Below are 57671 nucleotides of genomic sequence, written 5' to 3'. Positions count from 1 at the left end.
CTCGGCTCTCCCTTTTCATCTGTAACAATCCGTCCATTCACAATATACTTTTGCAACGTTTCATGAAAAGTTTGAATAAAAAACACGGGTTCATTTTTTTCTAACACCATTCTAGTGATGGACGGCGAGAATAGTTTTTGCTTCTCTAAATCATATACACTTTTACCAATCAACTCTTCTCTCTTCCTCTGTAATCGTTTGCAACTAGCCTCATTCACCCATACAGTAATGCCTTTAATATCAGTAATATAAAATCCATCGTGCAAGCTATCTAAAATATTATAAAAATCTTGTGTATTCATTACGTCTCCCTTCTTTTTAACAGAATAGTTTGATTATTGATTCGTTATTAGATCATAATTTAAAAAAACCTTAAACACAAATGATTCATTTTTAATTTATCGATCCACTATTAGATCAAATGTGTTTTTTGTGTGACCAAATAGACAGAAAAATGAGCTTTTTTTCGCGGAATTTCAATAAAATTCTCTATATTTGATTGGCACGGTAATTGCAATAAAGAAAACAAAACAAAAAGGAGAGAATGACTATGTACGCAGACAAAATTCTTTACAATGCAAATATTCACACAATTGACGACCAATATCCTCTAGCTAATAAACTTGCCATAAAAAATGGCCGAATCATTGGTTTTGATGATGTAGCTGATCAGTTACGTGGCCCCCATACAAAACTTTTCGATATACAACACAAAACCGTATTGCCTGGACTGATTGAAAGTCACGCTCATCCGCTTCATTACGCCGCAGATTTACTTAAATTAGATCTTCGCTATGAACGAATTTCTAATATTCCAGCCTTATTGAATGCGGTCAGACAAAAAGCCAATGAACTTCCAGAAGGCGAATGGATCATTGGAATGGGATGGGATGACAGCAAATTAAAAGAAAAACGCTTCCCTACCATTGATGAATTGACTAAAGCCGCTCCTAATCATCCCGTTTTTCTCACACGAACATGCGTCCACAATGCGGTTGCTAATTGGAAAGCCTTTGAAGTAAGCGGACTAAGTTCTAACCCTCAAGATCCTGAAGGCGGACAATTTCACCGAGACGCTAAAACCGGGAAAATTAGCGGTCTAATTCAGGAAAATGCCATGATGCTTTTTAAAGTACCTTCTTTCAGTACAGAGCAGCTAAAGCAAGCCATGGAAAAAGCTCAGCAGCATTTCTTCGAATGGGGAGTAACTGCCGTTCATGATATGGCTGTTTCACAAAAAGAGATGGTAGTCTATCAACAACTGAAGAAAGAAGGAAGATTACAGCTGAAAACCCGCCTCTGGTTGTGGGCAATCAGTCAAATGGGATGGCCAGGAGGTGAAACAGAGTTACTTCACCTCGGTATTGAAAGCGGTTTCGGCAATGACCACTTAAATATTCAAGGGTTAAAGTACATGCTCGATGGTAGTGTAGGCGGAAGAACTGCAGCTGTGGAAGAGCCTTATGAACAGGAAAAGGAGAACTACGGGATTTTGCATATGAAGCAACAAACAATCAATGATCACATCTCTCGAGCGATTCAACATAATATGCGCGTCTCTATTCATGGAATCGGCGGGCGAGCGATTGAAATGGCCTTGCAAGCTATTGAACAAGCAGGTTCTTTAGAAGATAACAAACAAAAACGTCATCGAATCGAGCACTGTGCCTTACCAACCGATGATCACCTGAAAAGAATTGCTAAACAAAGAATAGTAGCTGCCTCTTCTATTGGATTTATTTATTCTATTGGAGATAGCTATCTCAATAATTTAGGTCCAAAGCGTGCAGCACATGTATTTCCCCATGTAAGCTTTAAAAAGCATGGCATTATTGCCCCTGGAAATTCAGACATGCCTGTTTGCCACGGAAATCCATTTTACGGTATATATGCGGCAGTCACTCGCAAAACAATTGGTGGTCAACAATTAGGGACAGAAGAAGCGATTTCTGTCAAAGAGGCTATTCAAGCTTATACAGTAGATGCTGCCTATAGTGGATTCGACGAAAAAATCATCGGTTCCCTATCCATCGGTAAATACGCTGACCTCATTGTCTTGGACAAAGACCCTTTTGAGATTAAGGAAGAAGATCTAAAAAACATTCAGGTGTTACTAACGATAGTGGATGGAGAACTAGTATTCCAGAAAGAGGAGAAGGAGGAGTTGACTCATGTTTGATCCTAATGTAAAAACAACCATTTTGATTGCGGTGTTTCTGTATTCTTTCGCCATTTTAGCTCATAGCTTTTATTTCTTTAAAAGCGTAAAGACTTCCGACGATTATAATGTAGCAGGCCGTTCAATCCCTACTTTCCCAATGATTCTATCTATCGTGGGAACTGCCACAGGTGGCGCAAGCTTATTAGGATTTATGGGGGACGCTTATACTAACGGGCTTGGAATGCTATGGATGATTTTCCCCGTCTACCTTGTTGGTGCCCTATGGATCTTATTCTTCTTGAAACCGATTCGTAACCTAGGAACAAAATATAGAATGGTGACACTTCCTGACTATGTTGCTCTTCGTTATGGAGAAAAATCTCGCCTCCCTGCCCTACTATGCATATTAGTGGCTTATGCATCCATTACAGGACTTCAATTTATTGCAATTGCCACGTTTTTAAATTTAATGTTTGGGTTAAATATGACAGCTGGGATTATTATTGGATGTGTATTCCTTACTTTAAAAACTTATATTGGTGGACTTAAAGCAGTAATTTGGGCCGATTCCATTCAAGGAACAATCCAAACATTAGGTATTATTATACTGTTTGTAACTGTTTTCCTATCTTCAGGTGGGTGGAGCACAGTGAAGGAAAATGCTCTTGCCATGAACCAACCACAACTTGTCGACATTTTCGGAATATCGACAGTGAGTGTATTCGTATTTATGTTTACCTTAGGTGCCTATCAATTTGTTCGCCAAGATAACTGGCAGCGTATTTGGGCCGCAAAGACGGATAAAGTAGCAACAAATAGTAATTGGCTGGCGTGGATCGTTGGGTTAACTACAAGCATACTAATTATTCTAACTGGTGTGTTTGCTTTATTAGGACTAAGTATAAAAACGGATCAACCATCACTGATCTTTTATCAAGTACTCAATGAAACGATGCCTTTACCAATGGTTGTCATCATGGTGATTGCTTTAGTTGCAACCATTGTATCTTGTGCTGACTCTTTTTTCATGGCGGGAGCTTCGAGCATTGCTAATGATATTATTAAACCGTACTTTAAGATTACTGATGATAGAAAAATGTTAGCTTATAGCCGATTATCCGTCATTATTTTATCGGTTATTGCGCTGGTGATGGCGTTGTCTATTCCCCAGCTCGTTCCGTTATGGGTAGCCGGAACAGCTATGTTAACATCTGGATTACTCGTCCCAGTAATTGCTGGAATGTTATTTAAACGGGTCAGTGAAACAGCCGGGACAGTATCTATATGGACAGGACTCTTAACAGCTGTTAGCTGGCAACTAGCCGGTCAACCCTTTGGCATCCATCAAGTCTTTCCAGGGCTGCTAATTTCCATTATATCTATTGTCATTGTCACTCTATTTACTAAACCGCAAAATATCGAGCGCATTGAAGACATGACATATAACAATAACCTTGGTTCGAGTGATGAACTATATGAGCAAACCATTTTAAAAGAAGAAACGATTCTTTAACAAAGACTAAGGCGAGACCGAGGGTGGTCTCGCCTTTAACTTTCTATTTGTTGTTTATAATTTTTTCGCTTTTTATATTTTTTATACAGTTCAAAAATAATTTCTTGATCAATAGGTAACTCGTTCTCATAAGCGTATTTGATCCCATACCCTAGTGCGAGGGTAAGAGATGAAGCAACTAGACCACCTGCGATTGACCCAGCTCCGGGGATGAATTTGACGATTTGTCTGTACGCTGTTTGTCCCGCTGTTTTGGTCGCTGTGACAATAATCAAATCTTTCGCTGCCTTTTTCGTCAACGGCTTGTCGTAAAGAGTCGCTAGCTTCAATGTAAGCCCCACTTGAAGAGCAGTTAAAGGAACGACATCCGACCCAGGTATCGGTGAGGCACCAATCAATCCTGCAGACACTCCTGCCGCATTAATCCAGCGTTTAGCAGCAGTAGATTTATCTTGTAAGCTTTTTGCGAATAGGATGTCCTTCCCCTTTTTTTCGAGTAACTCCAATATTCGGTCCTTTAATATATCAATGTTTTGCCCTGTTTTAGAAGAAATTGGCACCACGTCGTACTGGCTGCCTGCATGCTGCTTAATAAATGCAACTAAACTTTCTATATCCTCAGCGGCATCAATCTTATTTAGTACAATCAAGATATTTTCATTATGAGTCGCAATCTCTTGAAACTTCGCTTTTTCGCTATCGGAGAATACGGTCCCCGCTGCATTGGTGAAAAATAGAATGATGTCTGCTTCACTAATAAACGCTTCTGTTTTCTTTGGATTCTCATCATTTGGATCATTTAATCCCGGCGTATCCATTAATTTTATTTTTTCCAATCCAGCTAAATTGTAAGGGTCTATACTAACCGTCTCTCCTGGTTGGGGATTGGTTTTCGCGACATCCTTGCCGATGATTTTATTAATCGTTGATGACTTTCCCGCATTCACTTCTCCAACAAGAACGATCAATAAATCTTGATCCAACTGCTCATGAATCTTCTTTACTTCTTCATCAAATGCGGCATCTACACTTTGGTGGAACGCTTTCTCCTCGTTCATGTCACAACCTCCATTTGTCTTCTCTATCTATACGTTGCCCTATCCCCCCATCTTGTACTAATCACATATAAAAATCAAACGATTCAAAATTATATTTTTCCACTAATACCTACTTGAATTATCGGATTAAAAGGATTATACTACTTTTACAAAACATTTACGTAAGGAGTGTTCATATGCTTCAGCTCGTTTTAACAGGTTTATTATGCGGTGGTTTACTCGGATTTGTCATGCAGCGTGGCCGTTTCTGTGTTACCGGAGCATTTAGAGATATGTATGTAACGAAAGATAATCGGATGTTTGTCGCTTTTTTAGTGGCGATTTCGATTCAAAGTATCGGGGTCTATTTGCTCCATTCATTAGGGATCATTCAATTTGAATTAGGAAACTTCATGTGGTTCGCTACTATTTTCGGCGCATTCGTATTCGGAATTGGTATTATCTTCGCTGGCGGTTGTGCAACGGGTACATGGTATCGGGCTGGTGAAGGGTTGATTGGCAGTTGGATTGCTCTTGCTACTTATATGGTTTCAAGCGCGATGATGAAAAGCGGGCCTCTTAGCTCTTATTCCACTTCTATGCAATCTCATCAAGTAGAAGCACAAACGATTCACGGAACACTTGGCGTTTCTCCATGGGTATTAGTTGCTCTTCTTGTCGGTATTACAGGTTTGCTCGTGTGGAAGCAATTATCGAAACCGAGCGTGAAAATCCCAACAATGAAGCCTAAGAAAACGGGACTTTCCCACCTTTTATTCGAAAAACGTTGGAACCCTCTGTTCACTGCGACACTCGTTGGTTTGATTGCTATTGCCGCTTGGCCATTAAGTGAAGCAACTGGCAGAATGTTTGGACTTGGAATCACAATGCCAACAGCTAATATTTTGCAATATGCGGTTACAGGTGACAGCTCATTTTTAAACTGGGGTGTGTTTTTAGTTATCGGTATTCTCATCGGCTCCTATGTCGCAGCTAAAGGGAGCGGCGAATTCCGTTTTCGAGTGCCTGATGTGAATACTTGCCTTAAAAGCGCATTTGGCGGTATCTTGATGGGTGTTGGCGCGAGTCTTGCTGGCGGCTGCTCAATCGGAAACGGCTTAGTTGAAACGGCTCTATTCACATGGCAAGGCTGGATTTCCTTACCGTTCATGATCCTTGGCACTTGGACGGCCGCTTACTTCACTATCGTTAAACCGAGACAAAAAGCAATGAAAAAAGTGAAAATGAATACGCAAACGGCGTAATCATACACATAGGAGGAAAACATTATGCAAAAGAAATTAGAAGTACTAGGAATGGTTTGCCCCTTCCCATTAGTAGAAGCAAAAGAAGTAATGGCAGAGCTTGCTAGCGGTGACGAATTAACGATCGACTTTGACTGCACGCAAGCAACCGAAGCGATCCCACGTTGGGCAGCTGAAGAAGGACACGAAGTCACTAACTTCGAACAAAGCGGCGATGCTCAATGGACGATTACAGTGAAGAAAAAATAATATAGCAACCGCTGCTACTTTATAAAACGAGCTGTCCAGAAAGTCAGTTTTCACTGATTTTCTGGATTCCTATTTCACCTTACGAGCGGATTCTTCGGCTTTCTAGCCGTTTCTTTCACCTTACGAGCGATTTCTTCGGCTTTCTAGCCATTTCTTCGACCTTACAAGCGATTTCTTCGACTTTCTAGCCATTTCTTTCACCTTACAAGCGATTTCTTCGACTTTCTAGCCATTTCTTTCACCTTACAAGCGATTTCTTCGACTTTTTTGGACACCCCCCTTTTTTTACTTGAGATTATATTCAAAACAATCAATCTTCAACCTAATGGATTGGATATCAATTATGGTAAAATAAAAGACACACATTTCCAAAAGGAGTTGCTTCTACAGTGAAAAACGAATTACTGAAACGATTTACTTCTTATGTAAAAATTGATACGCAATCAGATGAAAATAGTCCAACGACTCCTTCCACTGAAAAACAGTGGACGTTGATTCACATGCTTGAAGAGGAACTAAAAGAAATCGGCATGGAAGAAGTGACAGTTGATGAATACGGGTATTTGATGGCAACACTACCTGCTAACACAGAAAAAGATGTCCCTGTCATTGGGTTTTTAGCCCATGTCGATACAACGCCTGATTTTACCGGTAAAAATGTTCAGCCTCAAGTCGTTGAAAATTACGATGGACAAGATATTGTCTTAAACGAAGAATTACAAATCATCTTGTCGCCAAAGGACTTCCCTGAATTACCACAATATAAAGGCCATACACTTGTAACAACAGACGGAACGACTTTACTCGGTGCCGACAATAAAGCAGGGGTAACCGAAATTATGACGGCGATGGCTTATTTAATTAACCATCCGGAAATTAAGCATGGGAAAATCCGCGTGGCGTTCACTCCAGATGAAGAAATCGGCAGAGGCCCACATAAATTCGATGTCGATGCATTCAATGCCGCATTTGCCTACACGATTGACGGCGGACCGCTCGGTGAACTAGAGTATGAAAGCTTTAATGCCGCTGGAGCGAAAATCATCATTAAAGGAAAAAATGTTCATCCAGGAACCGCAAAAGGAAAAATGATTCACTCCTCTAAAATCGCAATGGAGTTACATTCACAATTACCAGCAGAGGAAGCACCTGAATATACAGAAGGTTACGAAGGCTTCTATCACCTTCTTGCCATCAATGGTGAGGTAGAGCAAACGGAAATGGAATACATTATCCGCGACTTCGATAAAACCAATTTCCAAGCAAGAAAAGACGCGATGACTCATATCGTCAAAAACTTGCAAGAAACTTACGGCGAAGACCGCATCATTCTCGAAATGAACGACCAATATTACAATATGAGGGAAAAAATTGAACCAGTGAAGGAAATTGTCGACACGGCGTATGAAGCGATGAAAAACTTAGGCATCGAGCCAATCGTCAAACCAATCCGCGGCGGCACTGATGGCTCGCAGCTATCTTATATGGGACTGCCGACACCTAACATTTTCACTGGCGGCGAAAACTTCCACGGTCGATTTGAATATGCTTCCGTAAATAATATGGAAAAATCCGTACAAGTCATTGTCGAAATCGCCAAATTATTTGAAGAAAAAGCTTAACATTGCAACACCGATTTATCAGTACCCTAAGCCAACCTGTCCATATTAAGCAGGTTGGCTTTTATGCACGTTAACGCATGAAAGGCTTTAGCTGTTGATAAGCTGTACGTTCAGGCTCCCAATATAAAAGAGCGGCATGAAAATCATGTTTGTAACGATAGGTTCCATTTTGTTCTGTTATATATTTTTCCAGCACTTTTTCCACATGCCGATCATCTACATACTCGTTTAAAATCTTCGCTTTATTTTTCGTGATTAATTCTTCAAAGGAGCTAAATTGATAGGTTCTTTCAAGGAGAATGATTTTACAATTGGCGTAAATACCCATTTCATATAATATATTTTGTAAATGTATGTAATCTCTGCGCGGATATTTAATTTTATAGCCGTACTCTTTTTCTAAATCCAAGTAATGAGGCTGAATCGGTCCTGATGTCATGCCGATGATCGCCAAGCGCTTAGCTGATTCTTGAATATTTCTTAACGTTTTTTCGATCTGATACATGCGATAAAAACAATTCATCCCAAACACCACATCATATTTTTTGGAAACGGTATGCTCTTCCCATTTGTCTTCAATAAACTGCATACGGTGAAATTGCTTTTTTTCGCTAGCTCGCTTTAAAAACTCTAATACACTCGCCGAGCTATCTACACAAGTCACATTGTTGGCCTTTTCAGCTAAGAAAAACGTATAATTTCCCCACCCCGGACCAATTTCTAACACCTCATCTTCCGGCAAAATCAATGTATCCAAAAAGCCTTGAATCTTTTTCGCATAGGGATCTTCATTCGCCTCCACCGTTTTCTTGTCTATTAATTGCTGCCAAAAGGCTTCTTCCAGCTCATCGTTCACCATGCGCTCCGGAAGCACTCCATCCCAATTCCTCATTCCTTCTTTCCATAACTCGACAAAATCAATGTTGTCATTCACATCAATTTTCATGATTCCACCTCCAACTCATCCACTAATTTTTCTGCTACTTTTCTATATAAATTGCTCATATGAACAAGCGAAGCAATCATAAGAACTTGCTCAAGGTCTTGATCCACCTCTTCAATTTCTTGTTTAACTGCTTTCATCTGTGTTTGAATATCGTTCCTGAAATGCTCGACATTTTGATTCACCAGACGCAGATAGCTATTATAGAACGAATCTAAATCTAACTGTTCATTCTCAACTTTTTCATTGACCCCTTGAAGCGTCTGCTTAATATCATTAATCGATAACGCTCCTTTTAGCTGATAAATCAAGCTAATTAACAAAATATGCTCCTTGGAATATTTCTTTTGTTTAATTGGGAAAAACAGCTTTCCTTTCGCATAGTTGTTGATCATTGTTTTCGTCAACACTTTCTCTTCTTCACTTCGTTTTGAACTGCTGAATGTATTTTCAAAAAGTTGAATCACTTGATCCATATATAAGTCAATATTCGGTATATCCTCTAAAGTCACTTGATTGTCTAAACCTAGCTTCGTCATAATTTCATTGATTTTCTCCATCTAAAACCTCCACCTTTCCCAATTATTATACATAAATATAATTTACGGGTAAATGTTGACTACATAATGGAATTATAATATTATTTTATGTAGTATTAATAACTACATAATAACACTAGGAGGTATAAAATATGAATCTTTACATAAGAGAACCCATTAACGGTTTAACCCACTTAGCTGGAGCAATATTATCCTTTGTCGCCTTGCTAGCCATGGTCATTAAAGCCTCGATCACCACAGGTTCGGCGATCGCTATCGCAGCAGTCACCATTTTTGGCATTAGCATGATGTTACTTTACAGTGCATCCGCCACGTATCATATGGTTATTGCCAAAAATCATGTCATTGCGGCATTAAGACGGCTCGACCACTCGATGATCTTTGTATTAATTGCTGGTTCTTATGCTCCTTTTTGTCTAATTAGCCTGAACGGTGCTGGCGGTTGGATCTTATTTGGAATCATTGCCCTTACCGCTATATTTGGTGTCATATTTAAACTAGTTTGGTTTCAATGTCCGAGATGGCTTTCTACGATGCTATACATTGTGATGGGGTGGATGATTATATTTGCGATCTCGCCGCTATCAACTAATTTAAGCACTTCCGGTTTGCTTCTATTAGTCCTCGGAGGCATATTCTATACAATTGGCGGCATCATTTACGCCTTTAAACCGCAATGTCTGTCGTTTAAACATATGGGCTTTCATGAAATATTCCACATCTTCATTATGCTCGGCAGCACCGCTCACTTCCTAAGCGTTTTTCTCTACGTTTTGTAAAGTGAAACCTCAAAAAAAGGTCATACTTTCATCACTATAAAAGATGAAAGTATGACCGTCTTATACTTAAATATTATTGAAACAAGTTAATACTTGTAAGAATGATTGGTACAGCGAATACGTCGATAAGAAAAGCACCAACGATCGGTACGATTAAATAAGCCTTTTGCGAAGGACCGAATTTTTGCGTAATGGCTGACATGTTCGCCATTGCATTTGGTGTTGCACCTAATCCGTGCCCAGTAAATCCTCCGACCATGACAGCGGCATCATAGTCTTTACCTAGTAAACGGAATAATACAAATACGCCCATAATAACAACAAACACGACTTGAACTGCAACGATAATGAAAATTGGTAGAGCTAAGTCGGCCACTTCCCATAATTTAACGCTCATTAACGCCATTGATAAGAAAATACCGAGCGTGACGTCGCCAATCAAATTCACGCTTCTCATATCGATCACACGATCATTTACACGGTCTAATACATTTCTTACAATGACAGCCACAAACATCGCGCCTACATAACTCGGAAGAACTAATTTTGTTTTCTCAGAAAATAATTCTCCTAAATAAGTACCTAACGCCATACAAAACGTAATTAATAACACTTGCATAATAAACGTATCCGAATGAATGTCTGCTTTCGTTTTGTCTTCAGATGCAACAGCAGCTGCTACTTCCTGCTCAGCAGGTGTTAAATTGTATTTGGAAATTAAATATTTCACTGTCGGCCCACCGATTAGCCCTCCTGCTACTAAACCAAGCGTAGCCGCCGCCAAGCCAATCGTTAATGCTGAATCTACACCCATCTCTTCTAGTGTCGTTCCAAAAGCAGTAGCTGATCCGTGGCCACCTTCCATTGAGACCGCGCCAGACATAATCCCAAGTAACGGATCAATATTTAATAGAGAAGCGACTGAAATACCAATTACATTTTGCATAAGAGCTAAAAACCCACAAGCAAGCCAATAAATGACGAGCAGCTTCCCTCCTAATTTCACAAGCTGGAAGCTGGCACCTAAACCAACTGTCGTGAAGAAAGCTAGCATAAACAAGCTTTGTAAAGAAGTATCTAATGTGAGTTCAACAATACCAGTCGCTTTTAAAATCGTCGCAATCAGAGCAAAAAGCAAGCCGCCAACGACCGGTGCTGGTAAACAAAACCTTTGAAAGACGCCTACTTTTTTTACTAAAAAGGAACCGATAACGAGTAACGCAACTGCTAAAAATATAGTTGTGACTTGATCGAATTGAATGTTCATCCTGTTTCCCCCTTAAAAAAACTCATGATAGCTTCGTTAACTAATTGAGCGGCTAGATTGACTGTACGGCTGTTTTCATCTAATGAAGGATTCACTTCTGACACATCAAATGAAAGGGTTTTTTCCAGCTGTGTAATGTAGTTGATCAACGTACGAACAGCAAATGGATCTAATCCAAACGGCGAAGGAGCACTTACTCCCGGGGCATAAGCAGCATTGATGACGTCCGTACAAAGAGTAAGAATGACATAATCATATTGAGCCGCAAACCGATCGATCGCTGAGAAAATATGAGTAAAGTTCCCATTAGTCACTTCATCCTCTAAAATGTAACCGCATTCAAAATGGCGTGCAGTTTCAAATAACGCTTTCGTATTTCCGTATTTTTGAATGCCAATAGGTAAATATCCGCAATTCGAATCTTGATCTAAAATTTGTTTAAACATCGTGCCAGATGATGTTTGCTCATCATACGGTCTTAAATCAAAATGAGCATCGATATTAATAATTCCTAAAGAAGCATCCTTGCCGATAAATTCTCTTACTCCTAAATAATGTCCATATAATGTTTCATGCCCGCCACCTAAAATAATTGGTGTGGCTTTACTAAATAATAGTTTAGCGACATAATTCCCTAATTCTTGCTGGGCCTGTTCAAGCTGTCTGTTTTCGCAGGTCACATTTCCCGCATCAACAACCGAACTCTCCTCTAGGCCATGCCAAGGAAGCTTAGCTAATGAATTTCTAATCGCATTCGGTGCAGCGGCAGCTCCTATTCTTCCTTTATTTCTTCTTACTCCCTCCTCACATTCAAAGCCGATGATGGCACATTTATTGCTCTCATTCTGCGTAAGCTCTTCTGCTTTTAAATCACATAATTGAACTACTTGATGAAGTCGATAGCTTGTTTGATCTGCCACACTATCTACTCGACCTGTCCATACATCTTGTTTTGCAGCGTTATACATTTCTCTCTCCCTTTCAGAAATTTCTGATTAAGTATATTGTTAAAAAAATTATATAGTAATTTATTTATATTTTCTAATATAATTATTTTATAATTTTATAACTAAAAACTATAAATAGGAGGAAACACAATGGATTTAAGAAAAATGCGCTACTTCATTACCGTTGTCCAACAAAAAAACTTTTCAAAAGCCGCAGAAATTTTGCACGTCTCTCAACCTTCTTTAAGCAACGCCATTATGAAACTAGAGGATGAAGTCGGCTTCCCTTTATTAGAAAGAAACACAAGAAACGTTCGCCTCACACAATCGGGTGAAATGATGTATATGCGAGCACTTGAACTGATTAACGATTTGGATCATTTAAAACAAGAAATGAGAGAGGTGAAGGAAATAGGGAATGGACAACTGTCTCTAGGTTTGATCGAATCCGCTAACTATTGGTTACCTAAAGTGATTCATCGATTTAAAGCTGATTACCCTCAAGTTCAAATAAAGTTCAGCGAATTACTTGGTGTAGATCAAGTCCAGAAATCATTACTTAACTATGAAACACATGCGGTCATTACGAATCAATTAGTTTCTCATGACGATTTGTTAACACACCCTATTTATCATGAACGCCTCGTCCTACTCTTCCACCGAGATAGTCCATTAGCAACATTAGAACAAATTACGATGAAAGATTTAGAGAAAGAGCCTTTTATCATTAGTACAACGGGCTTTCAAACTCGTCAAGATATATTAAAAGCCTTTGAAAGCGAGCAAGCTACGCCCAAGATGATGTATGAAATCGAACGGTTTGAAACTGCCTGTAGCCTAGTGGAAGAAGGTCTAGGCATTACGATCATCCCAGAAAACTATATTAAAAACTCGACCTTCCCAGCGATTTGCATGCGTTATATTCATTCAGAGGCTCTAACAAGAACGGTGTATCTCGCCTATTCGAAAAAGCGATATCTCCCTCCATATATTCACAGCTTTCTCTCGCACACGAAAACGTTTTTTAGGGTATGACTCCTACCTAGCTTCATCAAAAATAGGAGGTTGAATGAAACATTTTTCTTACTTTTCTAGTAGACTAGAAGGTGAGGTGAAAGAATGAAACAAAAGTTAACAACTATACTTAGCTTGTCTTACTTTATTTTTATGTTTGGCTGCTTTTTATTTTTTTGGTTCGCAGAAGATGTGTATCGCTATCAAATTGGACTCGGTGGGATGATTGCCGGCTTAGTTCCAATAATGATCGAGCGCTTTACTCGTTCGTCCTTAAAAAAACCGTTAGTTATCTCTTATTTTATTTTTCTAATTGGCTCTCAAATATTAGGTTCGCTTATGCGCTTTTACAGCCTTGGCTGGTGGGATACATTTCTCCATTTTTTAAGCGGTGGACTTATTGCCTTTGCTGCTTTAGAACTGATGGATCGTTTAACAACTCCAGCATCTAGAGAAGGCATGTCTCGTTCCTTTGTTCTATTATTTCTATTTTCAGTGTCTGTACTAGGCGGTGTATTTTGGGAAATCTATGAGTTTTCCGCAGATCAACTATTAGGAACTACAACCCAAGGCGGCGGAAATGTCGACACAATGGGCGATTTAATAGCAGATAGCCTTGGAGGCTTACTCGTCGCCATTGTCATTGCCTTTAATAAACAGTGAAACCTAAACTCTTTATACAAACAAAAAAGGAGTCCCGTCCAGCGATAGACGGGCTCCTTTTTTATTTTTTCGACAAATTTCGGGGAGTGACAGGCACCTATTCTTCTTTCATCTTGTCTAACATCGTGATGGTGTCGACTAGGTGGTTGTTAAAGATTTGGCGCGCAACGGCGAGAAGTTCGATGATCATCGGGTCCCTTAAAGAATAGATGACTCGGTTTCCGTCTTTCGTTCCTGTGACAATGTTTTTGCCTCGCAGGACGGTGAGTTGTTGAGAGACGGCTGAGCCTTCACTTCCCGCTAAACTTTGAATTTCGTTGACACTTTTATCTCCCTCTGCTAGTATTTCTAAGATTTTGATTCTAAGTGGGTGAGCAAGAGCTTTAAAAAACTCAGCTTTAAACTGCTGCATTTCAAGAACCAATTTCTTTTCCTCTCTTTCTATCATGTGATAGACATTGCTCTTTTTTTCATCCTTTTTCTTCTTCAAGCCTGAAAGATTTTCACATTCTCTAAAAGCAAAATGCTTACAACCAAGGCATTGATCTTTTTTTAAGTGCTTGAGAGCATAATTGATCGCCTCTCCTGTATGGTCAAAAAAGTGATCTTCACCGATGAACTGATAGAGCCCGGTCTTCATTAGTACTTCTTTCGGTTGAGACTGAATCCCTGAAATAAGTACAACCCCATGCTTGGAGAAATTTTTAACAATACTTAAGAAGTAGGATTCCCCTGTTGTATCCATAAACGGGACTCTTCCCATTCGTAACAGCAATACTCTAGGCTTGTAATGAATCGTCTTCATAATCGTTTGCTCAAAAGACTGTGCCGCTCCAAAAAACAACGGTCCTTCCACATTGTAAATACTAATTTGAGGGCAATCATGAGTATCAGACACGACCTGACTCTCCACTTTTTCATGCTTATTATGAGGATTTGGCAACGCCTTTTCTGTCACCATTATATCACTCATACGCTTCGTAAAAAGAATCACCGCTAAAACAAGACCCACTTCCACTGCTACCGTCAAATTTACTAAGACGGTTAGTAAAAAAGTGATCAACAAAACGAATGAATCTTCCGTTTTCGTCTTCAGCACATGATAAAATACACGTCGCTCACTCATATTCCAGGCCACCACCATCAAAATCGGCGCCATACTAGCCAATGGAATTTCCGATGTATAAGGAGCAAATAGCAACAAGACGAAAAGAACGACAACTCCGTGAATCACACCAGAAAGTGGAGAAGCTGCCCCATTTTTAATATTCGTCGCTGTCCGAGCAATCGCACCAGTAGCCGGAATCCCTCCAAACATCGGAGTTACCATATTGGCAATCCCTTGCCCCACCAATTCTCGATTACTATTATGCTTGCTGTTCGTCATTCCATCCGCTACCACTGCTGATAAAAGCGATTCGATTGCACCCAAAATCGCAATGACAAACGCTGGCTGAATTAAAAGTTGCACCCTCTCCCACGTTACATCTGGGAAAGCAAATTTCGGCAAAGTATTAGGAATCTCACCATATGTCGAACCAATCGTCGCCACTTGACCAGGATAAAAAACAGCGGCAACCACCGTTGAAAAAAGCAGTCCAATCAACGGTCCCGGAACCTTTGGGAATAGTTTAGGCGTATACAATACCGTCATGAAACAAATGACCGCCGTTAAAATACTATAAAAATTAAGACTATCAAAATGAATCACAATTTCATTTACATTTTTCACAAAAGATTCATGTTTTTCTATGTCTGTTAGTCCTAAGAAACTAGGAATCTGCCCAACAAAGATAATGACCGCAATTCCAGTCGTAAACCCAATCGTCACCGGCTTAGGAATAAATTTAATTAATGACCCTAGCTTGAAAATCCCCATCAATACTAAAAGAATTCCCGCCATAAACCCGGCAATTAATAAATTTTCATACCCGTACGTCATGACAATTCCAAGTAAAATCGGAATGAACGCACCCGTAGGTCCCCCAATTTGATACTTAGACCCACCAAACAATGAAATCAAGATCCCTGCAATAATCGTCGTATAAATTCCATACTCAGGCTTCACCCCGGAAGCAATGGCAAAGGCCATCCCCAACGGAATTGCAATGATACCTACGACAACACCAGACATGATATCTTTTTGAAACGACCCTAGAGAATAATTTTCATATCTCCCCGTCCAAAACTTGCGCTTTCTCATTTTATCCCTTCTTTTGTCAAATATATTTGTATATCTGATTATTTGAATATACTACAATACGAAAATACACCCCATTATGTGTAAAGTCAAAGGGAAATATAAAAAGACAGCAAAACGAGACACCTTCTTGTAAAACGTAAGTACGACCAAACATAAAGTGAAACTTCAATCAATGGGGTCTTCTTCATCCCCCACTGATTGTTAATCGAAACAAGAGAGTATATAGGTCTAGAGTCGATTGTATGAGTAATTAACCATAGAAAAACTGCACCCCAATTGTTAGACGCAATCTAACAATGGGGATGCAGTTCATTTTCACTTCTGTGTTTTTTATACATTTATTGAAAATTACTTTGCGCTTCACGGCACAGTTTCTATATAATAATTCCTTGGCTTTCAAAAAATTCTCTAGTGAAATTTGGGCTGGAATTTTCATGTCTATTATATATTGGCTCCCAAGGGCTCAATTTAGCAGTTACAACTTTATTTTTAACAAGCGGATCATTGTTTATTATATCATAGGCTTCCTCTTCATTAGCGACTTCAAGAAGAGAAGCTCCTCCCGTATGATCTTCAAATGGGCCTGGAAAGATAATTTTACCTTCGTTAAATCTGTTTTGAATATGCAGAGCATGTTGATTAATATATGGCTGCTCATTTGTTGTCTTTCCAGCGATCCAAGCCTCTCCATGTGTATAATATACTAAAAATCTCATAATAATTATCCTCCTCTAGTTTTTTTATTATTTGACCCGTCAATAATTGACCCATCAAATAATATAATATGAATTTAAGAAATATGCAATACCTAAGAACACACCACTTAAATTCACCAAAAATAAATCAACAATATAACATGTGTCTGACTATAACTAATGATTACGCATGTTACAGAATAAATCTTTTCGCTTCACAAGCCATCCTTTTTATTTTAAAAATTTCATGCGCATTTTTCATATATTATGCAACAATAATTCTGTTTTAATCGATTATTCGCTAAAAATACTAAAAATAAAGATTTTTTCAAACATTTTATTTGCTAATAATACTATTTCGGAATAGAATATCCATGTATATACAATCATTTCATAGCATGCTATCAAGCTTTAATTTCATCTATGTCTTTTATCATCAACAAAGATATTATTAGGAGGAATTATTCATGACAAACAAAGTAAGCGAATTTCATATGCCAGCAGTCAATCTATTAGGTAGAGGAGCTGTTAACGAAACGGGAGCTCGATTAGCAGGTCTTGGCGCTAAAAAAGCTTTATTAGTTACAGATGCTGGATTACACGGCTTAGGTATCTCTGAAAATATCGCAAAAATCATTCGTGAAGCGGGAGTAGAGGTAGCAATTTTCCCAAAAGCGGAGCCAAACCCAACAGATAAAAACGTGGCGGAAGGTCTAGAAGCTTATCATGCCGAAAATTGTGATAGCGTTGTCACTCTTGGTGGCGGAAGCTCTCACGATGCCGGAAAAGGAATTGCATTAGTCGCAGCAAACGGCGGCAAAATTCATGACTATGAAGGTGTAGACGTATCAGAAAAACCAATGGTACCACTAGTTGCTATCAACACAACAGCTGGTACAGGAAGTGAAGTCACAAAATTCACGATCATCACAGATTCTGAACGCAAAGTAAAAATGGCAATCGTTGATAAACACGTGACACCTACACTATCTATCAATGACCCTGAGCTTATGGTCGGAATGCCACCAGCTTTAACAGCGGCAACAGGATTAGACGCTTTAACTCATGCGATTGAAGCTTACGTTTCAACAGCAGCAACACCAATTACTGATGCATTAGCAATTCAAGCAATTAAGCTCGTTCCTAAATACTTACCACGTGCTGTTGCTAATGGAGCAGACATGGAAGCTCGTGAACAAATGGTATACGCTCAATCATTAGCAGGTATGGCATTCAATAACGCTTCTTTAGGTTATGTTCATGCGATCGCTCACCAATTTGGCGGATTCTATAACTTCCCTCATGGAGTTTGTAACGCCATCTTACTACCGCACGTATGCAAATTTAACTTAATTGCTAGAATGGATCGCTACGCAGAAATTGCTGCTTACCTTGGTGAAAATGTCGAAGGACTAAGCACACGTGAAGCAGCGAAAAAAGGAATTAAAGCAATCGAGCGTCTAGCTCGTGACCTAAACATTCCTAAAGGTTTTGAAGAATTGGGTGCAAAAGAAGAAGACATCCCAACATTAGCAGAAAATGCAATGAAAGATGCAACAGCACTAACAAACCCACGCAAACCAAAACTAGAAGAAGTCATCCAAATCATCAAAAATGCGATGTAATTAGAAATGCGGAGCCGACTGCCCTGGGGCGACAAGCGGATGACAGAATGACGAAACGGCGTTCTTCAGCCATGTAGTCAGGCTGACATCTGACTCGAGCCCCAAGGAGGCGAAGCTAGACAACGAAGAAAAGCGGAAAGCGCCGTTTAGCGACGTATGAACTGGAATATTCCGCACGAGATAAAGGAAACACGATGAACGTCAGTGAATCGATGTTGACTTATCGCAAGGAGGAATGTGGAAGTTCACTAGTCGCTGGCGCTTGGAGCTAGACAATAGAAAAGCGGAAAGCGCCGTTTAGCGACGTATGAACTGGAATATTCCGCACGAGATAAAGGAAACACGATGAACGTCAGTGAATCGATGTTGACTTATCGCAAGGAGGAGCGTGGAAGTCCATTAGTCGTTAGCGACTGGAGCTGGACAACGAAGAAAAGCAAAAGAGGCTGTTCCTACTCAATTCACTAGGAACAGCCTCTTTCTCATTAAATAAACAGTATAAAAACAAAAAAGTCCCCGAAAATAAATGGAGAAAACCATTTCATCCCCTTTTTTGTTCGCTTCATTCCCATTATAATTAAATTTCTCAATATAAATTTTTTTAAAATCTAAATAAAGGATGCGATTAACCTGCGACTGAATAAATACATTAGTGAATCTGGGAAAACATCTAGACGCGGAGCAGATAAATTAATTAGTGAAGGCAGAGTCACGATCAACGGGAAAGTGGCGAAAATAGGTAGCCAAGTCGAGCCTGGAGATGATGTTCGAGTGAGTGGAGAACAAATTCGACTAGCAAGAAACAACGTATATATCGCCTTAAATAAACCTGTAGGCATTACAAGTACAACTGAAAAAAAGGTCAAAGGAAACATTATCGATCTAGTCAATCACCCTTTACGGATTCATCATATTGGCCGACTCGATAAAGATTCTGAGGGCTTAATTCTACTTACCAATGATGGTGATATTGTTAACAAAATTCTGCGCGCTGAAAATAAACATGAAAAAGAATATATCGTTTCTGTAGACAAGCCGATCACCCCCGAATTCTTGAAGGAGATGACAGCAGGTGTCCGTATTTTAGATACGAAAACACTGCCTTGTAAGGTCGAGCAGCTATCAAAGTATGAATTTCAAATCACTTTAACTCAAGGCTTAAACCGACAAATTCGCCGTATGTGTGCCGCTTTAGGCTACGAAGTATATCGACTACAGCGAACACGCATCATGAATATCCACTTAAACAACTTACCAGTTGGGCAGTGGCGCGATTTAACGAAAAAAGAGAAAAAACAATTATTTTCTGATCTCAATTATGAGCCAAATGAATGGTAAAAAAATGCCCCGAAACCAATTGCTTCGGGGCATTTTCTCATTTCATCATCTGCTTCACTAATTCTCTATTTCGCTTTTTAAAAATTTCATTATGGGAAGAAACCATGCCTGACTTATTAGCCTCTGGCTCAATAAATTGCTTTGCTTGATTCACCGCATTCGCCGCATCTTGGAATGCTCCAGCAATTAAATGTAGCTTGCCCTCATGCTTCAAAATATCTCCTGCCGCATACAGCCCTTCAATCGACGATTCACTACTCGCAGTACCAGCGATAAAATAATTGTCGATTCTTTCAATATCGATTTCACTTTGGTCGAGCAAAGTCGTATCGCGTTCGTATCCATGATTGATAATTACTTCATCAACCGGTAGCAAGATCGTCTCTCCTGTTTGATGACTCGTCAATTCCACCTTTTCAATGACTTCGTGGTTTTCACTAGCGATCAGCTTTGTAATAGCTGTTTGGAAGAAACAAATAGCTGAGCTGTCCATCAGCTGTTTCACTTGTGCCTCATGGCCTGATAACGCTTCTTTTCGATAAGTGACATACACTTTTTTAGCAACAGGCTCTAACTCATTGGCCCAATCAATGGCCGAATTGCCTCCTCCAGAAATGATCACTGTTTTATCTTTAAAACGTTGTAATGATTTAACGGTATAATTTAAATTCGATACTTCAAACCGCTCCGCTCCTTCTATTTCTAACTTTTGCGGGTTTAATATCCCTCCGCCAACCGCAACAATCACTGTTTTTGAATAATGCTTCTGGCCTGAAGCTGCATGCAAGACAAAGATTCCATCACCATTCCTTGAGATTGATTCCACTTTTTCATTCAATACCACTTCAGGGTCAAAAGTTAACCCTTGCTGTACTAATTGCTCAATTAATTGAGCCCCTGGAATAGGCGTTACTCCTCCCACATCCCAAATCATCTTCTCGGGATACACATGCACCTTCCCTCCTAATTGAGGTTGATATTCTATCAGCTTCGTCTTCATTTCTCGAAGCCCGCTGTAAAATGCCGAATACAACCCAGCAGGTCCTCCGCCGATCACCGTTACGTCAAATAATTGTTGTTGATCCATCTATATCTACTCCTTTTCAAATGTAATTGATTATCATTATCAATAGATGATACACTTTTCCCTCCTTTTTTACAATGAAAATGACTAATATACATAAATTTTCTAAAAATGATGATTGACATTGGGAAATGAGCAAACTATAGTATTAAATAAAGTGATATTGAAAATCATTATCAAATAACTCGATAAATGGAGGTTATCCAATGGTTCGCCTATATACAACAGACTTAAACATCAGCTACGGTGAACGTCTCATTGTCAAAGATCTTAGCGTAGAAATTCCTGATAAAAAAATTACGACGATTATTGGTTCAAATGGCTGTGGGAAATCAACACTGTTAAAAGCGATCACTCGTATTATTTCCCATCAATCAGGAACTGTCATTTTAGATGGGGAAAATATAGCGAAGGAGAATACCAAAATTCTTGCCAAAAAAATGGCGATTCTTCCGCAAATGCAAGAAAGCGCTAGCGGATTAACAGTGGGTGAACTGATCTCTTACGGACGTTTCCCCTACCAAAAAGGCTTCGGGCGTCTAACGAAAAAAGATTATGAAGTCATTGATTGGGCACTGGAAGTAACGGGAACAACGGAGTTTAAATTTCGTCCCGTTGACGCTCTATCTGGAGGTCAACGTCAACGCGTTTGGATTGCCATGGCTCTTGCCCAAGAAACAGAAATCATTTTCCTTGATGAGCCCACCACCTATTTAGATATGGCCCATCAGCTAGAAGTATTAGAACTATTACAGAAACTAAACCTAGAGCAAGAGCGAACAATTATTATGGTGTTGCACGACTTAAATCAAGCGGCTCGATTCGCTGATTACATGATCGCTTTAAAAAACGGAGGAATCGTCAAAGCGGGAAGTTGTGAAGAAGTGATGAAACGAGACGTTCTTCAAAAAGTATTTAATATTGACGCAGAAATCGGACGCGACCCAAGAACAAATAAACCAATGTGCATCACATATAACTTAGTGAAGGAGAACGAACATGAAAAAGCTGCTGTTTCCAATCTTGCTGCTACTCGCCTTTACGGTTAGTGCTTGCAGTAGTCAATCAGAAGAAAAAACAAGCAAACCGGAGAAAAAAGAGCCGGAAACGATCACTTATGAGTCGGAAAACGGGCCAGTGGAAGTGCCATCAAACCCTGAACGCGTCGTCGTTCTGTCATCGTTTGCGGGTAACGTCATGGCTTTAGATGCCAATCTTGTTGGCGTTGATTCATGGTCAAAAATGAACCCGAAATTTGAAAGCAAATTAAAAGATGTTGAAGAAGTATCAGATGAAAACTTAGAAAAGATTATTGAACTAAATCCAGACTTAATTATCGGTTTATCATCCATTAAAAATGCGGAGAAATTAAAAGAAATTGCACCTACTGTCACTTACACATATGGAAAAGTAGATTATTTAACTCAGCATATCGAAATCGGAAAACTATTAAACAAAGAAAAACAAGCTCAAGCTTGGGTCGATGATTTCAAAGCTCGCGCACAAAAAGCAGGAGAAGAAATTAAAGCGAAAATCGGTGAAGACGCCACCGTTTCCGTCATTGAGAAGTTCGACAAACAAATTTACGTATTCGGCGACAACTGGGGCCGCGGAACAGAAATTCTTTACCAAGAAATGAAATTAAATATGCCTGATAAAGTAAAAGAAATGGCGTTAAAAGACGGCTACTATGCCTTATCTTTAGAAGTGCTTCCTGAGTTTGCTGGAGACTATGTTGTTTTGAGTAAAAACAGCGATGCAGATAATTCATTCCAAGAAACAGACACATACAAAAACATCCCTGCCGTGAAGAACAAGCAATTATTTGAAGTCAATGCCAAAGAATTCTACTTTAACGATCCACTAACTCTAGATTTGCAATTGGATTTCTTTAAGCAAAGCTTCCTTGGCAAGTAAATACATTCAAATGGCGTCTATAAGTCAATTGTTCAGCTTATAGACGCCATTTTTTCTATCATCAGTCGGGAAATTGCCCTTTTTAGTCGGTATTGTGAGAGAATCAGGCACAAATCATATCGAATCGGGCGAGAATTATGTCGAATTAGGCAACACCCTTCCTTTTATTTCACTAACAGAAAGAAGAGAGACAAACAATGAAAGCAGATTTTTTATATAAGCTGATCGCCGCGATCTTTTTATTTTTATGTATGTTTATCGTCGCTTGCGTATTTGGCGCAGCAGATACAACTGTCAAAGATGTCTGGCTCGCCCTTACTTCCGAAGTCAAAGGGGAAAAAATTTCTTTGATTCGCGAAATCCGTTTACCACGAGAAATTGGAGCGATACTAGTTGGCATATCTCTTGCCGTTTCTGGAGCGATTATGCAAGGGGTAACGCGAAACCCTTTAGCTGATCCAGGTTTACTTGGACTAACAGCCGGGGCCAATGCAGCACTCGCTTTAACGGTCGCACTCATGCCTACGGCTAATTATTACATAATTATGATAGCATGCTTTATCGGAGCGGCTGTTGGATCAATGATGGTATTCGGGATTGGAGCAATCAAAAAAGGCGGCTTCTCCCCACTACGTATCGTCTTAGCTGGAGCCGCCGTATCGGCCTTCCTCTACGCAATTGCAGAAGGCGTCGGCATCTATTTTAAAATTTCTAAAGATGTATCGATGTGGACAGCAGGAGGATTAATCGGCACTTCATGGAATCAACTTCAAATGATCGTTCCATTTATCAGCATCGGTTTACTGATTGCGCTCTTGCTCTCTAGACAGCTGACCATTCTCAGTTTAAATGAGGAAGTCGCCGTAGGATTAGGGCAAAAAACAACGCAAATCAAAATCATTTTATTTATCGTGATCATTCTGCTGACTGGAGCAGCTGTAGCTCTTGTTGGGAATATGGCCTTTATCGGCTTGATGATCCCGCACATTGTCCGGGCAATTGTTGGTACCGATTATCGTTTCATCATTCCAATGTCAGTCGTCATCGGTGCGACATTCATGCTATTAGCTGATACGTTAGGTCGCACGATCAACGCACCATATGAAACACCAGTAGCAGCCATTGTCGCGATGATGGGCTTACCTTTCTTCCTTTTCATTGTGCATAAAGGAGGGAAAACGTTCTCATGATTCATCCAACAATTATTAAAAAACAGCGGCTGCTATTAAGTTTGTTATTGCTATTTATCACCACCACCATTGTCATCAGCATGGGAATGGGCTATTCCTCTGTCTCTTTTGACAGACTGATTCCTACATTTCTCGGGCAAGGAACATTTAAAGAAGAATTTATTATTTTTTCCGTTCGATTGCCGCGTATCATCATTACTTTATTAGCAGGGATGGCCCTTGCGTTATCTGGGGCGATTTTACAAGGAATTACCCGAAATGATTTAGCTGATCCCGGCATTATCGGCATTAACTCTGGAGCAGGGGTTGCTATCGCTGTTTTCTTTTTGTTCTTCCCTATTGATGCCGGTTCATTTGTTTATTTATTGCCTGTCGTTGCTTTTGCTGGTGCAATACTGACTGCCTGTTTCATTTCATTGTTTTCTTACAGTAGAAATGACGGACTTCAACCCGTCAAGCTCGTACTAGTTGGGGTCGGATTTTCAATGGCGCTATCTGGAGCGATGATTGTCCTTATTTCATCTGCTGAGCGTACAAAAGTAGATTTTATCGCTAATTGGCTAGCCGGAAACATTTGGGGAACAGATTGGCCATTTATTTGGGCGATTGTTCCATGGCTTATCATTCTCATCCCGTTTGCGTTATACAAAGCCAACAGCTTAAATATTCTCGCCCTCAATGAACCTGTAGCTGTGGGCGTTGGTTTATCGATTAGAAAAGAGCGAGTCATCTTGCTTTTCACCGCAGTGGCTCTCGCTGCATCTGCCGTTTCAGTCACTGGAGGCATTGCTTTCATCGGGTTGATGGCTCCCCATATGGCAAAAGCTCTAGTAGGGCCTCGAAATCAATTATTCTTGCCAATAGCGATTCTCATCGGAGCATGGCTGCTATTATTAGCTGACACCATTGGACGCAATATAGTCGACCCTGATGGCCTACCAGCTGGAATCATCGTTGCCCTCATTGGCGCACCGTACTTCATGTATTTATTATTGAAAAAATAAAAACCGCTAAAAAAGGCATTTGAATCCCGGGCAAATAGCAGGATTCAAATGTCTTTTTGTTTTATTAGAAAAGATGATAGTTTTTTGAGAGTGATCTTTTATATGATGGTTATACGAGGTGATATGTAGATAATGAATATCACCATTTCATTAAAGGAGTAAACACATGTGGAAAATTATTATCGTTGAAGATGAACAGCCTATATTAGAATTAAACACTCGATTGTTAGAAAAATACGGTGCATTCCAAGTCATTGATTCTTTTCTATCACCACTTGAGGCATTAGAGAAGCTACCAAAATATGAAATAGATGCTATTTTATTAGACATTGAAATGCCAAGAATGAATGGGATTGAATTAGCTCGAAGGCTTGTAGATATAGGCATTGATGTACCTATTATTTTCTCAACAGCGTATCCTCAGTATGCTGTTGAAGCCTTTCGCGTTCAAGCCCTCGATTATATTTTAAAGCCGATTACACCTAATACGGTGAAAGAATTAGACGAGCGCCTTCAAAAATATTACGGCGTCATCCCCCCAAAAAAGACAGCCGATCACTTACTCGTTCAATTATATGGAAACCCATTTGTCAAAAAAGAAGGTCAAACTGTCAAATGGCGAACACGCGTCACCGAAGAATTGTTTTACTATTTCCTTCTTAACGAAGGGAAAGTGGTCTCGAAATGGCGCATCTTAGAAGACATTTGGCCAAACATAGCAGAAAAACGGGCATTAGCCAATTTATATAATACGATTTATCATATGCGTCAATTATTTGCCGAGCTTGATGTACCGATTGTATTAGAGCGAGTGAATAATGGCTATGAGATGAAACAAAATGAAGCAATTAAATTTTTACCAGCTCATAGTGAAGATGAATGCTTACTCGAATCAAAAGGTTATTTATGGGCTTATCAACTTCAGTAAAGCACGAATCCCCTTAAATAAAACTATCATTTCACCATCGGAAGTACCATCATCCCTATTAAAGTAAGCATCGGCATTAGCCGCTATCCCTTTGATGGTAGTAAAGTAGAAACGCTTATGAAGAAAGCTGATAAAGCAATGTATAGGATTAAACATAAAGGAAAAAACGGATACCAAATTTTTATGAACTAAAATAAATAATAAAAAGGCTGACTCTAAACTGCTTTTTAGAGTCAGCCTTTTTTACATTTAACACTGCTACTATGGTTGACAGAGACGTGGATTCCATCGAAAAGTCATTTCTTTGAAAGGACTAAGACACGCATACTTGATTTCGTCCAGCTTGTTTTGCCTCATACAAAGCCTCATCTGCTTGTTTAATGAGATAATCAATATCAGTAGTGGTTTCTGGGTAATTAGATAATCCGATAGAGATCGTAATAAAGATACTAGATTGGTCAGGTAAGATAAATAGAGCTCTTTCTACTGCTAAACGAATTTTTTCTGCAATTTCTTTTGCTTGAAATAGCGGACAGTCTAGAAGCAAGACCGAAAACTCTTCCCCACCATTGCGGTACACTTGATCAAATGACCGAGCATTTTCTTGTAAAATAATCGCTAATTGTTTAAGAACCTCATCTCCAGCCGCATGACCGTACGTATCGTTTACTTTTTTGAAGAAATCGATATCTATGAATAAAACGGATAATCGTTCACCCTTTGCTATACCTTCTGTCTTGAATTGATTCATAGCTAGATCAAATTGGCGCACGTTATTTAAGCCTGTCAAATAATCCATTTTATTTTCTTTCTTCATGTTTTGCACCATTTCATTATATCGATTTAAATACAGGCTAAGTGCAATAATTAATAAGCCGACAGGAATAGAAATACTAGAATGATAGGCCATAACCTTTAAAGCATAGGATAAGTCCGATAAACAATAAATAGTTAAGAAGATCATAAATAGAGCCATGACATTCATCATAAAGCCTTCCACATATATGTTCTTCCATCTCCATTTAGACATGAAGCCTAACACGATACCTACTAATAATATGTTGATTGAAGCTACAATGGCTGCCTCACTTACGCCAAACAAAAGCATACGTCCAATAGCGATCATCGTACCCGCCCAAATCGCTGAAATAGGGCCACCAAACAAAGCTGCAATGACAATGAATAGATGGCGCAAATCAATGATGATATCATTAGAAATATGAATAGAATAATACATAAGAACTATACCCATAAGCCCCGTTCCATTGCCTATAAATACTTGCTGCAACAACGGTGAATATTGTTTCTTATCTCTTCGTCCCACTAGAAATCCGACAATAAATAGATAGGATATGATAAGTGACGCATGAAAAACAAGATCTTTCATGACTGCACCCCCTGGCGCCTTTTTTATAAATATAAAAATACTATATATCCATTCTATAACAAATTACGTCTATTTTTCGACAGTATTCAACAAAAAAAGTGGATGACACCCATTATATTTCTTGGACTCATCCACTTTCTTTGTATCAACAATAATAATCATTTTTAATTAGTCTGTTGTATAATATATTTAGATAGACGAAATAATATATGCAGAACGTGAGGACATCACTATGTGGAAAAATAAAAACGTTTGGATTTTATTATGTGGTGAGTTTGTAGCAGGATTAGGCCTGTGGCTTGGTATTATCGGGAATCTTGAATTTATGCAAGAGAAAGTACCTTCTGATTTCTTAAAATCTATTATTTTAGCTGTTGGTCTCCTTGCTGGAATTGCCGTTGGACCGATGGCTGGCAAAGTCGCTGATCAAATTAGCAAAAAAACAGTGATGCTTATTTCTGGATTTGTTCGTACGATCAGCGTCGTTTTCATGTTAATTGCTATTGAAACCGGCTCGGTCTGGTGGATGATCACCTTTTTAATTTGCGCCCAAATTTCCGCCGCTTTCTTCTTCCCAGCACTACAGGCTGCTATTCCTTTAGTCGTAGAAGAAAAGGACTTGTTACGACTAAACGGGGTTTATATGAATGTATCTACCCTTTCGAGAATTATGGGGACAGCCGTAGCTGGAGTTTTATTAGCAATCATGTCGCTTTCAATGGTATATGTCACTTCACTCATTGCTTATTTATTATTATTTGCGTTAACTTTCCTTTTAACATTGGACGAATCGAAAACGGAACAAGTCAGTGTCAAAGAAGAAAATTCGACAGGGACAGGCTTTAAAGAAGTATTTCCCGTCATTAAAGGACTTCCACTTGTCTTTATGACTCTTATTTTAACGCTTGTTCCATTCTTGTTTATTGGTGGCTTTAATTTGATGGTGATTAATATTAGCGAGCTCCAAGATAGCTCTACGATTAAAAGCTGGATTTATACAGCTGAAGGCATTTCCTTTATGCTCGGAGCATTCTTCGTCAAACAAATTAGTCAGAAGCTGTCACCCTATATGATTCTATTCGTCTTTTCATTTATCATTGGGTTCTCGCAAATGTTACTGTACTTTGCCCATGTTCCCTTTCTATCCGTTTTGGCCTTTGTTCTATTTGGTTTTGCTGTTGGCTGCTTCTTCCCAACCTCTGCAACCATTTTCCAAACAAGGGTTCCAAAGGACTTCCATGGCAGGTTCTTTTCCTTCCGTGGCATGCTCGAACGGGTCATTTTTCAAGTCGTTTTATTAATCACAGGATTTCTATTGGATACAATCGGCCTTGAACATATGGTGGTCATCTTTGGTCTATTCTCATTTGCGATGACGGCATTCTTTTATATGAGATTTAAACAGTTGAAAATAGAATCACCAGCGGAAGATAACTAATACCCTAATACCCGAGCGGCTGATTTTCATGGATTGCTGCTTAATTATGGCTGTTGCCCAGCTAATTAGTTCTTCAGCGCGACTAATTCGACAGCTTTCACGCTTAATTCGCGTATTTAGCTGTCATATAAAAAGGCTGTCCCTTTATGAGACAGCCTTTTTATAGTCTATTGTCGTTCCTGCTCTTCACCGTTCAAAACAAGGTGGAAAGTAACATCTGCTTTTAAAGAATCGGAGACGGCGCAATATTTTTCTTTTCCAAGGTTAATCGCCCGCCAAATCTTTTTACTATCAATCGCCCCATCAATGATAAAAGTGACATCGATAGAGGTAAAACCTTTCGGAAGCTCCTCTTTTCTTGTCCCATCTGTTTCAATTTCAAGCTTTTCGATCAAGGATAGATGCGGCTTTAAAATCATCGTCACATCAATCCCAATACAGCCTGCCAATGCACTTAATAGCATTTCTGTCGGCGTGGCTCCTTTGCCCGCTCCACCGTAAGCTTCTGTCGCATCCATTTCTACAGGATATCCCGAATCACCGACTGAAGTGAAAGCCCGTTGTCCTTGCCACTTTGTATATACTTTCATTTCAAATCCCCCTCTTTTACACCATTTTCAAAAATTTCTTTGCCCGTTCTGTTTGCGGATTGGTAAAAAATTGTTCTGGTTCCCCTTCTTCGACAATGACACCATCCGCCATGAAAATGATTCGATCTGCCACTTCACGAGCAAATTGCATTTCGTGTGTCACAATCAACATCGTCATTCCATCTTGTGCAAGCTCTTTAATGACAGCTAGTACTTCACCCACAAGCTCCGGATCAAGTGCTGAAGTCGGTTCATCAAATAGCATCACCTGAGGCTCCATCGCTAGCGCTCGTGAAATCGCCACCCTTTGCTGCTGTCCACCTGATAGCCGGGAAGGATAGCTATCCTTTTTCTCTAATAGTCCCACCCGTGCTAATAGCTTTTCGCCCCTCTGAATGGCAGCTTGCTTCTCCATTTTCTTCACAGTCAGTAAGGCTTCAATGACATTGCCAAGAGCCGTCTTATGGGGGTACAAATTAAACTGCTGAAACACCATCCCTGTATTCATTCGTATATCACGAATCGCCTTTTTCTGCTCTTTCTTTGATTGTGTATCCGCCAGCAAAAGATCACTGATTTGTATTTGGCCGCTCGTCATCTCTTCTAATCCATTCATACAGCGAAGGAACGTGCTCTTTCCTGAACCGCTAGGGCCTAAAATAGCAATAACCTCTCCAGCATTTACCGACAAATCAATGTTCTTTAACACCTCTTGTCCATTAAAGCTTTTCGACAATCCTTCAATTTTAATCATACGATAACTCCCATTTATTCATAAATTGATAGACGTTTTTCCAATCTTTCTAGGAGAAAAGCAAAGCCTGTGCTCATGATCCAGTACATCACCGCAATCGCCAAATAAAAAGGCATATACACATAATATTGAGCAATCAATAGCTGGGCCGAACGCATGAGCTCCGTCATAGTAATGACCGACACAAGCGATGTTTCTTTTAACATTCCAATGAAGGTATTTCCAGCTGGGGGAATGGCGACTCGAATCGCTTGCGGTAAAATGATTCTTCTCATCGTCTGAAAAGGTGTCATTCCGGATGCATAAGCGGCTTCCATTTGCCCTTTAGGAATCGATTGAATAGCTCCGCGCAGCGTTTCCGATAAATAGGCACCGATACTAATGCTGAGTGCAATAAAAGCTGCTGGTAATGGCTCTAGTTTAATGCCATAATCCACCAACCCGTAGTAGATGATCACAACTTGCACAAGCGTTGGTGTTCCTCGAATAACCGACACGTATGCACGTGCAATCCAACGAATCAACCGATTTCCTTTAAGTCTAGCGATTGCCGTAATCACCGCAATCATCGAGCCAAAAAACATCGATACAATGGTGATAAGGAGCGTATAATACGCCCCTTGTAATAAAAATGGCAGATTCTCTAATACAAGCTCCATTGTTTATGATCCTTTCTTATTCTGTAGGCTCTTCGTCAAACCATTTGACATAAATCTCTTTATAAGTGCCGTCTGCTTTCATATCTGCCAAAATTTTATTTAATTCTGTCACGAGCTCTTCATTGCCTTTACGAACGGCAATACCCGCTTGATCAGATTTGATCGGCTCACCGACTGCTTTAATTTTAAATCCATTTTTCTCTACAACCGGTTTAATCGCATACATATTGTTAATCGTTGCATCAATGCGGCCAGCATCTAAATCTTTTAATGAAGTGATGACGTCATCATACGTTTTAATATTGAACTCGCCAACTTCTGGCATTAATGTTGTACGAAGATACGTTTCATCGTTTGTCCCTAAGCCTACTCCAATATCTTTCCCTTTAAAATCTTCTACTGTCTTAACGTCATTATTATTTTCGGCAACAATGACCTTCACATGATTCGTAATGTATGGATCAGAAAAACCCATTTGCTCTTTACGTTCATCCGTAATTGTCATTTGACTAATAACTGCATCAAATTTTTCCGTTTGTAAGCCCGCAATCATCCCAGAGAATTCCTGCGCTACAAATTCAACTTCTACCCCTAATCGCTTGGCTACTTCTTTCGCAATATCCGCATCAAAACCATCCATTTCTTTTTGATCATTTAAAAAGTTGTATGGAGGGTAAGTGCCCATTAAGCCAACTTGCAATTTGCCCTCTTCTTTAATTTGATTCAATAAACTTTCTTGGCCTTCTTCCTTCGATTCTTTCGGTTTGTCTGAGCTGCAAGCACTAAGCAATGCAGCGAAAGCTAATAATAAAATAACGGATAGAAACTTATTTCTCTTCATCATCATATTTTCTCCCTTTCTATATTCCTAATAGTCCAAAAAATTCAAACCGAACTACTTCCTTTGCTAACTCATTGGCCGTTTTTTGATGTAATTTTGAATGAGTCGTAATCGGGCCAAACAACCATTTTGATAAAATACCTTCTAGCAAACTGACTAATAACGCCGATTGGATGGAAGGATCATTATTCGGCAAAATCCCAAATTCAATGGCACGTTCAATGTTTTTCTTAAAAGCTTCTTCGATCTGGAGTCGCGTCTCCATAATGGCTTCATGAATAGAAGCCTCACTTTCCATCCCTCGTAGCAAAATCTCCATAAAAAATTTGTTGTCCTGTGAAAACAAGAATAAGTTTTCAAACAAACGCTCAGATGCTTTCACCGTATCTTGCACAGTGCCAGGAGATTGACGATACCCTTTTGATACCACTTCTAATAAGCTCTGCGTTCCTTTATGGATAATTTCTAAGGCAATGGCTTCTTTGCTTTTGAAGTACCAGTAGAAAGTCCCTTGAGCGACACCCACTCCACTGACAATATCGGAAATTTTTGTCTTATGATAACCTCGGCTAGCAAATAATTGCAACGAAATTTGCAAAATTTGCTCCCTTCGATCTACATTGTGACTTGCTTCGCTCATCCTTCCCCCCCTCTCGATTGATTAGTCAGTCAATTTAATTTATATCCTACAAAACAAATCGAATTAAGTCAATAAATACTATTAGTTTTATCGGAATTATTTTAGTATAAGGTTTTACAGTTGGTATCTTTTTTATACTAAGTATATTATTTAAACAAGGAGGGGTATTATGAAAAAAAGTAATATGATGTGTGATCTAGAAACAGGGGTTTGCGGAGAATCAACAGAGGACACAATGGACTTGATTGATTTCAATCCACCTCAAAAAAAGATCAATCTTTATTATGTCACTGATCCAATTTGCTCCCACTGTTGGGCTCTCGAACCTGCTTTACGCCGGTTTGAACAACAGTATGGACATTACTTTACGATGCACACAGTAATGGGTGGATTGTTAAAAAGCTGGGATGGATTTGCTGATGTGAAAAATGGGATTGGTCGTCCAGCTGATGTGGCTGATCATTGGAAAGAAGTGGGCGAGCATTCACGGATGCCAATTGATGGATCATTATGGCTAAATAATCCGATCCAATCTTCTTATCCAGCTGCTCGCGTGTTTAAAATCATTCAACAAAGTGACGAGCAACTCGCTAACGTTTATTTACGCCGAGCACGAGAAGCTGTATTTGCCTTTAATCAAAATATCGGGGAAAAAGAAATATTGATTGATATTGTCAATCAGATAGGACTTGATGGAGAAACCATTGTAAAAGAAGCAGAAACAACAACTGGACAACAATTGTTAGATCAAGACTTTGCACTTGCACGCTCTCTCGGTGTACGTGGGTTTCCAACTATCATTATCGTGAATGAAGAAAGCAAAGGCGTCAAAATCGTTGGGGCCCGGCCTGTGGATTATTACGTGAAAGGGTTAATGCAAGCACTAGCAACGGATCAATTGCAACCTGAGCCACTACCCGTCCTGTCTCGCCTTCTTGAAAAAGAAGCTCGGTTATTTTCAAAAGAACTAGAAATAATGTACGATTTAGAGCCAAGTGCCGTCCGATCATTTATCGAAAAAGAACTTTGTTCCGACGAATATCAACTGAAAGAAATACTTGGAGAAATATATGTAGAGAAATAATCAAGTAATGGGCACTTCTTTTGTAGCTCCTCCATATATTGTTGTTAACCTGAATGATGGAGGAGGTTTCTACTCGTGGCCCATTTATATTCAAAAGGCTGGTTCATCCAACAATTAAAACAAGCCAATATTACAAAACTAGAAGGCCGGAAGCTTGAACAGTATAAAACGCATGTAGTACGCAACCTATATCTTCAACTTATCGACCAAAAGGAAACCAAAACGAAATAAATCCCAGGCACCGTCTAGATTGAAGATGGTGCTTGGGGTTTGAGCTTTATGTAGACTTTCTTCGACCTTGTATAGCTTTTCTTTGGTTTTCTGGTAGCTTCTTTGACTGGATTACTACTTTCTTACACCTTAAACTTACTAACTAGTTGTTGTAGATCCTCTGCTCGACTAGACAACGCTTGAGAAGAGGCGGCTATTTCTTCTACTGAAGCTAATTGCTCTTCTGCCGCAGATGCTACCGTTTGTGAATGCATCGACGTCTCATTTGAAATTTCAGTCATGCCATGCACCGTTGCTGATACTTCTTCCGTACTTGCTGATACTTCTTGTGCTGTAGCAGCCATTTGTTCAATATGATCCGCTAACTCATCCATCAATTGCAAAATTTCTTGAAAGTTTACTTCTGTATGATGAACAATATTTAAACCATCTTTTACCTCTACTGTCACTTGTTCAATCGATTCGTGAGATTGAACCATATCTTTCTGAATATCCACAATTAAGCTAGAAATCTGTGCCGACGATTGTTGAGATTGCTCGGCTAGTTTACGCACCTCTTCCGCTACGATCGCGAAGCCTTTTCCATGTTCGCCAGCTCTTGCCGCTTCAATTGCTGCATTTAACGCTAGCAAATTGGTCTGTGCCGAAATGTCGTTAATCACTTTCGTAATCTCTCCAATTTGCTTCGAGCGCTCATCTAATGATCGAACAATGTCTCCACTTTCATGAACAGATCGATTAATCGCCTTCATCTGTTCAACGGTCTGACTGACAAACCCTCCTCCCTCTTTTGCTTTTTGAGCTGTTTGAACACTCACTTCTGAAATGAAAGTGGCATTCTCTGCAATCGATTGCACCCCTTTACTCACTTCTTCTAATGCAACAGAGCTTTCCTGGATACTATCCGTCGAATGTTCAGCTCCGCTGGCTACTTGTTGAATCGATTGCACAATACTCTCTGTCGCCTGACTCGTTTGCTCTGCACTGGCTGTTAACTGCTCCGATGAAGAAGCAAGATGCTCAGAAGTCACCATCACTTCATTCGTCATCTCTTTAAGATTGGCAACCATCTGATTAAAGCTAGTGGAAAGACTGCTTAATTCATCCCCGGCTGTATCATTGACTTTGGCCGTGAAATCTCCCTTTCCTGCTTGTTCAAGTGCCACAGTCAAATTGCTCAATCTTGTTTTTATTCTTTTCGTAAACCAATAGGCTACCCCACAGGAAAGCATAATCATAATGACTAAAATTATTAAAAATGCCACAAAAAATTGAGATAACACTTCATCAATAATTTGTTGTGAGGCCCCCATATATAAAATACCGACAACTTCATTATTTACATTCTTGAGAGGCATATAAGCCGTTTGATATGTATGTCCAGCTACTTCAGCTTCACCATAATACTCTTCCCCTTGTTTAAGAACCTTCTCAATGACTTCAGGAGCAGCTTTCGTTCCAATGGCACGATTTTCCCCATCCTTCACATTGGTCGATACACGTATATCCCCTTGAAAAATCGTGATGGTACCTCCCGTATCCTTGCCAATGTCATCAATGACTTCATAGTTCTCATTAATTAGCGTCGTCCCTTTATATAACTGATTATTCTTAATTTCCCATTCTCCGCTATATTTTTGATCAATATACCGATAAGTAAGACTTAAATCACTTTTTGCCTTTTCAACAGCAAATTCTTCAATTCCTTTAGTGATTTGTTGAGTGACGACGACGCCTACAACTGTGGACAAAACAAGAATAACACCAATCACCATTAAATTAATCTTGGTGCCAAGTTTCAACTGCATGCTACAAACCTCCTTAACTATATGCCTGCTAACCAAATGGATAATTACACGACTATTTTTTTACAAAATTTAGTAATAACCTCTAACTTGTCTTTATGTAATAAAAATAATGATAATTATTATTTAGATATAACTATACATGAATATATAGATATTTATACCTAGTCAAAAAGGAATTTTACAAAAATAAAACAATTGAATTCAACAACTATTTTTCAAATAAAAAAAACCATCAAAAAGGAATTTCTTCCTTCCTGATGGCTTCTTCGCTTTATGTTGTCCCTATTTTATTTGGTAACGTTTCATTCATACGCAAACTAGCATTGACTCCAGCGATGAAAGGGAGTAAAGCTACTAGTCCAATAGCCCAAGAAACGCCTATTATATCTGTAATCAGTCCAGCCATTAACGCCCCAAATGCATACCCACTGTCTCTCCAAAAACGATAAACTCCCATCGAGGACGCTCGCCAGTTCGATGCGGCCACATCACTAATGGCCGCTTGCAACGTGGGGTACACCATGGCAGTACCTAAACCTAACAGAATGGAGCCTACTATCCATAACGAAAAATGATTGACGAATAAGATGAGCCACAGAGCAAAGGCCTGTAACCACATTCCCGAAACAATCAATTTTTTCCGCCCGATTTTATCACTCCACATTCCTGTTACTAGCTGAAATATCCCCCATGATGCTGGGTACAAGGCAACAATTGTTCCGATTTGACTAACGTTTAAACCGACAGTTGTAAAATATATCGGAAAAAGCCCCCACGCCATTCCATCTTTTAAATTGGTTGTTAATCCAGCAAAACTAATACTCGAAAGATTTTTATTCTTCCAAGTTGTCAACTGAAATACTTCTTTAGAGGAATACTGATGAGTGGAATCATCTTGAACTTGAGCGTTTACATACTGTTTAGTATCCCTTGCAAAAAAAGATAAAACAAGCCCAACAACCACAATGACAATTCCTAAATAAAACGGCTCTGGCCGTAGCGAATAGGACGAAGCAATATAACCTGAAACAGCTGCCATGATCGCCACACCAGAATAACCCGCAAACTCATTCAATCCAGCCGCTGTTCCTCGTTGATTCGCTTTAGCTAGATCAATTTTCATATTCACAGTCATCGACCAAGTGAGTCCTTGATTGATTCCTAATAAGATATTTGCCAACACAATCACCCACCATGCATGGGCAAAAATAATCAATACCGGCACAAATAACCCTATCATCCATCCGATCAAAAGAACCCTTCTTCTACCGAATCGATCCGCAATTTGTCCAGCAAAATAATTGACCATAGCCTTTGAAAAACCAAAACTAATAATAAAGGAAAGAGCGGCACTGGTAGAAGCTAACCCAAACTGCTCTTCACCGACGATCGGTAAAACCGTTCGTTCGATCCCTACCATCGAACCAACAAATAGATTAATCACTACTAACAAAAAAAATTGAATAAGATTTTCTTTAATACCCTCTTTGGGCAAGTTCACCGTTTGCACCTCCCATCCATTCATTCCTCTCCGCTCTTAATATAATGATAAAGCTGATGTGGCACAGGTTGCTCCATCACTAAATTCATACAAACAACAGGAATCTCCTTGTCATGCTTGTCCTTCATCGTTGTCTGTTCAATGCTTGACGGCTCAGGAACTGCTTTTCCTAAATAATAAAAATCCCGACCTTCGTCATTATCCTTTTTTACAAATATATGAATATCGATGCCTCTTCTCTCTGCTTCTATAATCGTTTGCACTTCTTTTGACTGTAGCGTCCGGTTGCTTCTTGTATACCACTTGAACAGATTAGGGCTTAAAAACTCATCCCCATAATTGACACTTGCCTCAATCTCATCCTGCTTATGATACGTAACGAATATAATGCAAGACTGATACTTCGTTTTGTAGCCATACACCGTAGAGCTTTCATCGTTTTCCCAGCTTAATAACTTACAGGCATCTTTTCGGGAATATTTTTCATACAAAGTGAATACTTCCTCACTGCGATATTTTTCAGCATTTTCCAGACCACACTTAATGATATCTTTAACCATTTCCTCGAAAAATTTATTTTTATCTAAACTTGATTTTATATTTGAGTGAAAAAGATATTTTTGATCGGCCGTGAGTTCAACAATCGGTTGCTCGCCATATTTTTTCTGCTGGCTTTGTGTGAAGAAAGATAAATCAAATAAACGATGAACTGAACGAATCACTGCCTCGTCTGTTGAACATTGATATTGCTGCAAGCGGGAGAAATAGGTTTCAACCCTCACCTCTCTCTCATCCATTAGCATATCTAATAAAATCAGCTCATTTCTCCTCTTACCATCTAACACTTCCTGCGACAGCATCGTTAACACATTGTTTTCATCGACTGATATGACAGGAACATCCTCTTTTACTTTCGCTAAAAATTGATAATAATTGGCATGTTCATTAACGATCACTAACGGATCAATGGAATGATTGTTGATAAAATCATATAGTAAAGGCACTTTTCCTAATCGATTCTTCAACTCGACAAAGGCTTCCCTTAACATTGCTAATTTTGTTAGGCGGCTTTCACTAATCGATTGTAAAATTTGCTTTTTCGCGATTTCTTCAAAATGAATCGTCGAGACCCCTTTAATATAGCTCGTATCAATCGTTTTTCGACGAATATTATCTTTGTTTTGCGTACGATCGCCTGATAATGCGACCGGAATTAAGTAATTATTTTTATAATTTCCGATAAAATCAATAATCGTCACATAATGTTTCGATGCGTGTTTACGAAGACCCCGCCCAAGCTGCTGAATGAAGACAATACTCGATTGTGTTTGCCTTAACATCACGACTTGATTAATGCTAGGAATGTCGATCCCTTCATTAAAAATATCTACTGTTAAAATATAGTCAAGATTCCCATTTTCTAATTCAATTACTCGTTGTTCACGTTCTTCTTGAGAATGGTCACCTGTTAAAGCAACGGTCCGATAACCCAATTCATTCAATTTCGTGGAGAGCTGTTCAGCTTCTTGTTTTCTACTGCAAAAAATGAGCCCTTTCACAGTTTCTCCAGAAAATCCATAGTATTCGATCTTCTCGACTAGATGTTGTACTCTTTCTTCTGTCACAAGCCGTGATAAAATCGTCGCATCATCAATGAGCTCTCCATTAAATTGTAAGTCGGTAACACCAAAATAGTGAAACGGACAGAGCATATCTTCCTCTAACGCTTCCTGCAAACGAATTTCATAGGCAATATTATAGTCAAATAATGAATAAATATTAAAATCATCGGACCTTTCAGGAGTCGCTGTCATCCCCATCAAAAACTGCGGCTGAAAATAATCAATGACACGCTGATACGAACCGGCCCCGGCTTTATGTACTTCATCAATTAAAATATAATCAAATGCTTCACGATCAAATGAAGCTAAATAGTTTTCTTTAGCAATCGTCTGAATCGTCGCAAACAAATATTTAGCGTCCGTTTCTTTTTTCGTACCTGATAAAATACCAAACTCTTCGTCTACCCCACCTAACACTTTTTGAAAATCAGACTTTGCTTTATGTAAAATTTGTTCTCGGTGCACAATAAACAACATTCGCTTAGGGGCAAACCTTCTCACATCAAACGCCGAAAGATACGTTTTCCCAGTCCCTGTGGCAGAAATGACTAGGCCCTTTTTCTCCCCTGTTGCTCGCAATTGAACAATTTGCTCTAACGCCGCTCGTTGCATATTATTCGGTTGAATTTGGAGCGCCTCTTGGATCGCATTCGTTTGATAAGCAGTTGGCCCTTCAATTACTTGCTCGGCTAACCTTTTATCAGCCTGCTGCTGATAAATTTTTTCATACTCTTGAATCCATTGCTCGCTCAAAATGTCCGACTGCTGCCACACATCTTCAAATTGCTGCTTAAAATGATGAACAATTTCTCCATCCTCATGAGAAGTGAGCTTCACATTCCATTCGTAGTTCACCTTTAATGCCTGAGCTGTCAAGTTGGAACTGCCAACAATTAATGAATAATAATCCTCATGCGTAAAAATGTATCCTTTGGAATGAAACCCTTTTACATTCGTTAGCCGAACTTCTACATTGCTAATCTTCATCAGCTCCCGAAACACTTTCGGCTGATTAAATTGTAAAAAAGTCGATGTTAAAATACGTCCACTAACCCCTTTTCTCTTCAAATCGAGAAAATGAGACTTTAACGTTGCTAATCCGCTTTCCGTAATAAAAGCAACCGAAAACAAAAAGGACTGACAATGCTCTAACTCCTCCACTAAAGAAGTTAAAACATATTCATTTTTTTGCACATTATTGACTAATAACTTGGGACGATAGTTGCCAAAATGGTTCGATTGTTGATTAATAAATCCTGTATGCAATGATGCTTCTAAATTATGAATAAAATTACTCATTCCATCACCTGTACTTTACGTTTTTCATAGCAACGCCTTTTAATGCAACACAGATAGTTGACTCAACTTCTCAATCGCTGGAATATCTGCTGGTGCCCAATCTAACGAAGCTAACTCATGCGGTGCCAACCATTTCACAGCGACGTGTTCTGTTAACACAGGTTCCCCCTCCACAATTCGGCAGAAAAATGTCGTTAAATGAACAATACCAAAATCATATTCGTATACGGTATGTTCTACTTGTTCTCCAATCTCAATTTGGCAGCGCATCTCTTCTTCGATCTCACGACGCAATGCTTCCTCTGGGGATTCACCTTGCTCGATTTTCCCCCCTGGAAACTCCCATTTTAATGATAAAGTTTTTCCTTCTCCTCGTTGAGCGCATAAAATCTTCCCTTCCTCAACGATCACTGCTCCGACAACATATATGTTTTTTTTCATGATATTCCTCCTCGAAAATTCGTTTCACGTGAAACAATTTCATGTTTCCTGTCGAAAAATCAAAAATCGTCTGAAACTTCCTATCACACTGAATTATTATCTCATTTCTATTATACAACAACGCTCCCACTCTCAGACTGTCTAGTATATATTGTTTTTCTTCACTCTAAAATCAAAAAAGAGCCCCTCCGTAATCGAAGGGGCTTAACTGTTCGTACAGATGTATTAAATTTTTAGGGGGAAATTTAATTCATCAAATAAGTAACTACAAAATACTTAATCCATCGTATGCAACGGTTACGTTATAGTCACTAGCGTTAAATTCTTGCTGTAGTAATTCATTTACATCTAAATGATCGCTATGACTATGTGTAATTAGCAAATGTCGAACAGCATTCATGCTTAAGTTTTGATTCACCATTTGCATAAAAATATCAGGCGAGATATCGATTTGGACTCTGTCATTAATTCTAAACGAAGACCTTGTCCTAATATCTTTTCCTTTATGCTCTCTAGCATATTGACAGTAGTCGCACTCACAAAAGACAGCTGGAACCGCTTCTGCCGCACCTGTTCCTAAAAATTTCAAATTCATCCTTCCTTCCGTTGATGGAATTGGACAATTGCTAATGCTCCTGTGTTCATATCTCCACGAAGACGTTCATCCTCCATTACTTCAAATGTCATCTCGAACTGATCTTCTAGCGTATTTAATCCATTTAATAATGGGATTTTTTTGTTTTTAACTGTTCCATAAAGTGTTGCTTCCACGCCAAATGGGTCATGCAAATGCTCATTCTTCAGTTTAGAGGAACGGTTACGAAACTCTTCTTCAAATAAGTCTTCATACCCACCAGTGCAACCACAAATCGGACAATCATCTACATAAGGATGTAATTCACTTGGACGATCGACTTCAAAATGAACACTAATAGCAATCGGGAAAAACTCTCCTTGATCATTTTTCAGTGGTTGTTGTCCTTTTAAGAGCTGCGTATAAAAGCGATAATGTAGCGAGTGATCATGAGTGAACTCACCATTTTCCCCCATCTCAATATACTGTAGGCCTCTTCTTCTACCTACTGCATCGCATCCTTCAGCTGTATGAAAATAACCGTAATCATCATACATATCTACCGTTTCTTCTAAACGCTCAATGACAAATTTCAATGCTTGATTATAATTGGAAGCTAATTTCTTAGATACTAACATCCATAAATTTGGGTATCTTGGAGCAGAACTTGGAAATTGATCTTTCTGTGGAAACATATGAATCATGATGAACACCTCTTCTAATCATTTAGTTTGGAACCTTCACTGCTTGACGTTCTAGCCAATCTAAAATTTCTCCAATGGCATTTTCTTCATTTGTTTTTTTAGTTATATAGTTAGAAGCTTTTTTGACATAATTATTTGCGTTATTTACAGCCACTCCATATTCAGCTAAATCAATCATTTCTAAATCATTATTGTTATCTCCTATAGTCACAAGTTGACTGAACGGAATATTTAAATAGTCTAATAGAAATTTACAAGCTTCTCCTTTATTCACACCTGCAGGTAAAATTTCTAAAAGCTCCGGCTCAGAATTAACCGCATTAAAAGTTTGAAAATGAGGATGCAACTCTTGAATAACTTCTGGGCGACCTAAAAACATAAATTTAATGATCTCTTTTTCTAGTAATTCTTCTTCTGAAATAAGGATGGCCCGAATTCCATCTTTCTCTTCCTGTTCTTCAATCGATACATGACTATATAAGTAATACGCACCGTCATGATCGAAAGCTAGCATGCCCATGTCTATTTGAGCAACTAACCTTTTGTATTGCTCGATAATTTCCTGCTTCGTCACTTGAGCAAGAGATCTTTCATAAATAAATTGTTCAGTTACAGGATGATAAACTCTCGCTCCATTGTAAACAATGACAGGGATTTGAATGTTTAATTTCTTAATCATCGGTAAGGCGCTTTGCAAAGACCGTCCCGTTGCAAGAGTGAAAGTTCCACCCGCTTGAATAAATTTAGATATGCTCTCCATCGTTTCATCTAAGATGGATTGTTGATTACATAATAAAGTTCCATCTAAATCAGAAATTACACACCACATGCTGTTTTCATTTTCCTTTCAGAAGTTAAATAGATATTTCTTTGTTTCCCCTCGCTTTCAAAGAGAAACTGATAGGTTTGAATAGAAAGCCAAACCTCAGATTGTAAACGAACTTGTTGATGATCAGGGCATACCGCTTTTATTTTATAGCTTTCTATCCCATTCAATTGAATAGTAACCATTAGCTCTCGCCCTGTATGTTCTACATACGTCACTTTTCCTTTTAACTCGGTACCATTAGAAGGTTTTTCAAAGGAAAGCTCGACTTGATGAGGTCGAAATCCTAAGATCAATGGTTCATTATCTTGCAATGTGACTTGTTTTAGTTCTTGCTCTTGCAGCTTAATAGTTCCAATACCTGGAACGAGCAATGAATGGGAATGAGCTTGATACTGACAGTCTAGACGATTCATAAATGGCATCCCCATGAAGCTCGACACAAACCAATTAGCTGGTTCATTTAAAATAGCTGAAGTAGGTGAAAACTGCTGAAGCTCTCCATCTTTCATAACAGCAATGTAATCAGACATCGAGATGGCTTCTTCCTGATCATGCGTCACCATAATTGTGGTAATTCCAAGAGATTGTTGCAAATTGCGAATTTCCTCTCGTAATTTCATTCTTAAAGAGGCATCTAGAGCCGATAAAGGTTCATCAAGAATGAGTAAATCCGGCTCTTTCACTAATGCACGAGCTATGGCTACCCTTTGTCTTTGACCGCCAGACAATTGATGAGGCTTGCGATCCTCAAACCCTAGCATATTAACCATTTCGAGCACACGGTGCACTTTCGGTTCAATATCCTTCTTTAACACCTTTTGGTTCACTAACGGAAAGGAAATGTTCTCTTTCACCGTCATACTTGGATAGAGCGCAGAGCTTTGAAAGACCATTCCGATATTCCTGTATTTCGGCGACATATTCTTTACATTCTTTTCATCGAAAAATATATCTCCATTAGATGGTTTCTCTAAACCAGCAATCATAAGCATGGTCGTCGTTTTTCCGCATCCAGAAGGTCCTAATATCGTTGTAAGTTTACCGGATGGGATGTCTAAATCCAATTCCCTCACTGCCGGCTTGCTCGGATCATAATACTTATAAATTTCCTTTAAAGCGACTCTCACGCTGACGCCTCCTTACTAAATTTTCATCTTAGAGATATATTTTTGAGAAAATAAATATAATCCTATGGCCGGCAACATATAGAACGTAGCTAACGCCATGATCATGCCGTAATTAATAGTTGCTGTGGATTCCGTATCTATTAACGTGTTTAAAATAATCGGAAGCGTAATTTTTGCGTCATCATATGTGAAAACAGAGACAATGACGTACTCCCCCCAACCGTTCAAGAAAGCAAATAACGAGACAGCTGCGATCCCTGGCCAAACGATTGGCACATAAATCGAAAAGAATCTTTTAATCATCGAACTTCCATCAATTTCAGCAGCAAAATCGAGGTCTTTTGGAATTTCATCGAAAAAGCCTTTCATAATCCAAGTAGACATTCCAACTTCAGCAAAACCTTTGATTAATATAATCCCAATCATCGTGTCTAATAGACCGACCGTTTTTAAAATATAAAAACTAGCAATTAATGTCGTAATCGAAGGAATCACTCGGGAAAATAACGTCGATTGAATTAAAAATTCTTTCCCTGGAAACGTTCCTTTTGCTAAGGCATAACCCGAAAACACGCTGATTGCCACTTCAATGAACATACTGCCAAGGGCGATGATTAGGGTATTAAGAAATATTTTCCACACACCAGGGTAAACATTGTTTTCGATCACTAAATTGGGACTAAAAATAAATTTCCAATTCTCTAAAGTAAAACCTGTAAACTTTCCACCTTTTATATCTCCAACGCTATATAACATCATTCCAACATACAAACTTAACAAGAACACAGATAGGCCCAACAGCAGTAGAATTAATGTATACTTCAACCAATTATCCAAAAATCGATTTTTCCAATGGCTATACTCTCGGTTTTTCATTGTTTCTTGTACCATTATTTCTCTCCATCCATTAATTTCTGAAAACCAAATCGTTTATAGGCGATAAAGATGGCAAGGATGATCAATGGAATCATATACATTGAAATGGCCGCGCCATATCCAAAGTCCAACGTTGAGAAGGCTGTATGGAACGAATACAAGGACCAAACTTCTGAACGATAGTTAGGACCACCATCTGTCAAAAGTAAAATCGATTCATAGGATGTTAATAAAGAGAGACCTTGCCATAGAGTTAGAAATGTTAATGGCCATCTTAAATGAGGGACAATTAATTTTCTTATAATGGTCCCGTCAGAAGCTCCATCAATCTTGGCCACTCGAAATAAATTTGCATCCATCGATTGAATCGCCGATGAAAGAATAATCGTCGTAATAGTTGTTCCCATGATCCCAGCCAACATAATATTAATGAGTAACGGATATTCACTTAGCCATGCAACGGGTTCCATGCCATATACGCGAAACAGAATCATATTTAAAATTCCTTTGTCCGTCGGGCTAAAGATCCATGTCCATAAAAGAGCTTCTACCACACTAGGAGATACTTTTGGTAATAACCAAATCGCTCTCAAGATCGTACCCGCCTTAGAATTTCTCATAAAATACGTAGTCGTTAAAGCAACAAAGAAGCCTAAGACAATCTTGATGAATAAAGTCGCAATAATAAAGATCACCGTATTCCAAAAGATCATCCCAATTTTCGGATCAGCGAACACTTTCTTGTAATTGGTCAATCCGTTGAAATTCCACTCCATGCTATAATCCATTGACGTAAATGAGATTAAAACCACAATGATCGCAGTAATAGGAAAAAGGATAAATTGATTGAATAGGAAAGGGCTTAAAATTAAGCCCCAGTACTTATTTTCTTTCACCTGACGAAAGAAAGATTTTTTTGTAAAAAACTCTCTTTGTATAATCGTCTGTTCTAAGCTTGTTTTTTCAGTAGACATCCTTTAAAACCTCTCATTTAAAGAGTTTTATTTCACTTGAATATTTTTTTCATCGATATTAAGCTTCAACTGTTCTTCCATATAATCTACTGCTTCTTGTGGTGTCATTTCACCAGTCATCACATAGCTGGATGCATCTTTAATGATTTTGTCGTATTTAGCTTGGTCTGGATGATTTCCGTTGAATTTCGAGTAATTTGTAAAATGTTTAACTGAGTTAATCCACTCATTAGCTACAACCGTTTCGTGCTCTTGTCCCTCTTTTGTAAATGGAATATGACTTGTTTCTACACCGTGTTTAGCTTGAAACTCTGGTTCACTCACATAAGCTAACAACTTTTTAGCCGCGTCAAATTGTTTCGTATCCTTTGAAACAACATAAACCCAAGGATTAGAAACCGTAATTGGTTTATTGCCTTTTTCCACAACAGGTAAATTCATCACGCCAAGATTCTCTTTAATCCAATCTGTTGTAAGATTTCCCTGTTCCTTATGAAGTCCGTTTTTACGGAATTTCGCTTCATCCCAAATTCCCGCTTGAATAAATAACGTTTCATTATTAACGAGTCTAGCTAGCTTTTCATTTTTGTCCGTTGTGATATTTTCTGCAGGAATGACACCGGAATCTACACTTTCTTTCATCCATTCAAAAGTAGACAACACATTGGCTTTATCTAAAATAAACTGACCTTTATCCCAATCATAAATTTCCGCACCAAAGTTATAGAAATTCATTGGATTATCATTTGAACCACCATCAAACTCATAACCTTTATCTACAATTCCCTTTTCTTGTGCTTCTTTTGCTACAGTGATCATGTCTGATAATAAGAAATCACCTGATTCCGCTTTAGCAGGCAGCTCATTAATCTCAGCTTCTGTCCAACCTAACTCACGTAGTCTATTTTTATTGAAGTAGACCACTCGAGCTTCTGTATCTTGGATAACACCATAAATGTTACCGTCCCACTTAACAGGGTTCCAATAACCATCCATTAAGTTAGTAAATACTTCTTCTTTTTCAATACCATTCAACTCTTTAATATATCCACCATCTGCCATCCAACCAACAGATGTATACGATGTAGCATAAATATCTGCAGCATTACCAGACTGCGAAGCAAAAATGAAGTTCTGATCAAATGCTTCTCCATCCATTGGTTTAACAATAGCTTCTACTTGAACTCTGTAGTCTTCACCCGCTTCTTCAAGGTCCGTGTTCATTTTCTTTGCTGCTCCTTCAAAGTTTGTAACACGCGTAGGAGCTGATGCATCCCTAGTAAATACTTTCAATGTCACGATTTTGTTTCCATTTTCATCTACAGGTAAGTCCTCTTTAGAATTGCTATCAACAGGATTATCACTATTGGCACTTTTAGATCCTGAACATGCACTTAGCACGAACAACAAAACGATCGACATGATGATAAATAGCTGTTTCTTCATATCTGCACCTCATTTTTTGGATTATTTTTGTCTTTGAATAAAAAACTTAATCGTATCATTGCGCATAAAATCATATGAAAGTAACACTGGCTCTCCTTCAATCGTGTAATGCGATTGAACAAACTTCAATACGGGTACATCCATTTGAGAAAATACTTGGGGTAATAGCTCTTTAGATGAAAGAGCTTGAACTTCAGCTAATGCCTCAGTAATTTCAATCCCATAGATCGTTTCTAAAAAGCGGGACAACGAACCTTGATGATAATATTCTTTGAAACTTTCTCCTACGAGTTTAAAAGGGAGCAGGTTTTTTGAAAAAACAACGGGTTGGTCTTTGGCTGTTCGAACCCTTTCAATTATGTAAACCTGTTCATGCTCTTCTAGCTTTAATAGCTCTCTTTCAATCGTCGAGGGTTGATCTATATAGATTTTTGTATTCATATCTCCTTCAACAAGGCCTGCATTTTGAATCATTTCTGTAATACTACTTAATTTATTCAAAGGATTGACCATTGAAATCGGATCTTTCCTCACATAATAGCCAGACCCCTGAATGCTATAAATTTTCCCTCTAGCGATTAATTGATTTAAAGCCTTCCTAATCGTTTCTCGACTAACACCGAAAAGTTTAGCCAATTCAATTTCTTTTGGTAACCGATTCACTTGACGAGTTTCATCTAAAAATTGGTCTTCAATCTTTCTGCTAACCTCTAAATATTTGACTTTGCTCACGTCCCCCCTCCTCTCGAAAAAAATTATAGCGAGCCAATGTAAAGTAGGTATTAATCATTTTACTGAATACTTTTATAAATTTGTAAATTGGTCTAGACTAATTTAAATGTGTCTAGATTAATTTTCTTTTGTTGGATGATTATCCGTTTTTTACAACTAAAAAAGAGCATTTCCCTTATGTCATCAAAGGGAAACGCTCTTCTTTTTATATTCTTCACATCGAAAAACTAAAAATCGTTCATTCTCGTCTTTCTCATACATCCCCGGTACCTTCACTTCTTTCAATAGTTCGAACGGCGCCTTCTCTTCAAGAAAATGAATATACTCGATTGTCGGGTAATACAGAATAATATCAACAGACCGTTTATTCTGCTCCACCGAAATCAAAATATTTTTAACGACCTTCATAAAAATCTGAATCGAAAACGGGTTAAAAAAGTAAAATCGATTGTCTATTGGCTCCACTCTATACTTCTCAGCTGGACCACACACAAAGCGAAGGGTGCTCTTTTTTGAACCGCTCTTCTTCATATAACTCACCTTGTTATGCAACGCTTCTTCATATAACTGCTTATTCACTTCAATCCCTGTCACCGACAATTGAAAATGGTGGTGAACATAAAACGGTAACCGACCTTTTCCGCAGCCAAAATCCACAACACCATCTGTACTGTTCAACTCATACGAACGAAACAGTTCATCTAATGCCGCATACGGTGTCGCTTCATAACGATTATAATGAACCAATTGCAACGGGAATTCCTGTAGTCCGATGGTGTCAATTCCTAGAAAGCGATCAAACTCTTGTTCATTCATGTAATCTCTCCATTTAAAACTTCCTATCACACTAAGTTATTATCTTCCCTCTATTATACAACACTCCCACCCGAAGGAAGTCCTATATATCTTATTTGCGCACTCTCAGATCAAAGAAAAAATGGTTTTATCCTACAGTTTTGTAAAACCGGTTTAATAAAAATACTAAGATAAAAAGGCTAATTAACAAACATTACGAGCATTTTTACAATTAATTAATAATTATCCAACTTAAAATTAATAAAACCGGTTTAATATTCTTTTTGAAGGGAGGTGAACAAATGGTAACGATTAAAGATGTGGCTGAACTGGCTGGAGTTTCCAAAGGTACTGTATCCAATGTTTTTAGTCAAAAAAGGCCGATTAGCAAAGAAGTGAAAGAGAAAGTACTAGCAGCTGCGAGACAATTAAATTACAAGCCGAATTATTTAGCTAGAAGTTTAGCTGTCCAGCAAACTAAAATTATTGGTTTAAACATGCCGATGGAGAGCACCAAATTTAGTCCTTTCCATCTTTCTTTGTTAAATGGTGTACTAAATGAATGTTCTCATAGAGGATACAGGGTATTAGTCAACCGATTAGCAAATGAGGCCTTTGAAACAACAGAATTTCTTCCATCTGATCCGATTGACGGAGAGATTATTCTCGATCCATCTGAAAATGACCCCCGAATCAATGACAGAATAAATCAAAAAATGCCATTTATCCTCATCGGAAAACCATCGAAGAAATTTGAAACAGCCATATCATATGTAGATAACGATAATATTCATATTGCTTCACAAGTAACGGAATATTTACTTTCTTTAGGACATAAACACATCTTATTTCTAAATGCACCTAAAGAAAGAACAGTCAGTCAAGAAAGATATTTAGGTTACAAAAGCGCCTTAATTAAAAAAGGAATTATCCCTCAAGAACAACTAATACAGTATAAAACAAACGACCTACACTCTTTTGATTTTGCTTATGAAAAGACAATGATGCTATTAGAGCAGACAAAAGAAATAACAGCGATCATTACCGACTCTAATCATATGGCAATGGGCGTTTATCAAGCCGCACAAGATAAAGGACTACATATTCCAGATGATTTATCTGTTATTTCTTTCAGTAACGACATCAATTATGTTAATCATTTCAATCCCCCTTTAAGTTGTGTCAACTTAAACGCCGAATTGCTGGGAAAAGAAGCGGCAAAATTGTTGTTAGATCAAATTGCTAACCGAGATGAAGTCACAACACGTGTCATGATTTCTGCAAAATTCATGGAACAAGGTTCATGTAAGTCTATTATTTAATAACTACCTAAATAGGAGGAGAGTCTGTTGTTCGCAAAAAGAAAGTCGAGATTCCATATCGTAATGACGATGTTATGTACGTTCGTACTTTTACTAAGTGCCTGTTCAACAAGTGAAGAATCGGGTGATACCACTGAAGCAAATGAAAATAAGAAAATTCGTATTTTAGCTAACGTCATTGGTGGTAAAGACGAGGCAGAGCAAAAGTTATTTATCGAGGAAATTGAAAAACAAACTGGATTACAAGTAGAAATGGTTAAACCTCCTGCTAACTATGATCAAAAATTGTTAACTTCTATTTCTTCAGGAGAACAATATGATCTCATTTATTTAACGAAAAACTTAATGGATATTTTAGAACAGCAAGGTGCGCTTACGGAATTAAACGATATCGTTGACAATTCCGCCATTTTATCAGACAAAAATGTAATTCCAGACAGCGAGTGGGAAACAATCACATACAAAGAAGGAAAAATTTATGGTGTGTTCAACAAAATGGAAGGCGGAACAATGCCGATTGTTAGACAAGACTGGATGGACAAGCTTGGATTACAACAACCACACACATTAGACGAATTTTATACTGTATTAAAAGCTTTTAAAGAACAAGATCCAGATGGCAATGGCAAAGCAGATACGTATGGACTTTCTACAGCAGGCTTATATGATATTCAGCCATTTATGAGTGCAGCAGGCGTGAAATATAAGTATGTGATCGAAAATGAAAAACGTACAATTCCATACGCTACAGAAGCAGCTGTTCCTGTTTATGAATGGTTAGCCACTCTTTATAAAGAAGAAATTCTTGACCCGAACTTTGTCACGAACGATACAGCAAAAATGCGTGAACTATTTTTAACGGATCGCGTCGGTATGGTCACGTATTGGGATGCATGGGTTGGATTATTCAATAACATCCGCCAAAATGAAGATCCATCTACTGCCTTCAAAGCTGTTGGTACAACTGGTGCAAAAGGGCCGAACGGTTATATGCTTCATCGTGGAGACCCAAGCCTTTTTGCGATTCCAGCCAATGCACAAAACGTGGACGGTGCTGTGGAATTTCTTGAATTCTGGCACTCTGAAGAAGGAAATCTTTTAAGTACATTAGGTATTGAAGGTCATGATTATAAAGTAACAGACGATAAATATGAACTAACAGCTACAGGAAAAGAACACGGCATGGACCATGGGGTAATTACACCGAACAATTCGAATTTCGAAAACCCAATTGGTTTACTTCCAGGAGTAGAAGACGCGAGAAAAGTCATTATGGATAATAACTCGACGCTTGAACTTGCAACAGACAAATGGCCTGATGCCGAGAAAATCGTAACAAATTATGCTTTCAAAGCGATTATGGGCGAAATGCCAGCAAAAGAAGCAGTTGCACAAATGAACAAAGAATTAAAAGCTGCTAATCTAATTGACTAATAAAAAACTAGCACCTATTAGCCCTCTACAATGACGAACCACTAACGGAATGGACACCCACAGTGGAACAAACTTGTAATAACAGGGACTAGGTACTAGTCAGGCACGGCTGTTATTTCTTAACAACCACGAAATTAAGTATATCGTATTTCAGTTTTTTAACAAGAGTAAAGGGGAGAGAGCCTGCTGCTCTTTCCCCTTTTTAAAATTTTATTGAGGAGAGCTACTAAGTGAAACTCATTCAAAAACATTTTAGTCTTTATCTTATGTTTTTGCCGATCTTTCTTTACTTTTGTGTATTCAGCTTCTATCCCTTAATTCGTGGATTTATTATGAGCTTGCAAGAGTTTAGAGTAATCGGTGACCGTCCATTTATTGGATTAGAAAATTATAAAACCGTTCTCGCTGACCCGATGTTTTGGCAAACATTTAAAAATACCATCATCATCGGTGGAGGCGTGTTACTTGTCGGATTTATTGCTCCGATTATTGTCGCTGTTTTGTTAAACGAAGTATTAAACATGGTATTTAAACGATTTGTTCAGACCGTTATTTATCTCCCCCATTTATTTTCTTGGGTCGTAGTCGGAGGGATTTGGATCTTCATGCTTTCACCTGACGGAGGTCTCGTAAACTCCTTCTTAACAGCAATAGGAAAAGAACGAGTGCACTTTCTTGCTGATTTAGACTACGTAAGGGATATTATGGTTCTTTCTGCTACATGGAAAGACATGGGGTATAACTGCATTATTTATTTAGCAGCCATTGTGGCTATTAATCCTACATTATATGAAGCAGCTCGTATTGATGGAGCGAAACGCTGGCATGAGATTCGGTACATCACGATTCCTCAGCTCATTCCAACAATGAAAATCGTATTACTTTTGAATTTAATGGGTATTTTGCGGATTTTCGATCAAATTTTCATTATGCGTAATCCAGCTACAGCCAATAAAGTAGATGTTCTTATGGTTTACATTTATGAAAAAGGAATCTTAGGTTTTCAAATGGGCGTTGCTGCGGCAGCTTCCTTTATCATTATTTTAATTACGTTACTATTAGTTTTAATTACAAGAAAAGTTACCAAATATGACATGGAGTGAGAAAATGGCTCGCAAGAAAATTAAGGATACTTGGCAATCAAACCTATCCCGCTTTTTCATTTATTTGTTTTTCATTTTATTAGTGCTGACGATGATCATTCCGATATGGTACACATTCATTGTTTCCATTAGCTCTAACCTTACTTCAATGAATGTAGGTATCAAATTATGGCCAAGTGAGATTAGCTTCGAAGGCTATAAGACGATTTGGTCCAAAATGGAGCTTTGGCGACCGTTTATTAACAATGTGATCGTCACTGTCATCGGGACTATTCTTCACGTATTCTTAGCTGCAATGGCTGGATATGTGCTCATTCAACGCACTTTACCTGGGAAGAAACTCATCATCACCTTTATTATGATGACAATGATCGTTCCTCAAGAGGCGATCATGATCCCACTATATATCGTAAATAAAGAATTAGGTTTATTAAATACATTGTCTTCTCTAGTGTTATCTGGATTAGTTTCCGGGTTTTCAATTTTACTTATGCGTAATTTCTTTCTATCTGTGCCGTACAGTATTGCAGAATCGGCACGAATGGACGGGGCAGGAGATTTCACGATCTTCTCAAGACTCTATTTACCAGTAGCAAAACCCGGAATTGCAACTGTATTCTTGTTTGAATTCGTAAGTAGATGGAATCACTTTACATCTGCCCTGTTGTATATAAACGATACAAAAAACTACACGCTTCAACTAGCACTACAATCACTTGTTATCGGATCAGATTCGACTTCAACAAGTACATTCTTTACACCGAACGTTCGAATGGCCGGAATCATGATTGCTTTAATCCCATTATTAATCATTTATCCATTTGTCCAAAAGTACTTTGTTAAAGGTATCTCGTTAGGTTCAACTAAAGAATAAGCAGAAAGGATAACGAAAAATGGAAAAATTATTAACACTTTCACGTTTCATTGCGAAAGAGGAAGAACGAACTTATATTGAAGTTCCTTTTCATATGGAGGAAAACACCTCTCGCTTTCTCGTCAAATATGAAGTCGTTAGTCAAGGAGAACAAAGTTGTGTCATCGATTTAGGTGTGAAAGACCCTAGACGAGTAAGAGGCTGGAGCGGCGGTGCTCGCAAGGAATTTTATATCGACCTTCATCATGCCACACCGGGATATGTTGCAGGCGAATTCCCAAAAGGAGAGTGGGCTGTTCTCTTGGGAGCTTACCATGTCGCCGAAGAAGGATGTATTGTCAATATCACCATTTCTTTTGAAAAACAAACACCTTTCAAAAAACAGTGGTTAAAAGGCGATTTACATATTCATAGTGTCCACAGTGATGGTGTCTTTACCGTTGAAGAAAACGCCCAAATAGCTAAAGGAAGCGGACTCGATTTCTTAGGTTCAATGGATCATAATACGATCAGTCAAAATTTTGAAGCAGAGCGTATCGACCAAGTACTGTTTATCCCGGGTATGGAACTGACAACTTATAACGGCCACTGTAATCTTTTTGGAGCAAATGAACCTATCACAGATTTTCGAGCAACAACATTAGAAGAGATCAATGAGAGATTGAAAGAAGCAAGAGAAAATGGATGCAAGATTTCTATTAATCATCCGTTTGATGAATACTGTCCTTGGGAATACGGATTTGATGTCGACTTTGATTGGGTTGAAGTGTGGAACGGCCCTTGGAGAGAGTCTAACGAACGAGCTGTTTACTGGTGGCACAATCAACTTGTTCTAGGTAAGAGATTAACAGCTGTCGGAGGAAGCGACACCCATCGACCAGACCCTTATGTCAAGCTAGGAGCTCCAACCACCCATGTATACGCGTCCAAACCAAAAGAAAGTATATTAGAAGCAATAGAAAAAGGGCATGTTTATTTATCATTTGCTCCACAAGGACCAGAAATTGATTTAACATGCGGACAAGCGATGGTTGGAGATGTCGCTTCGACAAATACAGAGCTTTCTTTAATCGTAAAGGGTGTTGAAACAGGAGATGTTGTCAAGATCATCTCCAATAAGGGAAATGAACAGGGGTTTCAAATTCAACAAGAAACAGAGACATTCAAACATTGTTGGCAACACGAAGAAGAGCGAACATTTTACCGAGTAGAAGTATGGAGAGAGTTCCCTGTCGTAAATAAAAAATTAATGGCAGCTATGAGCAATCCGATATACTTTAACGTAGAGATGGAGTAATCAGTTGGAAACAATCGGTATGGAACAAAAGAATCCGGCTACTTACTTGCCGAAATCTACTAAAGTTTTTCTACTTATTTTATGTTTAAGCGGTATTGCTACTAGTTTGTCTACTATTTTTATCAATGTTTTTTTGTATAAAGTGTCTCTCGATATTTACAATGTTGCTTTATTTAACTTTCTAACCTATTTAGTATGGGCACCTGCGTTTTTATTGGCGGGAGTATTGAGCAAAAAAATAGAAAGAAAGTTTTCTATCATTATTGGTAGTGTATTTAAACTACTTTTTTACTTATGGATTGTCACTCTTGGGGAAGATGCGGCTAATCATGTGGCTGGGTTAGCGATTCTTTTTGGCATCGGATCGGGCTTCTATTGGCTTTCTGTCAATACGCTAACCGTTGACTATACAAATGATCGAAACCGCGACTGGTTTAATTCCATTAATGGGATCTTTGCTTCCGTTTCTCAAATGGTAGGCCCATTTATAGCCGGTTGGATTATTGAGCTTCTCCCTGGCTTTATCGGGTATAAAATGATCTTCGGTGTTTCTGTATTCTTTTTCTCTATAGCGATGCTGTTCACCTTCTTCTTACCGAATATAGGGAAACAAAATACCTTTCAGTGGAAATCGATCAAGAAGATTCATAAAGATAAGGAATGGCGTTATTTAGCCTATATTTTTATGTGCTTAGCTTTTCGCGATGGCGTCATCTCTTTTGTCATTTCATTATGGGTATATGTCGTCACGACAAGTGAAGGTTTACTCGGAAACTTTGCTTTGATGACAACGACCCTATCGATTATTACTTACTATCTTATCGGTCGTTATAGTAAAAAGGAACAAAAGTGGAAGCTTATTTTATGGGGAAATGCTCTATTGAGCTTATCCATCTTAGTACTCGTTATTGAAGTCAACTTTGTCACTTTGCTTATCTATGGAATTGCTTCTGGTATTTGCATCCCGATGTTTACCGTCCCTTTCAATACATTATCATTGAATTCCATTTCCAAGTTTGATCAAAAAGGGAATCTTCGTATTGAGATGGTCGTATCTAGAGAGATGGCATTAAGCGTGGGTAGAATTACAAGTGTGGGCTGCTTAGCACTCATTTATGCTACCAGTCAAAATCCAGACGAGATCATCCCATGGTTTCTTACATTCCTCACAATCGTCGGAAGTTCATGCATCATCTTTCTCCGTCAATACAAGCATACATTGTAAAAAACTAGTTAAGCGCCAGAACATGATCTCATTTAAAGATGAGCTGTCTGGCGCTTTACAATTTATTCAAATAAACTTAAAAAAACTCTCCGTACCTTGCTCCAAGCTGCTTGCAACTACGCTCTTACCCGAACTTTCGCAACTTCGGAAAAGAGATTAAGCCCAATAAGTTGATGTTGCTTTCTTTTCCCTTCGAACGAACTTTGCCAAAGAAAGTTCCGAGAAAGTCTTCCCATATTTTTGCTAATGTTTTCTTAGCTTGAGGATTGTTAACAATGGCAGCCGTTGTAGACTGCAAGGCATGGTCTAAGTGTAGCAGGGCCTGTCGTAAATGACTAATTACTTCCTCATTTTGCTCTTGCATGAAGGTCAACTCCTTTGAATAAAAATTTAAGAGAAGAGGCTTTGTTCCGAATCCTCTACTTCGTACGCATAGCCATCTATACACACATCTCGCTCAAGATGCTTTTGCATTCGGTCAAACTTCACTTCCGCTACAATATCTTCTAGTTCTTCCTTGGCTGAAACAACGAAGTATTTCATCTGTTTAGAGAAATCATACATCATCGGGCGAAGTGTTTTTCTTGCCACTGGAATGATCGCTGTGCTTGCAATAATGAGCGCAGAGCCCACGATGACACGTTGCACTAACATGTTCAAGCCCTCCTTTTATTATATTATTTTTTCCAATTATGGTGTTGCTTATACAGCTAAAGCGAGCGTTTCTTCTTCACGTTCTCTTTGCACCCATTTGATCATCGGTCTCGCTAAAGTAGCTGAGCTTGCTGCGACAGCAATGACGGCCGCCCACCTGATCGGAGAAATAGCTACTGTATTGAAGATTCCTTGCAATGGAGGAATGTAAATACATGCTAACAGCGATAACCATGAAATGCCTAAAGCGCCTACTAAGAAGCGATCTTTTGACCACTCGTTCATTTTTTCATCTTCGGATCCTAGCTGTCTCCAAGAGAATGTTTGAATGAGTTGTCCGGCTACTAATGTCGCAAAGGCTGTTGTTTGTGCAACGGCTAATGGCGCACCTAATGCTAAGCTTCCAGCAAATAAAGCAAGTGAGCCTAACCCTAACATAACACCTCGAGTAATGACTTGTTGATATAAACTCTTATCGACAATGCCTTGACGTTTAGTGATTTTTTTCTTATTTCCTGGGTTCACAGCTAACACCATCGCTGGCAGAGCATCCGTTAATAAATTCATTAGTAAAATTTGAACTGGAACGATCGGAAGTGGTAAGCCAACCACTACAGCTGTCGCCGTGACCATAATTTCGGCCAGATTTCCACATAACAAACATCCTAGTGCTTTTCGAATATTGCCGATGATCGTGCGACCTTCTTTCACTCCATCAACAATCGAACTAAAGTGATCTTTCTTGAGCACCATATCCGCTGTCTCTTTCGTTACCTGCGTACCTGTTTTCCCCATAGCAATCCCGATATTGGCTTTTTTAATTGCAGGAGAATCATTGACTCCATCACCAGTCATAGCTACGATATGTCCATTGTTTTGCAACAGGGAAACAATCCGTAATTTATGTTCCGGGGTGACTCTGGCGTACACTTTAATATCGTTAATCCTCTCAGTCAACACCTCATCTGATAACTGATCGATCTCTTGTCCTGTCATTACGTGATCATCTGGTCCACAAATACCGATTTGCTTGGCAATAGCCCTCGCTGTTTGTGGATGATCACCGGTAATCATGACCGGTTTAATGCCTAATTGCACCGCTTCTTTAATACTTGTCTCTACATCTTCTTTCGGCGGATCGATCATGCCGACCATTCCGACGTAAATTAATTCCTTTTCAAATCCATCTTCACATTGCTCATCGGGCTCATTGTTTAATGGAGCATAAGCAAATCCAAGCACTCGCAAAGCTTCATTCGCAAATTGTTCATTTTGCTTGTAGATTTTCTTTTTCACTGTTTCTGTTAGCTTCAGCTTCTTGCCATTCTTTTGATAATGAGTGCAGCGCTCTAACACATTTTCAATGGAACCCTTCGTTAAGACATAACAATCTGTATGCTTTTCGG

57 protein-coding genes and 1 pseudogene (2 of these 58 only partly in view) are annotated in these 57671 nt (G+C 38.8%); 26 read left to right on the top strand and 32 right to left on the bottom strand.

Annotation, left to right across the window (positions count from 1 at the left end; translation table 11 throughout):
• Positions 1–302 carry the 5' portion of a sigma-54 interaction domain-containing protein gene (locus tag CEF22_RS01125; RefSeq protein ID WP_100401401.1) on the bottom strand. The gene continues 1093 nt to the left of window position 1, outside the view, so only the first 302 of its 1395 coding nucleotides appear in the window; it begins with the start codon at positions 300–302; its stop codon lies beyond the left edge, outside the window.
• Between the two features lie 248 nt (positions 303–550).
• Between CEF22_RS01125 and CEF22_RS01120 the strand changes: the two genes are divergently transcribed.
• A complete protein-coding gene (locus tag CEF22_RS01120) occupies positions 551–2179 on the top strand; it encodes an amidohydrolase (protein WP_157843123.1) in 1629 nt (542 codons plus the stop codon).
• Complete coding sequence (locus CEF22_RS01115; RefSeq protein WP_100401399.1) at positions 2172–3674, top strand: sodium:solute symporter family protein; 1503 nt, start codon at positions 2172–2174, stop codon at positions 3672–3674. The genes CEF22_RS01120 and CEF22_RS01115 overlap by 8 nt, the downstream gene beginning before the upstream one ends.
• Before the next feature lie 35 nt (positions 3675–3709).
• Here the strand turns inward: CEF22_RS01115 and CEF22_RS01110 are convergent, their stop codons facing one another.
• Positions 3710–4732, bottom strand: a complete 1023-nt coding sequence (locus CEF22_RS01110; RefSeq protein WP_100401398.1) for a GTPase — start codon at positions 4730–4732, stop codon at positions 3710–3712.
• A gap of 176 nt (positions 4733–4908) precedes the next feature.
• Here CEF22_RS01110 and CEF22_RS01105 point away from each other — a divergent pair, with 176 nt between their 5' ends.
• The 3 genes from CEF22_RS01105 (at position 4909) to pepT (ending at position 7847) form a co-directional block, all read left to right on the top strand.
• Complete coding sequence (locus CEF22_RS01105; RefSeq protein WP_100401397.1) at positions 4909–5976, top strand: YeeE/YedE family protein; 1068 nt, start codon at positions 4909–4911, stop codon at positions 5974–5976.
• Between the two features lie 24 nt (positions 5977–6000).
• On the top strand, positions 6001–6225 hold the full coding sequence (locus CEF22_RS01100; protein ID WP_100401396.1) for a sulfurtransferase TusA family protein: 225 nt from the start codon (positions 6001–6003) through the stop codon (positions 6223–6225).
• A 389-nt stretch (positions 6226–6614) separates the two neighbouring features.
• A complete protein-coding gene (gene pepT / locus CEF22_RS01095) occupies positions 6615–7847 on the top strand; it encodes a peptidase T (protein WP_100401395.1) in 1233 nt (410 codons plus the stop codon).
• A 70-nt stretch (positions 7848–7917) separates the two neighbouring features.
• On the opposite strand, the gene CEF22_RS01090 is transcribed toward pepT, so the two are convergent.
• Both CEF22_RS01090 and CEF22_RS01085 read right to left on the bottom strand, forming a co-directional pair.
• Positions 7918–8793: a class I SAM-dependent methyltransferase gene (locus tag CEF22_RS01090; RefSeq protein ID WP_100401394.1), complete on the bottom strand. Its 876-nt coding sequence runs from the start codon at positions 8791–8793 to the stop codon at positions 7918–7920.
• Positions 8790–9350, bottom strand: a complete 561-nt coding sequence (locus CEF22_RS01085) for a DUF1836 domain-containing protein (protein ID WP_100401393.1) — start codon at positions 9348–9350, stop codon at positions 8790–8792. Before CEF22_RS01085 ends, CEF22_RS01090 begins: the two co-directional genes overlap by 4 nt.
• 131 nt (positions 9351–9481) lie before the next feature.
• Here CEF22_RS01085 and trhA point away from each other — a divergent pair, with 131 nt between their 5' ends.
• Positions 9482–10129, top strand: a complete 648-nt coding sequence (trhA, locus tag CEF22_RS01080) for a PAQR family membrane homeostasis protein TrhA (protein ID WP_100401392.1) — start codon at positions 9482–9484, stop codon at positions 10127–10129.
• Positions 10130–10202: 73 nt separating this feature from the next.
• Here the strand turns inward: trhA and gltS are convergent, their stop codons facing one another.
• On the bottom strand, positions 10203–11396 hold the full coding sequence (gene gltS, locus CEF22_RS01075) for a sodium/glutamate symporter (RefSeq protein ID WP_100401391.1): 1194 nt from the start codon (positions 11394–11396) through the stop codon (positions 10203–10205).
• On the bottom strand, positions 11393–12364 hold the full coding sequence (hutG, locus tag CEF22_RS01070) for a formimidoylglutamase (RefSeq protein WP_100401390.1): 972 nt from the start codon (positions 12362–12364) through the stop codon (positions 11393–11395). Before hutG ends, gltS begins: the two co-directional genes overlap by 4 nt.
• Before the next feature lie 129 nt (positions 12365–12493).
• Between hutG and CEF22_RS01065 the strand changes: the two genes are divergently transcribed.
• Positions 12494–13378, top strand: a complete 885-nt coding sequence (locus CEF22_RS01065) for a LysR family transcriptional regulator (protein ID WP_100401389.1) — start codon at positions 12494–12496, stop codon at positions 13376–13378.
• Positions 13379–13462: 84 nt separating this feature from the next.
• Entirely contained in the window at positions 13463–14020 is a 558-nt protein-coding gene (locus CEF22_RS01060) for a DUF2238 domain-containing protein (RefSeq protein ID WP_100401388.1), read from the top strand.
• A gap of 97 nt (positions 14021–14117) precedes the next feature.
• Here CEF22_RS01060 and CEF22_RS18780 read toward each other — a convergent pair whose 3' ends face one another.
• The 3 genes and pseudogenes from CEF22_RS18780 to CEF22_RS01050 form a co-directional block, all read right to left on the bottom strand.
• Positions 14118–14432, bottom strand: a complete 315-nt coding sequence (locus tag CEF22_RS18780) for an ArsR/SmtB family transcription factor (RefSeq protein WP_232726162.1) — start codon at positions 14430–14432, stop codon at positions 14118–14120.
• 51 nt (positions 14433–14483) lie between these two features.
• Positions 14484–16223: pseudogene (locus CEF22_RS01055) on the bottom strand (SulP family inorganic anion transporter); the annotation flags it as partial.
• Between the two features lie 374 nt (positions 16224–16597).
• Positions 16598–16939 (bottom strand): YciI family protein, encoded by a 342-nt coding sequence (locus CEF22_RS01050; RefSeq protein WP_100401386.1) that lies wholly within the window; start codon positions 16937–16939, stop codon positions 16598–16600.
• Between the two features lie 446 nt (positions 16940–17385).
• Between CEF22_RS01050 and CEF22_RS01045 the strand changes: the two genes are divergently transcribed.
• The 3 genes from CEF22_RS01045 (at position 17386) to rluF (ending at position 19881) form a co-directional block, all read left to right on the top strand.
• Positions 17386–18543, top strand: a complete 1158-nt coding sequence (locus CEF22_RS01045) for an iron-containing alcohol dehydrogenase (protein WP_100401385.1) — start codon at positions 17386–17388, stop codon at positions 18541–18543.
• A gap of 345 nt (positions 18544–18888) precedes the next feature.
• Positions 18889–19011, top strand: a complete 123-nt coding sequence (locus CEF22_RS18895; protein ID WP_269799362.1) for a hypothetical protein — start codon at positions 18889–18891, stop codon at positions 19009–19011.
• Between the two features lie 162 nt (positions 19012–19173).
• On the top strand, positions 19174–19881 hold the full coding sequence (gene rluF / locus CEF22_RS01040) for a 23S rRNA pseudouridine(2604) synthase RluF (protein WP_157843267.1): 708 nt from the start codon (positions 19174–19176) through the stop codon (positions 19879–19881).
• A gap of 37 nt (positions 19882–19918) precedes the next feature.
• Here the strand turns inward: rluF and CEF22_RS01035 are convergent, their stop codons facing one another.
• Positions 19919–20968, bottom strand: coding sequence for an NAD(P)/FAD-dependent oxidoreductase (locus CEF22_RS01035; protein WP_100401383.1), 1050 nt, complete (start codon positions 20966–20968; stop codon positions 19919–19921).
• A 203-nt stretch (positions 20969–21171) separates the two neighbouring features.
• On the opposite strand from CEF22_RS01035, the gene CEF22_RS01030 reads away from it, so the two are divergent.
• The 6 genes from CEF22_RS01030 to CEF22_RS01005 all read left to right on the top strand — a co-directional run bounded on the left by CEF22_RS01030 (position 21172) and on the right by CEF22_RS01005 (position 26196).
• A complete protein-coding gene (locus CEF22_RS01030) occupies positions 21172–22014 on the top strand; it encodes an ABC transporter ATP-binding protein (protein ID WP_100401382.1) in 843 nt (280 codons plus the stop codon).
• Positions 21965–22882, top strand: coding sequence for an iron-hydroxamate ABC transporter substrate-binding protein (locus CEF22_RS01025; protein WP_100401381.1), 918 nt, complete (start codon positions 21965–21967; stop codon positions 22880–22882). Before CEF22_RS01030 ends, CEF22_RS01025 begins: the two co-directional genes overlap by 50 nt.
• A 197-nt stretch (positions 22883–23079) precedes the next feature.
• Positions 23080–24072 carry a FecCD family ABC transporter permease gene (locus CEF22_RS01020; RefSeq protein WP_100401380.1) on the top strand — a complete coding sequence of 331 codons (993 nt, stop codon included), beginning with the start codon at positions 23080–23082 and terminating at the stop codon, positions 24070–24072.
• On the top strand, positions 24069–25076 hold the full coding sequence (locus tag CEF22_RS01015) for a FecCD family ABC transporter permease (RefSeq protein WP_100401379.1): 1008 nt from the start codon (positions 24069–24071) through the stop codon (positions 25074–25076). Before CEF22_RS01020 ends, CEF22_RS01015 begins: the two co-directional genes overlap by 4 nt.
• A 166-nt stretch (positions 25077–25242) precedes the next feature.
• Positions 25243–26004, top strand: coding sequence for a response regulator (locus CEF22_RS01010; protein WP_100401378.1), 762 nt, complete (start codon positions 25243–25245; stop codon positions 26002–26004).
• A gap of 36 nt (positions 26005–26040) precedes the next feature.
• On the top strand, positions 26041–26196 hold the full coding sequence (locus CEF22_RS01005) for a diguanylate cyclase (RefSeq protein ID WP_100403866.1): 156 nt from the start codon (positions 26041–26043) through the stop codon (positions 26194–26196).
• Between the two features lie 121 nt (positions 26197–26317).
• Here the strand turns inward: CEF22_RS01005 and CEF22_RS01000 are convergent, their stop codons facing one another.
• Positions 26318–27391: a diguanylate cyclase gene (locus CEF22_RS01000; protein WP_100401377.1), complete on the bottom strand. Its 1074-nt coding sequence runs from the start codon at positions 27389–27391 to the stop codon at positions 26318–26320.
• 232 nt (positions 27392–27623) lie between these two features.
• Here CEF22_RS01000 and CEF22_RS00995 point away from each other — a divergent pair, with 232 nt between their 5' ends.
• Positions 27624–28829 carry an MFS transporter gene (locus CEF22_RS00995; protein ID WP_100401376.1) on the top strand — a complete coding sequence of 402 codons (1206 nt, stop codon included), beginning with the start codon at positions 27624–27626 and terminating at the stop codon, positions 28827–28829.
• Positions 28830–28996: 167 nt separating this feature from the next.
• Here CEF22_RS00995 and CEF22_RS00990 read toward each other — a convergent pair whose 3' ends face one another.
• Genes CEF22_RS00990 through CEF22_RS00970 form a run of 5 tightly spaced genes read right to left on the bottom strand, consistent with a single transcriptional unit; the run spans position 28997 to position 32313 of the window.
• Positions 28997–29419, bottom strand: a complete 423-nt coding sequence (locus tag CEF22_RS00990; RefSeq protein WP_100401375.1) for an OsmC family protein — start codon at positions 29417–29419, stop codon at positions 28997–28999.
• Positions 29420–29435: 16 nt separating this feature from the next.
• Entirely contained in the window at positions 29436–30173 is a 738-nt protein-coding gene (locus CEF22_RS00985; RefSeq protein WP_100401374.1) for an amino acid ABC transporter ATP-binding protein, read from the bottom strand.
• A 14-nt stretch (positions 30174–30187) separates the two neighbouring features.
• Positions 30188–30832, bottom strand: a complete 645-nt coding sequence (locus CEF22_RS00980; RefSeq protein ID WP_100401373.1) for an amino acid ABC transporter permease — start codon at positions 30830–30832, stop codon at positions 30188–30190.
• A 16-nt stretch (positions 30833–30848) separates the two neighbouring features.
• Positions 30849–31676: a substrate-binding periplasmic protein gene (locus CEF22_RS00975; RefSeq protein ID WP_442857380.1), complete on the bottom strand. Its 828-nt coding sequence runs from the start codon at positions 31674–31676 to the stop codon at positions 30849–30851.
• A gap of 16 nt (positions 31677–31692) precedes the next feature.
• A complete protein-coding gene (locus CEF22_RS00970) occupies positions 31693–32313 on the bottom strand; it encodes a TetR/AcrR family transcriptional regulator (protein ID WP_100401372.1) in 621 nt (206 codons plus the stop codon).
• 169 nt (positions 32314–32482) lie between these two features.
• On the opposite strand from CEF22_RS00970, the gene CEF22_RS00965 reads away from it, so the two are divergent.
• Positions 32483–33397 (top strand): DsbA family oxidoreductase, encoded by a 915-nt coding sequence (locus CEF22_RS00965; RefSeq protein ID WP_100401371.1) that lies wholly within the window; start codon positions 32483–32485, stop codon positions 33395–33397.
• Positions 33398–33472: 75 nt separating this feature from the next.
• Positions 33473–33628 (top strand): YflJ family protein, encoded by a 156-nt coding sequence (locus tag CEF22_RS00960; protein WP_100401370.1) that lies wholly within the window; start codon positions 33473–33475, stop codon positions 33626–33628.
• A gap of 122 nt (positions 33629–33750) precedes the next feature.
• Here CEF22_RS00960 and CEF22_RS00955 read toward each other — a convergent pair whose 3' ends face one another.
• From CEF22_RS00955 to CEF22_RS00895, 13 genes are all read right to left on the bottom strand, one after another.
• The gene (locus CEF22_RS00955) at positions 33751–35436 is read right to left on the bottom strand and encodes a methyl-accepting chemotaxis protein (protein ID WP_100401369.1); all 1686 of its coding nucleotides are present in this window, start codon (positions 35434–35436) and stop codon (positions 33751–33753) included.
• A gap of 271 nt (positions 35437–35707) precedes the next feature.
• Positions 35708–36961, bottom strand: a complete 1254-nt coding sequence (locus CEF22_RS00950) for an MFS transporter (RefSeq protein ID WP_198507996.1) — start codon at positions 36959–36961, stop codon at positions 35708–35710.
• Positions 36958–39858: a DEAD/DEAH box helicase gene (locus tag CEF22_RS00945; protein WP_100401368.1), complete on the bottom strand. Its 2901-nt coding sequence runs from the start codon at positions 39856–39858 to the stop codon at positions 36958–36960. The genes CEF22_RS00950 and CEF22_RS00945 overlap by 4 nt, the downstream gene beginning before the upstream one ends.
• 39 nt (positions 39859–39897) lie before the next feature.
• Positions 39898–40299, bottom strand: coding sequence for a (deoxy)nucleoside triphosphate pyrophosphohydrolase (locus tag CEF22_RS00940; RefSeq protein ID WP_100401367.1), 402 nt, complete (start codon positions 40297–40299; stop codon positions 39898–39900).
• A gap of 265 nt (positions 40300–40564) precedes the next feature.
• The gene (locus CEF22_RS00935) at positions 40565–40888 is read right to left on the bottom strand and encodes an MBL fold metallo-hydrolase (RefSeq protein ID WP_100401366.1); all 324 of its coding nucleotides are present in this window, start codon (positions 40886–40888) and stop codon (positions 40565–40567) included.
• 2 nt (positions 40889–40890) lie between these two features.
• Entirely contained in the window at positions 40891–41577 is a 687-nt protein-coding gene (locus CEF22_RS00930) for a hypothetical protein (RefSeq protein WP_100401365.1), read from the bottom strand.
• A gap of 22 nt (positions 41578–41599) precedes the next feature.
• Entirely contained in the window at positions 41600–42406 is an 807-nt protein-coding gene (locus CEF22_RS00925; protein ID WP_100401364.1) for a Cof-type HAD-IIB family hydrolase, read from the bottom strand.
• Positions 42394–43533 carry an ABC transporter ATP-binding protein gene (locus tag CEF22_RS00920; RefSeq protein ID WP_100401363.1) on the bottom strand — a complete coding sequence of 380 codons (1140 nt, stop codon included), beginning with the start codon at positions 43531–43533 and terminating at the stop codon, positions 42394–42396. The genes CEF22_RS00925 and CEF22_RS00920 overlap by 13 nt, the downstream gene beginning before the upstream one ends.
• A 15-nt stretch (positions 43534–43548) precedes the next feature.
• Complete coding sequence (locus tag CEF22_RS00915; RefSeq protein WP_100401362.1) at positions 43549–44424, bottom strand: carbohydrate ABC transporter permease; 876 nt, start codon at positions 44422–44424, stop codon at positions 43549–43551.
• On the bottom strand, positions 44424–45383 hold the full coding sequence (locus tag CEF22_RS00910) for a carbohydrate ABC transporter permease (RefSeq protein WP_100401361.1): 960 nt from the start codon (positions 45381–45383) through the stop codon (positions 44424–44426). The genes CEF22_RS00915 and CEF22_RS00910 overlap by 1 nt, the downstream gene beginning before the upstream one ends.
• A gap of 27 nt (positions 45384–45410) precedes the next feature.
• Positions 45411–46829: a sugar ABC transporter substrate-binding protein gene (locus CEF22_RS00905; protein WP_100401360.1), complete on the bottom strand. Its 1419-nt coding sequence runs from the start codon at positions 46827–46829 to the stop codon at positions 45411–45413.
• Positions 46830–46850: 21 nt separating this feature from the next.
• Complete coding sequence (locus CEF22_RS00900) at positions 46851–47561, bottom strand: GntR family transcriptional regulator (RefSeq protein ID WP_100401359.1); 711 nt, start codon at positions 47559–47561, stop codon at positions 46851–46853.
• A gap of 183 nt (positions 47562–47744) precedes the next feature.
• On the bottom strand, positions 47745–48377 hold the full coding sequence (locus tag CEF22_RS00895; RefSeq protein WP_100401358.1) for a class I SAM-dependent methyltransferase: 633 nt from the start codon (positions 48375–48377) through the stop codon (positions 47745–47747).
• A gap of 281 nt (positions 48378–48658) precedes the next feature.
• Here CEF22_RS00895 and CEF22_RS00890 point away from each other — a divergent pair, with 281 nt between their 5' ends.
• From CEF22_RS00890 to CEF22_RS00865, 6 genes are all read left to right on the top strand, one after another.
• Entirely contained in the window at positions 48659–49678 is a 1020-nt protein-coding gene (locus CEF22_RS00890; RefSeq protein ID WP_100401357.1) for a LacI family DNA-binding transcriptional regulator, read from the top strand.
• A gap of 27 nt (positions 49679–49705) precedes the next feature.
• Positions 49706–51112 carry an extracellular solute-binding protein gene (locus CEF22_RS00885; RefSeq protein WP_100401356.1) on the top strand — a complete coding sequence of 469 codons (1407 nt, stop codon included), beginning with the start codon at positions 49706–49708 and terminating at the stop codon, positions 51110–51112.
• 230 nt (positions 51113–51342) lie between these two features.
• Positions 51343–52215, top strand: coding sequence for an ABC transporter permease subunit (locus CEF22_RS00880; protein WP_100401355.1), 873 nt, complete (start codon positions 51343–51345; stop codon positions 52213–52215).
• Between the two features lie 4 nt (positions 52216–52219).
• Complete coding sequence (locus tag CEF22_RS00875; protein ID WP_100401354.1) at positions 52220–53089, top strand: carbohydrate ABC transporter permease; 870 nt, start codon at positions 52220–52222, stop codon at positions 53087–53089.
• Positions 53090–53108: 19 nt separating this feature from the next.
• Positions 53109–54386 carry a CehA/McbA family metallohydrolase gene (locus CEF22_RS00870; protein ID WP_100401353.1) on the top strand — a complete coding sequence of 426 codons (1278 nt, stop codon included), beginning with the start codon at positions 53109–53111 and terminating at the stop codon, positions 54384–54386.
• A 4-nt stretch (positions 54387–54390) separates the two neighbouring features.
• Positions 54391–55611, top strand: coding sequence for an MFS transporter (locus CEF22_RS00865; protein ID WP_100401352.1), 1221 nt, complete (start codon positions 54391–54393; stop codon positions 55609–55611).
• Between the two features lie 124 nt (positions 55612–55735).
• Here the strand turns inward: CEF22_RS00865 and CEF22_RS00860 are convergent, their stop codons facing one another.
• The 3 genes in view from CEF22_RS00860 to CEF22_RS00850 are tightly spaced (at most 48 nt apart) and all read right to left on the bottom strand, a layout consistent with a single transcriptional unit that may run on beyond the window.
• Complete coding sequence (locus CEF22_RS00860; protein WP_100401351.1) at positions 55736–55975, bottom strand: hypothetical protein; 240 nt, start codon at positions 55973–55975, stop codon at positions 55736–55738.
• Positions 55976–56001: 26 nt separating this feature from the next.
• Positions 56002–56265, bottom strand: a complete 264-nt coding sequence (locus CEF22_RS00855) for a hypothetical protein (RefSeq protein WP_100401350.1) — start codon at positions 56263–56265, stop codon at positions 56002–56004.
• Between the two features lie 48 nt (positions 56266–56313).
• A protein-coding gene (locus CEF22_RS00850; RefSeq protein WP_100401349.1) for a cation-translocating P-type ATPase crosses the window boundary here: on the bottom strand, positions 56314–57671 show its end. It continues 2911 nt past the right edge of the window; the window shows 1358 of its 4269 coding nt (coding positions 2912–4269); its start codon lies beyond the right edge, outside the window; the stop codon is at positions 56314–56316.

The organism is Bacillus sp. FJAT-42315 (assembly GCF_002797375.1).
GTDB lineage: Bacteria > Bacillota > Bacilli > Bacillales > Domibacillaceae > Bacillus_CE.
Note: the sequence above shows the minus strand (reverse complement) of the source record. Positions and strands in the feature narration are given on the sequence as shown.

Excerpts from the sequence above, each read along its gene's own strand:
- CEF22_RS01120 (WP_157843123.1), top strand. The coding sequence starts at position 551 with ATGTACGCAGACAAAATTCTTTACAATGCAAATATTCACACAATTGAC.
- CEF22_RS01115 (WP_100401399.1), top strand. The coding sequence starts at position 2,172 with ATGTTTGATCCTAATGTAAAAACAACCATTTTGATTGCGGTGTTTCTG.
- CEF22_RS01110 (WP_100401398.1), bottom strand. The coding sequence starts at position 4,732 with ATGAACGAGGAGAAAGCGTTCCACCAAAGTGTAGATGCCGCATTTGAT.
- CEF22_RS01105 (WP_100401397.1), top strand. The coding sequence starts at position 4,909 with ATGCTTCAGCTCGTTTTAACAGGTTTATTATGCGGTGGTTTACTCGGA.
- CEF22_RS01100 (WP_100401396.1), top strand. The coding sequence starts at position 6,001 with ATGCAAAAGAAATTAGAAGTACTAGGAATGGTTTGCCCCTTCCCATTA.
- CEF22_RS01090 (WP_100401394.1), bottom strand. The coding sequence starts at position 8,793 with ATGAAAATTGATGTGAATGACAACATTGATTTTGTCGAGTTATGGAAA.
- CEF22_RS01085 (WP_100401393.1), bottom strand. The coding sequence starts at position 9,350 with ATGGAGAAAATCAATGAAATTATGACGAAGCTAGGTTTAGACAATCAA.
- trhA (WP_100401392.1), top strand. The coding sequence starts at position 9,482 with ATGAATCTTTACATAAGAGAACCCATTAACGGTTTAACCCACTTAGCT.
- gltS (WP_100401391.1), bottom strand. The coding sequence starts at position 11,396 with ATGAACATTCAATTCGATCAAGTCACAACTATATTTTTAGCAGTTGCG.
- hutG (WP_100401390.1), bottom strand. The coding sequence starts at position 12,364 with ATGTATAACGCTGCAAAACAAGATGTATGGACAGGTCGAGTAGATAGT.
- CEF22_RS01065 (WP_100401389.1), top strand. The coding sequence starts at position 12,494 with ATGGATTTAAGAAAAATGCGCTACTTCATTACCGTTGTCCAACAAAAA.
- CEF22_RS01060 (WP_100401388.1), top strand. The coding sequence starts at position 13,463 with ATGAAACAAAAGTTAACAACTATACTTAGCTTGTCTTACTTTATTTTT.
- CEF22_RS18780 (WP_232726162.1), bottom strand. The coding sequence starts at position 14,432 with ATGCAGCAGTTTAAAGCTGAGTTTTTTAAAGCTCTTGCTCACCCACTT.
- CEF22_RS01050 (WP_100401386.1), bottom strand. The coding sequence starts at position 16,939 with ATGAGATTTTTAGTATATTATACACATGGAGAGGCTTGGATCGCTGGA.
- CEF22_RS01045 (WP_100401385.1), top strand. The coding sequence starts at position 17,386 with ATGACAAACAAAGTAAGCGAATTTCATATGCCAGCAGTCAATCTATTA.
- CEF22_RS18895 (WP_269799362.1), top strand. The coding sequence starts at position 18,889 with ATGAACGTCAGTGAATCGATGTTGACTTATCGCAAGGAGGAGCGTGGA.
- CEF22_RS01035 (WP_100401383.1), bottom strand. The coding sequence starts at position 20,968 with ATGGATCAACAACAATTATTTGACGTAACGGTGATCGGCGGAGGACCT.
- CEF22_RS01030 (WP_100401382.1), top strand. The coding sequence starts at position 21,172 with ATGGTTCGCCTATATACAACAGACTTAAACATCAGCTACGGTGAACGT.
- CEF22_RS01025 (WP_100401381.1), top strand. The coding sequence starts at position 21,965 with ATGAAAAAGCTGCTGTTTCCAATCTTGCTGCTACTCGCCTTTACGGTT.
- CEF22_RS01020 (WP_100401380.1), top strand. The coding sequence starts at position 23,080 with ATGAAAGCAGATTTTTTATATAAGCTGATCGCCGCGATCTTTTTATTT.
- CEF22_RS01015 (WP_100401379.1), top strand. The coding sequence starts at position 24,069 with ATGATTCATCCAACAATTATTAAAAAACAGCGGCTGCTATTAAGTTTG.
- CEF22_RS01010 (WP_100401378.1), top strand. The coding sequence starts at position 25,243 with ATGTGGAAAATTATTATCGTTGAAGATGAACAGCCTATATTAGAATTA.
- CEF22_RS01000 (WP_100401377.1), bottom strand. The coding sequence starts at position 27,391 with ATGAAAGATCTTGTTTTTCATGCGTCACTTATCATATCCTATCTATTT.
- CEF22_RS00995 (WP_100401376.1), top strand. The coding sequence starts at position 27,624 with ATGTGGAAAAATAAAAACGTTTGGATTTTATTATGTGGTGAGTTTGTA.
- CEF22_RS00990 (WP_100401375.1), bottom strand. The coding sequence starts at position 29,419 with ATGAAAGTATATACAAAGTGGCAAGGACAACGGGCTTTCACTTCAGTC.
- CEF22_RS00985 (WP_100401374.1), bottom strand. The coding sequence starts at position 30,173 with ATGATTAAAATTGAAGGATTGTCGAAAAGCTTTAATGGACAAGAGGTG.
- CEF22_RS00980 (WP_100401373.1), bottom strand. The coding sequence starts at position 30,832 with ATGGAGCTTGTATTAGAGAATCTGCCATTTTTATTACAAGGGGCGTAT.
- CEF22_RS00975 (WP_442857380.1), bottom strand. The coding sequence starts at position 31,676 with ATGATGAAGAGAAATAAGTTTCTATCCGTTATTTTATTATTAGCTTTC.
- CEF22_RS00970 (WP_100401372.1), bottom strand. The coding sequence starts at position 32,313 with ATGAGCGAAGCAAGTCACAATGTAGATCGAAGGGAGCAAATTTTGCAA.
- CEF22_RS00965 (WP_100401371.1), top strand. The coding sequence starts at position 32,483 with ATGAAAAAAAGTAATATGATGTGTGATCTAGAAACAGGGGTTTGCGGA.
- CEF22_RS00955 (WP_100401369.1), bottom strand. The coding sequence starts at position 35,436 with ATGCAGTTGAAACTTGGCACCAAGATTAATTTAATGGTGATTGGTGTT.
- CEF22_RS00950 (WP_198507996.1), bottom strand. The coding sequence starts at position 36,961 with ATGAATGGATGGGAGGTGCAAACGGTGAACTTGCCCAAAGAGGGTATT.
- CEF22_RS00945 (WP_100401368.1), bottom strand. The coding sequence starts at position 39,858 with ATGAGTAATTTTATTCATAATTTAGAAGCATCATTGCATACAGGATTT.
- CEF22_RS00940 (WP_100401367.1), bottom strand. The coding sequence starts at position 40,299 with ATGAAAAAAAACATATATGTTGTCGGAGCAGTGATCGTTGAGGAAGGG.
- CEF22_RS00930 (WP_100401365.1), bottom strand. The coding sequence starts at position 41,577 with ATGATTCATATGTTTCCACAGAAAGATCAATTTCCAAGTTCTGCTCCA.
- CEF22_RS00925 (WP_100401364.1), bottom strand. The coding sequence starts at position 42,406 with ATGTGGTGTGTAATTTCTGATTTAGATGGAACTTTATTATGTAATCAA.
- CEF22_RS00915 (WP_100401362.1), bottom strand. The coding sequence starts at position 44,424 with ATGGTACAAGAAACAATGAAAAACCGAGAGTATAGCCATTGGAAAAAT.
- CEF22_RS00910 (WP_100401361.1), bottom strand. The coding sequence starts at position 45,383 with ATGTCTACTGAAAAAACAAGCTTAGAACAGACGATTATACAAAGAGAG.
- CEF22_RS00905 (WP_100401360.1), bottom strand. The coding sequence starts at position 46,829 with ATGAAGAAACAGCTATTTATCATCATGTCGATCGTTTTGTTGTTCGTG.
- CEF22_RS00895 (WP_100401358.1), bottom strand. The coding sequence starts at position 48,377 with ATGAATGAACAAGAGTTTGATCGCTTTCTAGGAATTGACACCATCGGA.
- CEF22_RS00890 (WP_100401357.1), top strand. The coding sequence starts at position 48,659 with ATGGTAACGATTAAAGATGTGGCTGAACTGGCTGGAGTTTCCAAAGGT.
- CEF22_RS00875 (WP_100401354.1), top strand. The coding sequence starts at position 52,220 with ATGGCTCGCAAGAAAATTAAGGATACTTGGCAATCAAACCTATCCCGC.
- CEF22_RS00870 (WP_100401353.1), top strand. The coding sequence starts at position 53,109 with ATGGAAAAATTATTAACACTTTCACGTTTCATTGCGAAAGAGGAAGAA.
- CEF22_RS00860 (WP_100401351.1), bottom strand. The coding sequence starts at position 55,975 with ATGCAAGAGCAAAATGAGGAAGTAATTAGTCATTTACGACAGGCCCTG.
- CEF22_RS00855 (WP_100401350.1), bottom strand. The coding sequence starts at position 56,265 with ATGTTAGTGCAACGTGTCATCGTGGGCTCTGCGCTCATTATTGCAAGC.